Source organism: Gluconobacter cerevisiae (genome assembly GCF_015244675.1).
GTDB lineage: Bacteria > Pseudomonadota > Alphaproteobacteria > Acetobacterales > Acetobacteraceae > Gluconobacter > Gluconobacter cerevisiae.
In genome coordinates this window covers 56,806-114,476 of sequence record NZ_JABCQO010000002.1, presented here as the reverse complement: position 1 = coordinate 114,476, position 57,671 = coordinate 56,806, and the positions used below count along the sequence as shown (strand labels likewise).

Annotated in this window: 51 protein-coding genes (1 of these 51 running past the window's edge); 27 read left to right on the top strand and 24 right to left on the bottom strand. The window is 60.3% G+C overall.

Annotation, left to right across the window (positions count from 1 at the left end; translation table 11 throughout):
* Positions 1-164 precede the first annotated feature (164 nt).
* Together HKD21_RS03360 and HKD21_RS03355 are read left to right on the top strand one after the other, a co-directional pair.
* On the top strand, positions 165-869 hold the full coding sequence (locus tag HKD21_RS03360; RefSeq protein ID WP_194254201.1) for a pirin family protein: 705 nt from the start codon (positions 165-167) through the stop codon (positions 867-869).
* Positions 870-1,033: 164 nt separating this feature from the next.
* Positions 1,034-1,423, top strand: coding sequence for a YidB family protein (locus HKD21_RS03355; RefSeq protein ID WP_194254200.1), 390 nt, complete (start codon positions 1,034-1,036; stop codon positions 1,421-1,423).
* A gap of 56 nt (positions 1,424-1,479) precedes the next feature.
* Here HKD21_RS03355 and HKD21_RS03350 read toward each other — a convergent pair whose 3' ends face one another.
* Positions 1,480-2,451 carry an EAL domain-containing protein gene (locus tag HKD21_RS03350; RefSeq protein WP_322782898.1) on the bottom strand — a complete coding sequence of 324 codons (972 nt, stop codon included), beginning with the start codon at positions 2,449-2,451 and terminating at the stop codon, positions 1,480-1,482.
* A 289-nt stretch (positions 2,452-2,740) separates the two neighbouring features.
* On the opposite strand from HKD21_RS03350, the gene HKD21_RS03345 reads away from it, so the two are divergent.
* The gene (locus HKD21_RS03345) at positions 2,741-4,021 is read left to right on the top strand and encodes an MFS transporter (protein ID WP_194254199.1); all 1,281 of its coding nucleotides are present in this window, start codon (positions 2,741-2,743) and stop codon (positions 4,019-4,021) included.
* On the opposite strand, the gene HKD21_RS03340 is transcribed toward HKD21_RS03345, so the two are convergent.
* The 3 genes from HKD21_RS03340 to HKD21_RS03330 form a co-directional block, all read right to left on the bottom strand.
* Positions 4,018-5,625 (bottom strand): NAD(P)/FAD-dependent oxidoreductase, encoded by a 1,608-nt coding sequence (locus HKD21_RS03340; protein ID WP_194254198.1) that lies wholly within the window; start codon positions 5,623-5,625, stop codon positions 4,018-4,020. The genes HKD21_RS03345 and HKD21_RS03340 overlap by 4 nt on opposite strands.
* Positions 5,625-6,254, bottom strand: a complete 630-nt coding sequence (locus HKD21_RS03335; protein WP_062030151.1) for a TIGR00645 family protein — start codon at positions 6,252-6,254, stop codon at positions 5,625-5,627. The genes HKD21_RS03340 and HKD21_RS03335 overlap by 1 nt, the downstream gene beginning before the upstream one ends.
* Positions 6,255-6,318: 64 nt before the next feature.
* On the bottom strand, positions 6,319-6,900 hold the full coding sequence (locus HKD21_RS03330) for a DJ-1/PfpI family protein (RefSeq protein WP_194254197.1): 582 nt from the start codon (positions 6,898-6,900) through the stop codon (positions 6,319-6,321).
* Between the two features lie 149 nt (positions 6,901-7,049).
* On the opposite strand from HKD21_RS03330, the gene HKD21_RS03325 reads away from it, so the two are divergent.
* The 3 genes from HKD21_RS03325 to HKD21_RS03315 all read left to right on the top strand — a co-directional run bounded on the left by HKD21_RS03325 (position 7,050) and on the right by HKD21_RS03315 (position 10,606).
* Complete coding sequence (locus HKD21_RS03325) at positions 7,050-8,072, top strand: cation diffusion facilitator family transporter (RefSeq protein WP_194254196.1); 1,023 nt, start codon at positions 7,050-7,052, stop codon at positions 8,070-8,072.
* Between the two features lie 9 nt (positions 8,073-8,081).
* Positions 8,082-8,975, top strand: a complete 894-nt coding sequence (locus HKD21_RS03320) for a cation diffusion facilitator family transporter (protein ID WP_194254195.1) — start codon at positions 8,082-8,084, stop codon at positions 8,973-8,975.
* A 188-nt stretch (positions 8,976-9,163) separates the two neighbouring features.
* Entirely contained in the window at positions 9,164-10,606 is a 1,443-nt protein-coding gene (locus tag HKD21_RS03315) for a chloride channel protein (protein ID WP_407646518.1), read from the top strand.
* 27 nt (positions 10,607-10,633) lie between these two features.
* On the opposite strand, the gene HKD21_RS03310 is transcribed toward HKD21_RS03315, so the two are convergent.
* Positions 10,634-11,428, bottom strand: a complete 795-nt coding sequence (locus HKD21_RS03310; RefSeq protein ID WP_194254194.1) for an acid phosphatase — start codon at positions 11,426-11,428, stop codon at positions 10,634-10,636.
* A 138-nt stretch (positions 11,429-11,566) separates the two neighbouring features.
* Here HKD21_RS03310 and HKD21_RS03305 point away from each other — a divergent pair, with 138 nt between their 5' ends.
* Positions 11,567-11,866: a SelT/SelW/SelH family protein gene (locus HKD21_RS03305; RefSeq protein ID WP_194254193.1), complete on the top strand. Its 300-nt coding sequence runs from the start codon at positions 11,567-11,569 to the stop codon at positions 11,864-11,866.
* Here HKD21_RS03305 and HKD21_RS03300 read toward each other — a convergent pair whose 3' ends face one another.
* From HKD21_RS03300 to HKD21_RS03280, 5 genes are all read right to left on the bottom strand, one after another.
* Positions 11,867-12,238, bottom strand: coding sequence for a response regulator (locus HKD21_RS03300; protein WP_194254192.1), 372 nt, complete (start codon positions 12,236-12,238; stop codon positions 11,867-11,869).
* A 25-nt stretch (positions 12,239-12,263) separates the two neighbouring features.
* Positions 12,264-14,315, bottom strand: a complete 2,052-nt coding sequence (locus tag HKD21_RS03295) for a GAF domain-containing protein (RefSeq protein ID WP_194254191.1) — start codon at positions 14,313-14,315, stop codon at positions 12,264-12,266.
* An 86-nt stretch (positions 14,316-14,401) separates the two neighbouring features.
* Positions 14,402-15,442, bottom strand: a complete 1,041-nt coding sequence (locus HKD21_RS03290; RefSeq protein ID WP_194254190.1) for a WD40 repeat domain-containing protein — start codon at positions 15,440-15,442, stop codon at positions 14,402-14,404.
* Positions 15,439-16,434 (bottom strand): CobW family GTP-binding protein, encoded by a 996-nt coding sequence (locus HKD21_RS03285; RefSeq protein WP_194254189.1) that lies wholly within the window; start codon positions 16,432-16,434, stop codon positions 15,439-15,441. Before HKD21_RS03285 ends, HKD21_RS03290 begins: the two co-directional genes overlap by 4 nt.
* Before the next feature lie 19 nt (positions 16,435-16,453).
* Positions 16,454-17,785 carry an O-antigen ligase family protein gene (locus HKD21_RS03280; RefSeq protein WP_322782897.1) on the bottom strand — a complete coding sequence of 444 codons (1,332 nt, stop codon included), beginning with the start codon at positions 17,783-17,785 and terminating at the stop codon, positions 16,454-16,456.
* 51 nt (positions 17,786-17,836) lie between these two features.
* Between HKD21_RS03280 and HKD21_RS03275 the strand changes: the two genes are divergently transcribed.
* A complete protein-coding gene (locus tag HKD21_RS03275) occupies positions 17,837-18,835 on the top strand; it encodes an aldo/keto reductase (RefSeq protein ID WP_194254188.1) in 999 nt (332 codons plus the stop codon).
* A 5-nt stretch (positions 18,836-18,840) separates the two neighbouring features.
* Here HKD21_RS03275 and HKD21_RS03270 read toward each other — a convergent pair whose 3' ends face one another.
* A complete protein-coding gene (locus HKD21_RS03270; RefSeq protein ID WP_194254187.1) occupies positions 18,841-19,986 on the bottom strand; it encodes a glycosyltransferase family 4 protein in 1,146 nt (381 codons plus the stop codon).
* A 54-nt stretch (positions 19,987-20,040) separates the two neighbouring features.
* Here HKD21_RS03270 and HKD21_RS03265 point away from each other — a divergent pair, with 54 nt between their 5' ends.
* Positions 20,041-21,783: a putative bifunctional diguanylate cyclase/phosphodiesterase gene (locus tag HKD21_RS03265; protein ID WP_194254186.1), complete on the top strand. Its 1,743-nt coding sequence runs from the start codon at positions 20,041-20,043 to the stop codon at positions 21,781-21,783.
* A gap of 221 nt (positions 21,784-22,004) precedes the next feature.
* Here the strand turns inward: HKD21_RS03265 and HKD21_RS14355 are convergent, their stop codons facing one another.
* Positions 22,005-23,252, bottom strand: a complete 1,248-nt coding sequence (locus HKD21_RS14355) for an HAD-IIIA family hydrolase (RefSeq protein ID WP_322782896.1) — start codon at positions 23,250-23,252, stop codon at positions 22,005-22,007.
* Positions 23,253-23,411: 159 nt separating this feature from the next.
* Here HKD21_RS14355 and HKD21_RS03255 point away from each other — a divergent pair, with 159 nt between their 5' ends.
* The 5 genes from HKD21_RS03255 to HKD21_RS03235 all read left to right on the top strand — a co-directional run bounded on the left by HKD21_RS03255 (position 23,412) and on the right by HKD21_RS03235 (position 28,883).
* On the top strand, positions 23,412-24,863 hold the full coding sequence (locus tag HKD21_RS03255) for a glycosyltransferase (RefSeq protein ID WP_194254185.1): 1,452 nt from the start codon (positions 23,412-23,414) through the stop codon (positions 24,861-24,863).
* Positions 24,860-26,239 carry a glycosyltransferase family 4 protein gene (locus tag HKD21_RS03250; RefSeq protein ID WP_194254184.1) on the top strand — a complete coding sequence of 460 codons (1,380 nt, stop codon included), beginning with the start codon at positions 24,860-24,862 and terminating at the stop codon, positions 26,237-26,239. The genes HKD21_RS03255 and HKD21_RS03250 overlap by 4 nt, the downstream gene beginning before the upstream one ends.
* 171 nt (positions 26,240-26,410) lie before the next feature.
* Positions 26,411-27,508: an S-methyl-5-thioribose-1-phosphate isomerase gene (gene mtnA / locus HKD21_RS03245; protein ID WP_194254183.1), complete on the top strand. Its 1,098-nt coding sequence runs from the start codon at positions 26,411-26,413 to the stop codon at positions 27,506-27,508.
* A complete protein-coding gene (locus tag HKD21_RS03240) occupies positions 27,505-27,912 on the top strand; it encodes a hypothetical protein (RefSeq protein WP_194254182.1) in 408 nt (135 codons plus the stop codon). Before mtnA ends, HKD21_RS03240 begins: the two co-directional genes overlap by 4 nt.
* Positions 27,913-27,956: 44 nt before the next feature.
* Complete coding sequence (locus HKD21_RS03235; RefSeq protein ID WP_228120888.1) at positions 27,957-28,883, top strand: DUF2272 domain-containing protein; 927 nt, start codon at positions 27,957-27,959, stop codon at positions 28,881-28,883.
* Here the strand turns inward: HKD21_RS03235 and HKD21_RS03230 are convergent.
* On the bottom strand, positions 28,859-29,275 hold the full coding sequence (locus tag HKD21_RS03230) for a rhodanese-like domain-containing protein (protein ID WP_194254181.1): 417 nt from the start codon (positions 29,273-29,275) through the stop codon (positions 28,859-28,861). The two genes, HKD21_RS03235 and HKD21_RS03230, sit on opposite strands and share 25 nt — an antisense overlap.
* Before the next feature lie 131 nt (positions 29,276-29,406).
* Between HKD21_RS03230 and HKD21_RS03225 the strand changes: the two genes are divergently transcribed.
* The 4 genes from HKD21_RS03225 (at position 29,407) to HKD21_RS03210 (ending at position 33,926) form a co-directional block, all read left to right on the top strand.
* Entirely contained in the window at positions 29,407-30,387 is a 981-nt protein-coding gene (locus HKD21_RS03225; RefSeq protein ID WP_228120957.1) for a cysteine synthase A, read from the top strand.
* An 81-nt stretch (positions 30,388-30,468) separates the two neighbouring features.
* The gene (locus HKD21_RS03220) at positions 30,469-31,194 is read left to right on the top strand and encodes a response regulator (RefSeq protein WP_194254179.1); all 726 of its coding nucleotides are present in this window, start codon (positions 30,469-30,471) and stop codon (positions 31,192-31,194) included.
* A 5-nt stretch (positions 31,195-31,199) separates the two neighbouring features.
* Positions 31,200-32,792, top strand: a complete 1,593-nt coding sequence (locus HKD21_RS03215; RefSeq protein WP_194254178.1) for an ATP-binding protein — start codon at positions 31,200-31,202, stop codon at positions 32,790-32,792.
* 87 nt (positions 32,793-32,879) lie between these two features.
* Positions 32,880-33,926, top strand: a complete 1,047-nt coding sequence (locus HKD21_RS03210) for an aldo/keto reductase (protein WP_194254177.1) — start codon at positions 32,880-32,882, stop codon at positions 33,924-33,926.
* A gap of 45 nt (positions 33,927-33,971) precedes the next feature.
* On the opposite strand, the gene HKD21_RS03205 is transcribed toward HKD21_RS03210, so the two are convergent.
* Entirely contained in the window at positions 33,972-35,318 is a 1,347-nt protein-coding gene (locus tag HKD21_RS03205; protein ID WP_194254176.1) for an RsmB/NOP family class I SAM-dependent RNA methyltransferase, read from the bottom strand.
* A 75-nt stretch (positions 35,319-35,393) separates the two neighbouring features.
* Here HKD21_RS03205 and HKD21_RS03200 point away from each other — a divergent pair, with 75 nt between their 5' ends.
* The 7 genes from HKD21_RS03200 to HKD21_RS03170 all read left to right on the top strand — a co-directional run bounded on the left by HKD21_RS03200 (position 35,394) and on the right by HKD21_RS03170 (position 42,567).
* Complete coding sequence (locus tag HKD21_RS03200) at positions 35,394-36,074, top strand: YggS family pyridoxal phosphate-dependent enzyme (protein ID WP_194254175.1); 681 nt, start codon at positions 35,394-35,396, stop codon at positions 36,072-36,074.
* A gap of 114 nt (positions 36,075-36,188) precedes the next feature.
* Positions 36,189-38,216 (top strand): potassium transporter Kup, encoded by a 2,028-nt coding sequence (locus tag HKD21_RS03195; RefSeq protein WP_194254174.1) that lies wholly within the window; start codon positions 36,189-36,191, stop codon positions 38,214-38,216.
* Between the two features lie 11 nt (positions 38,217-38,227).
* Positions 38,228-39,391 (top strand): radical SAM family heme chaperone HemW, encoded by a 1,164-nt coding sequence (gene hemW, locus HKD21_RS03190; RefSeq protein ID WP_194254457.1) that lies wholly within the window; start codon positions 38,228-38,230, stop codon positions 39,389-39,391.
* Positions 39,392-39,427: 36 nt separating this feature from the next.
* Positions 39,428-40,516 carry a nucleoside hydrolase gene (locus HKD21_RS03185; protein ID WP_194254173.1) on the top strand — a complete coding sequence of 363 codons (1,089 nt, stop codon included), beginning with the start codon at positions 39,428-39,430 and terminating at the stop codon, positions 40,514-40,516.
* A 42-nt stretch (positions 40,517-40,558) separates the two neighbouring features.
* Entirely contained in the window at positions 40,559-40,978 is a 420-nt protein-coding gene (locus HKD21_RS03180; protein WP_194254172.1) for a DUF1489 family protein, read from the top strand.
* Between the two features lie 141 nt (positions 40,979-41,119).
* Positions 41,120-42,094, top strand: coding sequence for a VOC family protein (locus HKD21_RS03175; protein ID WP_322782895.1), 975 nt, complete (start codon positions 41,120-41,122; stop codon positions 42,092-42,094).
* The gene (locus tag HKD21_RS03170; protein ID WP_194254170.1) at positions 42,091-42,567 is read left to right on the top strand and encodes a hypothetical protein; all 477 of its coding nucleotides are present in this window, start codon (positions 42,091-42,093) and stop codon (positions 42,565-42,567) included. The genes HKD21_RS03175 and HKD21_RS03170 overlap by 4 nt, the downstream gene beginning before the upstream one ends.
* A gap of 51 nt (positions 42,568-42,618) precedes the next feature.
* Here HKD21_RS03170 and HKD21_RS03165 read toward each other — a convergent pair whose 3' ends face one another.
* From HKD21_RS03165 to rimP, 10 genes are all read right to left on the bottom strand, one after another.
* Positions 42,619-44,607, bottom strand: a complete 1,989-nt coding sequence (locus tag HKD21_RS03165) for an FUSC family protein (protein WP_194254169.1) — start codon at positions 44,605-44,607, stop codon at positions 42,619-42,621.
* Positions 44,607-46,025: an NAD(P)H-dependent flavin oxidoreductase gene (locus HKD21_RS03160; protein WP_194254168.1), complete on the bottom strand. Its 1,419-nt coding sequence runs from the start codon at positions 46,023-46,025 to the stop codon at positions 44,607-44,609. The genes HKD21_RS03165 and HKD21_RS03160 overlap by 1 nt, the downstream gene beginning before the upstream one ends.
* A 65-nt stretch (positions 46,026-46,090) precedes the next feature.
* Positions 46,091-48,241 carry a polyribonucleotide nucleotidyltransferase gene (pnp, locus tag HKD21_RS03155; RefSeq protein WP_194254167.1) on the bottom strand — a complete coding sequence of 717 codons (2,151 nt, stop codon included), beginning with the start codon at positions 48,239-48,241 and terminating at the stop codon, positions 46,091-46,093.
* A gap of 196 nt (positions 48,242-48,437) precedes the next feature.
* Complete coding sequence (gene rpsO / locus HKD21_RS03150) at positions 48,438-48,707, bottom strand: 30S ribosomal protein S15 (RefSeq protein ID WP_011253110.1); 270 nt, start codon at positions 48,705-48,707, stop codon at positions 48,438-48,440.
* Entirely contained in the window at positions 48,667-49,668 is a 1,002-nt protein-coding gene (gene truB, locus HKD21_RS03145; RefSeq protein WP_194254166.1) for a tRNA pseudouridine(55) synthase TruB, read from the bottom strand. Before truB ends, rpsO begins: the two co-directional genes overlap by 41 nt.
* 97 nt (positions 49,669-49,765) lie before the next feature.
* A complete protein-coding gene (rbfA, locus tag HKD21_RS03140; RefSeq protein ID WP_194254165.1) occupies positions 49,766-50,194 on the bottom strand; it encodes a 30S ribosome-binding factor RbfA in 429 nt (142 codons plus the stop codon).
* Positions 50,191-52,950: a translation initiation factor IF-2 gene (gene infB / locus HKD21_RS03135; protein ID WP_194254164.1), complete on the bottom strand. Its 2,760-nt coding sequence runs from the start codon at positions 52,948-52,950 to the stop codon at positions 50,191-50,193. The genes rbfA and infB overlap by 4 nt, the downstream gene beginning before the upstream one ends.
* Positions 52,947-53,624 carry an RNA-binding protein gene (locus HKD21_RS03130; RefSeq protein ID WP_194254163.1) on the bottom strand — a complete coding sequence of 226 codons (678 nt, stop codon included), beginning with the start codon at positions 53,622-53,624 and terminating at the stop codon, positions 52,947-52,949. The genes infB and HKD21_RS03130 overlap by 4 nt, the downstream gene beginning before the upstream one ends.
* A complete protein-coding gene (gene nusA, locus HKD21_RS03125) occupies positions 53,599-55,152 on the bottom strand; it encodes a transcription termination factor NusA (protein ID WP_194254162.1) in 1,554 nt (517 codons plus the stop codon). Before nusA ends, HKD21_RS03130 begins: the two co-directional genes overlap by 26 nt.
* Positions 55,153-55,186: 34 nt before the next feature.
* On the bottom strand, positions 55,187-55,798 hold the full coding sequence (gene rimP, locus HKD21_RS03120) for a ribosome maturation factor RimP (protein WP_194254161.1): 612 nt from the start codon (positions 55,796-55,798) through the stop codon (positions 55,187-55,189).
* Between the two features lie 218 nt (positions 55,799-56,016).
* Between rimP and HKD21_RS03115 the strand changes: the two genes are divergently transcribed.
* Together HKD21_RS03115 and HKD21_RS03110 are read left to right on the top strand one after the other, a co-directional pair.
* Positions 56,017-56,643 (top strand): hypothetical protein, encoded by a 627-nt coding sequence (locus tag HKD21_RS03115; protein ID WP_194254160.1) that lies wholly within the window; start codon positions 56,017-56,019, stop codon positions 56,641-56,643.
* Between the two features lie 32 nt (positions 56,644-56,675).
* A protein-coding gene (locus tag HKD21_RS03110) for an AAA family ATPase (RefSeq protein ID WP_194254456.1) crosses the window boundary here: on the top strand, positions 56,676-57,671 show its 5' portion. The gene runs 258 nt beyond the window's last position; 996 of the gene's 1,254 nt are visible here — the first part of the coding sequence; the start codon lies at positions 56,676-56,678; the stop codon falls past the right edge of the window.

Here is a 57,671-nt window from a genome sequence, read left to right as displayed (position 1 = left end):
ATCCTGCGACACGGTCTCGCCAAGCTCTCTCCAGCCAGGACCGTACATCATCGGAGAAATCTCCATGTCTTTTCTGGAAACTGTGTATTTCCATACTTTCCATTTTCTTCATGGCTGCCTCACCCCATTATCTTTCACAAGACATCACTCAGGAGCATGCAGCCATGCTGGACATCAGACCTTTCGCCACTCTCGGTCACGCCGATCACGGCTGGCTCGACGCCCATTATCATTTTTCTTTTTCGGACTATCAGGACCGCAACCGCATGCACTGGGGGCGGCTGCGTGTGTGGAACGACGACCGCATCGCACCCCATAACGGCTTTGGCGCGCATCCGCATCGCGACATGGAAATCATTACCTATGTGCGGACAGGTGCCATTACGCACGAAGACAGTCTCGGCAATCGCGGACGAACCGAAGCTGGCGATGTGCAGGTCATGTCGGCAGGCAGCGGAATCACACATTCCGAGTTCAACCGCGAAGACGACGCTACGACGCTCTTTCAGATCTGGCTGATCCCGGACGAAACAGGCGGCAAACCATCTTGGGGCACCCGTCCGTTCCCACGCCATGAGCGCAACGGACGCCTCATCCCACTCGCTTCGGGTTTTCCGGAAGACAACGCCCTGCCCATCCGCACCCGCGGGCGGGTCTGTGGCGCTACACTCAAGGCCGGAGAAACCCTGACCTTCCAGACGGACCGCACCATGTTTACCTACCTTGTTCCCGCCACAGGCAGCGTAGAAATAGACGGACAGATCGTTGGACACCGGGACGGTGCGGCGCTTCATGATGTGGAAAGCATCACGATCACCGCGCGGGAGGATGCGGAAATCGTCCTCGTGGAAAGTGCAGCCTTGCGCTGACAGGAGAGACTGTCAGAATTTGTGACAAGAGGAGGAAGCTCTGTGACAAACAACACAGAAAGGTGTTTCCTCCTCCTCGCATCCCGATCAGGAAACAGACGTTATGGAACTGGGGCCACCAGCCCGGAAAAGGCCCGTTTTCTTCTGACAGAAGGAGCCTGACAATGACCGTCCAGAGCACATACACAACGAAGTCCGGCAAGGGGCAGACCGAAGCCCAAGCCGCAACGTCAGTTTTCACCCGCTTTGGTGACTGGTTAAGCGGCGCGAGCACGGATCGCTCGGGCCTGACTCAAGTCACAATCAATATGATGAAAGAAGATTGTGAGTTTGCAACCACCATCAGTGAAATTCGCACTTCCTCTTTAACCCCTCTGTCACCAGAACAGGTCGAGGACCTCATGGGGGCAAAAAGAATAAAGCATATCTGCGATCAAACAGGTCAGTCCCCGGAAGCCGTGGAAACGGCCCTGACTGAAGTGCTCCCCATGCTGGCTTCCATGCTTCGGGAAAACCCCGAACGCCTTTTCAGTTATCAATGCAAGATAAACTGAGCGCTTGATTCGATCGCTGATCGGGAAATCCAGACTTCAGAACGGTGGAGGCCTCGTTAAAGACCTTCCGCCGTTCTTGCCATACGACGCCGCCGTGGCCGTCCTGCACTTTCCTCAAAGCGTTCACTGATCTGGGCTGTCGTCTCGGGACCTGCCAGAATAGTTCCGGAAGCTTCAACACATCCGACCTTTTGTACGAATGCCAGAAGATCCGGAAAATCTACCCCTACACCCCGCACTTTGAGACCGAGCGCCTTCACAGCTTCAAGAGCGGCTCGATAGAAAACCATAGCGCTTTCGTCCAGAAGCGGGGACGCTCCTGACTGCTGCCATGTCATGCCTGAAGGAGTCAGGAGAGAGGCATCAAACTGCACTCCATCCAGCAGTCCCCCAACAGCACGTTCGCGCAGAAGACTCAAACTCGAAGGAGCAGTTCCAAATCCACCAAGAAAAATCTGACACCCCTGATCGCGCAGGGCGGACAGCGTATAGCAGGTCTCTTTGTCATCCTGCGCCAGACCACTTTCCTGAAAGACAAGATCCAGACGGCTAACCGGAAAACCGCTACTCTGAAGAACCGTGTTCAGACGTCCGTTAAAATCTCCATCGGGAGCCTGATCGTCTTCCAGAGAGACCATCAGACGCATCGCATCCGGCCATGTCGCGGCCTGTGAGCACGCATTGCCCAACAGATCCGCGTCAAACTCCCGTTGCTGCTGCCCCAGACTCTTGCGTCGGCTTTTGCGCAGGGTTCGACGTGGCACCGAGAGCCAGAGCTGGCTCATATCCACCTGCGCCCCGATCACCTTGTCTGTTCCGTTACGCCCGAGCACAAAGCGAGGCAGCCATCGCAAAGGAGGTAGTGCGCTTTTTTGCCGCGCCCTGCGACTCCGCAATGTCGTGGCAAACATTCCTGCGCTGGACGCAGCCATAGAGGCCACATAGTCCAGCTTGCCTTCAGGCAGCTCAGACAGTTCATCCACCATGGCTGTCTGGCCGACATGCAGGTCCTGGGGGATTGCCGCCACCGAAGTCGCCCCCCGTCCTAGATCATCCAATGCGGACACCTCCGTTCTTCATGTCAGAACAATGCCGCTCAACACCCTAATTTTTCCTTAATGATGCGGGTTTTTCTGGTGTCGTTTGAACCGTGATTGATGGCCTATACCCGCCCGGTCTATCCGCTCCGGACAGCCTGAAACTCTTCGTTCGATCAATCCGGACAAAGCTGCTACGGTTTCGCGCCCGGACCTTCTTCCGGGCCTGTGACACCCTTGGGCGTGGGGTCTTTTCCCCTCCGAGACAGGACCATTCTGCATGACGGATGCCACAACCCGCTCCGCCGTATCTACATCTTCCCAAGGCTCTCTTGTTGCGCTCCTGCCCTACTGGCAGGTCACTTTTGCCTCCTTTCTGGGCTGGTTTCTGGATGCTTTCGACCAGACGACGCTCATGTTCACGCTCCCCGACATCGCCCATGATTTCGGATGCACGATCGCCGATCTGGGGGCCGTGCTGATGGGGCAGTCCATCGGGCGTGCCGTCGGCAATACCGGCTGGGGATGGCTGGCTGACCGGTATGGTCGCAAGCCCGCTTTCATGCTCGGCGTCGTCTGGTTTGCGGTCTTTTCCGCCATGACCGGACTCTCTCATCACTTTTATGTGCTGATGGCCGTGCAGTTTCTTTTCGGAATCGGCTTTGGCGGCGAATGGACCGCTTCCGCCGCGCTTTTAATGGAAAGCGTACCGGCCTGGACACGCCCCATGGCCTCCGCACTCATGATGTCCGGCTATGAAGTCGGCTATTTCGTCGCGGCTGGGGTGCAAGCCCTGATCCTGCCGCATTATGGATGGCGCGTACTGTTCTTTATCGGTCTCGCCCCCGCCGCACTCGCATTGTTCATCCGCATCGGCGTACCGGAAAGTCCGGTCTGGCTGCGCAATCGTGAAGAACGTCTGGCCGGGAAGCTGCATCACACAGCCCCCCCACCACGGCCCAAATTCCGCCTGACGGGTGCAGCGCTTCAAGCAATCGCTTTCATGAGCTTTCTCGAATTCCAGAAAGCTGCGATCTACACCTATTATCCGACGATCCTGCGTGGCAGCCACCACCTGACGCAACAGGCGGTTTTCTGGCCGGTCACACTGTATTGCATCGGATCATTCGGCGGAAAGGTCTTCTGCGGCTGGCTGGCCGAGCGGTTCGGAGAAGTCCGCGTCATGCTCAGCGCGCTGGTCGTTGTGATGCTGACGATCTGGCCATTCCTGAGTGCGCCAACCTGGACCATGCTGCTGACCGCAGCCTTCGTCATGGGTGCTGCGGCTTCGGGTATTTTCGCTCTTGTCCCGCATTATCTGGCGCAGCGTTTCCCATCAGACACCCGCAGTTTCGGCATGGGGCTTGGCTATGCGCTCGGCTCCATCGGACAGGGCATGGCACAGAAGCTCGTGCCCATGTTCGGCCCGACAATCCTCACCCTGCCCCTCTCAGCCGAAATCTTCGTGCTTGGCACCAGTGTCGTGACGGGAGCCATTGCCCTGATCCGCCCGAAAGAGCTTCCCGGCGAACATATGGAAGGCGATGAAAAGGCCTCTTAAAGAGAAGCCGCCAGCCACTCCGCTGCCCGGATGCCATCAATCCCGGCAGAAAGGATGCCACCAGCGTATCCTGCCCCCTCACCTGCCGGAAACAATCCGCGCAGGGTCGGGCTTTGCCCGTCACGGTCACGACGCAGGCGGATCGGCGAGGACGTGCGCGTTTCCACGCCCGTCATGATGGCATCATCCATGGAAAAGCCACGCAGCTTGCGTTCAAACTGCGGCAGGGCCTCACGGATGGCGTCCGTCACGAAAGCCGGCAGACACAGCGTCAGATCCGTCGGCGTCACGCCCGGCTGATAGGACGGCACGACGTCACCCAGCGACGTGGACGGACGCCCCGCCAGAAAATCCCCGACCCGCTGGGCAGGGGCGTTGTAATTGCTCCCACCCGCGACGAACGCTGCTTTTTCCCACTGTCGCTGAAACGCCATGCCGCCCAGAACATCGTCCGGAAAATCAAGCTCGGGCTTCACTTCAACGACGATGCCGCTATTGGCATTGCGCTCAGCACGGGAATACTGGCTCATCCCGTTGGTGACGACCTGCCCCTCCTCGGACGTTGCCGCCACGACCTGTCCACCGGGGCACATGCAGAACGAATAGACCGCACGGCCATTCGAGGCATGGTGGACGAGTTTATAATCCGCAGCCCCCAGCATTTCATGCCCGGCACTTGCACCAAAGCGGGCTACGTCAATCACGGATTGCGGATGTTCGATCCGTACGCCGATGGAGAACGGCTTGGGGTCCATCTCCACATGGGCTTCACGCAGCATTTCAAACGTATCGCGCGCCGAATGCCCGACCGCCAGAATAACCCGCTCCGCCGGAAGCGTCTCACCGTTCGACAGATGCAGACCGCGGAGACGACGTTCCTCGCCCTCGCCTTCCATCTCAAAGCCCTCAACACGGGTCTCGAACCGGTACTCGCCACCCAGACGCTCGATTTCAGCGCGGATGAACATGACCATCGTGACCAGACGAAACGTCCCGATATGAGGCTTGGAAATCGTCAGGATTTCTTCCGGCGCACCCGCACGGACGAATTCTTCCAGAACATGCCGCCCCAGATGTCGCTGGTCAGACACACCGGAATAGAGCTTGCCGTCCGAGAACGTCCCGGCCCCGCCTTCGCCGAACTGGACGTTGCTCTCCGGCGTCAGAATGGATTTGCGCCACAGGGCGAACGTATCGACCGTCCGCGCCTTCACGTCCTTGCCGCGCTCAATGATGATGGGTTTCAGACCGGCCTGCACCAGCGTCAGCGCCGCCATGATCCCGCACGGTCCAGCGCCAATGACCACAGGACGCGGCATCCCCTCGGGCAGCGTCGCCTCGGGCAGATGATAGGTCGTGTCCGGTTTGGGACGGATATGCTGATCGCTCGCGTGGGCAGCAAGAGTAGCCGCCTCGTCCGCAACGTCGCAGTCCACGTTATAGACCATCATGATATGCCCGCGTTTACGGGCATCATACCCGCGACGCGCCACGGTCAGGCTTTTCAGGTCTTCAGATGCGATGTTCAGACGCGCGAGCACGGCCTCACGCAGGGCCTCCGCCGGGTGATCGAGCGGGAGGCGCAGTTCGGTTATGCGGATCATCAGTGGTGCCCGTTCCCCGAATCATTCCCTGCTTTTCCCGCAACCGGAGGCGCAGGATCAGCATGATGCGTATCGGGGGAGCCTTCCATAATCCGGTCCATAATGGCCATCAACACACCCGAGACCACAAAGGCGAGATGGATGCCCACGCTCCATTCCAGAGCGCGCGTCGAGGTCTCATCCACGCGGATGAAATCCGCTAGCACATGGATCGCGGACATCGCCACGATCGAGGCCATGAGCTTGATCTTGATGTCCCCGAACGTGACATGCCCGATCCAGCTCGGATAATCCTCATGACTGCGGATATCGAGGCGCGAGACGAAGTTCTCGTAGCCCGAGAACATGACGATCAACAACAGATTGGCCAGCAGGACCAGATCGATCAGGTCCAGCACGCCAACGAACACATCGTCGAAATCCAGCCCCGTCGCCTTCAGCACCAGTCCGATCAATTGCTGGAAGAACTTGAACGCAACCAACAGCAGCCCGATTGTCAGGCCAAAATAAAGCGGTGCGGCGATCCAGCGCGTCGCGAAGAAAGCGCGCTCCATCATGCCTTCGGCGCGGCCGAAACTGCCGGTGCGTCGGGTGGACTGTGGATCGGGAGAAGGAGAGGAAGTCGTCATGCTTCCTCTCTACGATTTCAGGGGATTTTTCGCCACAGTGTTGTGAACGCTGGGCGTAAATCCCTTACGGTGTGATCTGCGTGCCCAGAACCTTGAGGAACTGCCCGATCCAGGCCGGATGCGCGGGCCATGCCGGGCCGGTGACGAACTGCCCGTCTGTCACAGCGCCATCCATCGGAAGGGACTGGTACTCGGCCCCGGCGAGCAGCACTTCCGCACGGCAGGCCGGATAAGCCGAAATCTTTTTGCCGCTGATGACGCCCGCAGCAGCCAGAAGCTGCGGACCGTGACACACGGCCGCCACCGGCTTGCCGCTCTCGACGAACGCCCGGACCAGGTCCAGAACGCTTTCGTCGGTGCTGAGCTGTTCTGGCGCGCGTCCACCCGGAATGACCAGCGCGTCGTAAGAATCCGCCGCCACACCCGCATATGTCGCGTTCAGCGTGAAATTATGGCCGCGCTTTTCGGTGTAGGTCTGATGGCCTTCGAAATCGTGAATCGCCGTTGCGATCTGTTCCCCAGCCTTCTTGCCCGGCGACACCACGTCGACCTTATGCCCGACCAGAAGCAGCATCTGGAATGGCACCATGATTTCGTAATCCTCAACGAAATCACCCGCGATGATGAGAATACGTTTTTCAGCCATCGTTTCCTGTCCTTCTTCGTAATCGCAGCGCTACGACGACACCACGCCCCGCGACGTTCGGCAATATCGTCCCGCATGAGGATATAGAGATGGGACGGTCGCGTCACATGCGGTAAGGTCGTGCTTCCATTCTTGCAGCACTGGCCTCCATGACTTCAGATCCCCACCACGCCTGCGATCACCCCCATCATGACACCGCAGCCCTGCATGATCATGCGGACCATGACGATCACGACCACGCGGATGGCGACGGACACAGTCATGGCTTCGGATTCGGCCATCAGCATGTCCATGCCCCGACAAGTTTCGGTGCGGCCTTCGCCATCGGGATCGCCCTGAACACGGCCTATGTCGCCGGGGAAGCGCTGTGGGGTGTCTGGGCGCATTCGATGTCCCTGCTGGCCGATGCAGGGCACAACCTGTCCGATGTATTGGGCCTTGCAGGTGCATGGCTGGCACAGGTGCTCGCGACCCGTCCGTCCAGCGCGCGCTTCACCTACGGCCTGCGCCGCTCCACGATCCTCTCGGCTCTTGCGAACGCCACGATCCTGCTGCTTGTGACCGGCGGCATCGTCTGGGAATCCGTCCTGCGCCTGTTCTCCCACGAGATGGTTCAGGGCGAGATCATCAGTTGGGTCGCGCTGGTCGGGATCGCCGTCAACGCCGTCACGGCCCTGCTGTTCATGAAAGGCGCATCGAGCGACCTCAACATCCGTGGTGCTTTCCTGCACATGGCGGCAGATGCCGTTATGGCGTTTTCAGTCGTCATCGCCGGACTGCTCATTTCGTTTACGGGCTATACGATCATCGACCCCATCATGAGCCTGATCGTCTCGGCCTCCATCGTCATCGGGACATGGTCCCTGCTGCGCCGTTCACTGGATCTGGCGCTGGATGCGGTCCCGGCAGGGATCGATCCAGACGCCGTTCAGACCGCGCTGCTTTCCGTCGAAGGCGTGTCCGGGCTGCATCATCTGCATATCTGGGCCATGAGCACGACCGAGACCGCCCTGACCGTCCATCTCCTCTGCGACCCTACACATCCCGTCAGCCCCGACCGGATCATCGCGCGCGCCGCAGCGCTGCTCCGGACGCAGTTTGACATCGCCCATCCCACTTTCCAGCTTGAAACACAGCCCGCCGTCTGCGACACGCACCAGCCCTGCTGCTGAGGACGCGTCATGACATCAACCCGTATCAAGGTCGCCCGGGCCTCCATCGCGCTGAGCGTGGTGGTGCTCGCCATCAAATACGCGGCCTACGTGGTCTCCGGCTCCAGCGCCCTGCTTTCGGACGCGATCGAGACCATCCTGAACGTCGTGGCGGCTGTCGGAACGCTCTGGGCCATGTCCGTCGCAGCGCTTCCGGCCGACGACAACCATCCCTACGGCCACGGCAAGGCGGAATATCTATCTGCGGTCCTCGAAGGCGTTCTGGTCGTCCTGACGGCCGTCGGTATTCTGGTCATCGCCGTTCATGACTGGCGCCATCCCGAGCCCATCCGCGCGCCCTTCTCCGGTGTGGCGCTCAACGCTCTGGCCGGACTGGTCAATCTCGTCTGGGGCCGTATCCTGGTCGCGGTCGGCCGCAAGCAATCCTCACAGGCGCTTCAGGCCGCAGGCGAACATGTTGTTTCGGATGTCTGGGCGACCGTGGCACTCGTGATCGGCGTGTCCCTTATCCCGCTGCTGAAATGGGATCGCCTCGACGCCATCCTGTCCGGACTGGTCGCGCTGAACGTCATGCGCGCCGGCTTCTCCATGATGAAGCATTCCCTGTCCGGCCTGATGGACGAAGCGCCGTCTCCCGAACAGATGGAGGCAGTCAAGGCTGTGATTTCCGCCAGCGCCACCGGCGCGCTGGAAGCCCATGACCTCCGTATCCGCAAAGTCGGCGCCCTGTCTTTCGTGGAGTTCCATCTCGTGGTTCCGAGCGCCCTGACCGTCCACGACGCCCACGAAATCTGCGACCAGATCGAAGCCGCCATCCGCTCCGAACTGGGCCGCGCCTCTATCCACATCCATGTCGAGCCTGAAGACAAGGCCAAGCATTCCGGCGCCCTTGTCCTGAGCTGAAGATAGGGTAAGCGGCGCTGACTGTGCGGTTTATGACACAATCCGAAACGGATTCGGCCACCTGCGCCTCATCGGCGGAGAACCCTTGACCCTCCTCCCGCGTTGGTGGCAGGTGCTCCTCATCAGCGCACGGGCCTGAACCGGGCGTATCCTCCACAGCCCGACCCTCCTTCCCGGACGTCCGAATATTGGCCGATACACCGCCTCCTTCTCCTGTTGCCGCTGTTCCCGCAGAGCCTCCTGCTTCGGATACGCGCTCTTCACAGCACGCCATGCGCCGCAAAGACCGCATTCTGCATTTGAGGCGTTCAGCAAAAGTTACGACGAACCAGTGGCGCCGCACGGCAGTTTACTGGCTGGGCGCGGTTCTGGTTGGTATCGTGGCGGTATTCTTCGCGAGAATGGGCAATTGGGCAGCGGACGTGCGCCATCAGATCGTCGCCTGGCATCCAGCCGCCATGCTGGTCGTGGCTCCGGCTGGACTGGCACTCATCACATGGGCCACGCGGACCATCTTCAAGGGCGCGCAGGGCTCCGGCATTCCCCAGACAATCGCAACCCTGCATATCGAGAATGTCGCGGTCGTCGACCGGGTCCTGTCTCTCAAGACATCTCTCGGAAAAATTCTGCTGACGTCCTTCGGCCTGATCTGCGGCGCGTCCATCGGGCGTGAAGGCCCGAGCGTTCAGGTTGGCGCGTCCATCATGCATGCCTTCTCACGCCTGCTGGGACAGTCAAACATCGCCGCGCGGCGCAGCATGATCCTTGCAGGCGGCGCTGCAGGCATGGCCGCGGCGTTCAATACGCCTCTGGCCGGAATCATGTTCGCCATTGAGGAACTCTCCCATTCCTTCGAACAGAAGACCTCGGGCCGTACCCTCACGGTTGTCGTCCTGTCTGGCGTCACGGCCATCGCCCTGATCGGCAACTACACCTATTTCGGCCATGCGGACGTGGACGTTCCTGTCGGCACGGCATGGATCGCGGTTCTGACCTGCGGCATTCTCGGCGGCCTTGCGGGAGGCAGTTTCTCGGCCATTCTCATCAAGGCTTCACGCGGCATTCCGGGGCGGGTCGGGCAGTTCGCCGCGACACGCCCGATCGCCTTCGCAGCAATCTGCGGCTTCATACTGGCCCTGATCGGCCTCGTCTCCAAAGGCGCCACCTACGGCACCGGCTATGATCAAGCCAGCGCTATTTTCAACGGCACCGAGCACTATCCCGCCTCGTTCTTCGTCCTCAAATATCTGGCGATGATCGTCTCGTACTGCTCCGGCATCCCCGGCGGCATGTTCGCCCCCTCCCTCGCCATTGGCGCAGGAATTGGCGGCTGGGTAGAGCAGTTCCTGCCGCACACTACGCCGGGCGCGGTGGTGCTACTTGGCACGGTGGCATATTTCTGCGGCATGTCGCAGTCCCCGCTGACCGCTACGATCATCGTCATGGAAATGTGCGATAACCAGCAGGTCACGCTTGCACTGCTGGCCACGTCCTTTCTGGCGTTCGGCGTCTCGAAGATGATCTGCCCGCATTCGCTCTACAGCTGCCTTGCCGACCGCTTCATGGAAGCGAACGATCGCGCCGCCCATCACAACCCGCCCCCGTCGGACAAGAAAAAACCAGCGCCCTGATTCTTCAGAAGCGCCGTCCGTCCCGCCTTACTGTTCGCTCAGCAAAGAGTGCGTCGCGGCATCCTGTTCCACCGCACAACGTGCCGCATCAGGTGCGGCGGGATGCTCCTGCATCGCCAGCAGTTCGTGCCGCGCCGCTGTCAGATCGGCCTGAAGTTCCGGATTGGCCAGAAGCGCATCCATCAGGGATGACGCATTCAGATAGCCAGCCTGAACGTCGGATTTCCAATGCACGCCACAGACGATCCGGCTTTCCCCGAACACGCGGCCGCGCTGGAGCAGCGCCGTGGCATGTTCTGGCATCAGATGCGCCAGAAGGAGCGCCATGCCATATCCCGCCGTCGTATGTCCTGACGGGTAGGACGAATGCAGGCCAAGACCCTCGGGAGACGTACAGATCGGCAAATTTGTGCCGACAAAGGGGCGCGTCCGGTGCCAGTATGTCTTGGCTTCGGATGTCCGGTGTCCGACAGCATGACGGATCCGCTCCAACACCCGCGCCAGATGCGGTGCCTTTGCGAGGTCGATATCAAAGCCTGCCGCACAGGAGAAGTCGCGCACCAAGTCTGCTGGTTCCAGATCCGCGTCGCTCTGCGCCAGTTGCCAGCGTGGCGTATCCTTCAGAGCGCGGGTCGCGCGGAAAACCCGGTCATCGTCAAGCTGCGCCGCGCTGCCTGCCACGGGAGGCGGCGCCAGAACGAGCCGCTCGTCCGGTGCGGCGCTTTCAGGCAATGCCTCGTTGTACCGCGCTGATGGCGCGCAGGCCGAAAGAACAGTCGCACACAGAAGCAACGCTACAGGCAAACGAGTGGCAGAACGCATGGGCCGGAAAATCCCGTCAGAGTAGTGAAACAGAATAACAACCCGTACCCTTAACGTCCGCCGTCTCTGACGCGAAGGCTTTTCCACATGAAGCCCTCATGACAGTCTCCGAATTCCAAAACCCGACAGGATCGCCCCATGACGTCCACTGCTCCCCGTGTCTCCATCCGCTATTGCACACAATGCAACTGGCTGCTCCGTTCTGGCTGGATGGCTCAGGAACTGCTTTCGACATTTGGTCAGGCTCTGGGCGAAGTCGCGCTGATCCCCGATACCGGCGGCCGGTTCGAAATTCATGTCAACGAAATGCTGGTCTGGGAGCGCAAGCGCGACGGAGGGTTCCCCGGCCCCAAGGAACTGAAACAGCGCGTGCGGGACGTTATCGCCCCCGACCGCGACCTCGGACACACCGACCGCCCCTCCGATCAGCAGTCCTGATCAGGTCATCGTCTCAAAAGCTTTTCTGACCTGATCGAGGCTATAAGGTTTGGGGACGAAAAGGTCACGGATCGGAAACCGGACCTGATCTGCGGGTATGTCCGCAGAGGTCAGAATGATTTTGACGGGAGGCCAGCATTTTCGTGCTGTTTCAGCAAGCCTCGGACCATCATCACCGTCCGGCAGGTGGATGTCGGCAAACAGGTAGCGGATTGTCGGATCCGTTTCGAGAAATGCAATCGCCTCCCATGTCGAGCGGGCACTCAGAGTTCTGAAACCGGCATTCTCGAAATAGTCTTCCGTCATCATGCGAATAAACACGATGTCTTCGACAATCAGGATTGTGGGCCGCGTGTCAGGGTCCTCCAACATGAAAGATACGGGTCTCCAGGCAGTCTCAGAGTGTTGCAAGTGACAGGGTCGGGGCAGTCAGGTCTGCACATAAACCCGTTGGAGCGTAATGAAGTTCCGTTTTTCCGTACCGACCCAATCCGGCTTTGAGAAGACGTACACCAAACCCGGTTCGTTCAGGTGGCGTAACTGGCGGGCCGCCAACCTCCCGCCATGTCAGAGACATCACCGCAGCTTCACCTGTTCCTGTAATCGTCCAGCTCAAAAACACCTTCCCGTCCGCAATACTCAGGGCGCCATATTTCATGGCGTTCGTCGCCAGTTCATGCAGCACCATCGAAAAAGATGTCGCCGTATCAGGACCCAATTTGAGAAACGGCCCCGAGACCTCGACCCGGTTTTCGATGCCCAGTGGGGTGAGTACGCCACAGACCAGACTTGCCAGATCCGTGGACTGCCAGTTCCGTCGCATCAGCAGGTCATGCGCGGCGCTAAGTGCAACGAGACGGGATGTGAATGTTGTGAGTGGCCCCTGATCATCCACGTTCCGGAACCCCTGATGTGCGAGGCTTTGGACGATGCTGAGGGTATTTTTCAGACGATGCAGGATTTCATGGTTGACGATGTCCTGCCGCACTTCGGCATCCCATTCATCCAGCGCCGTAAAGATCCGGTCTGCGGCCGTGCGAATGAAGGATGTTTCATCCAGCGTCCAGTCACGTGGTGTGGCGCTGTGAACGAACAGACATCCCGTCAGCTTGTCATGATCCATTTTCGGAACGACAATCTGCGCTTCCATCTGCAATGCCCGACAGGCATTCTGCTCCTCCTGCATCCAGGGCGGGCTGGAAATATCGTCCACAATAAGGACAGCCCCGCTACGCAGGAAATCAGACGTCCTGCGAAAGACCCGAAACTGCAAATTTCCCGAAATCGGTGACACATCTGGGCTGCACCAACCGAGATCAATAGTAAAAACCGCATCACAAACCGCAATAACGGCAAACCCGACACGCTGCACATCAAGGCGTCCACCCAGAAGCTGACATGCTTCTGTAAGAGCCTGCCTGCGCGTCGTCGCCATCCTCAGGGCATCCCCTACCGCCAGAAGTGTCGTCAGGCGGCTGGTGGCGTTTTTTTCGGGCGTGATATCCTGAATTGTTCCGATCAGCCGGATCGGGCGCCCAGCCCAGTCCCTGTCCAGCATCCCCTGTCGCAGTATCCATCGCTCCTTCCGGTCGCCCGCCCGGATGACGCGATATTCAAGTTTCAGAGGTGCCGAGCCGTCCATGAGCTGTGACACAAGGGGAATCCGTTCCCTGTCGTCCTCATGAACCCTCATGGCCCACTGAACGGCCGTCACGACTTCGGTAACAGGAATCCCAATGATACGGCAGACTTCAGGGGAAACCGTAATGTCTCCACTGACCAGATCATATTCATAGATGCCCACACCGCCTGCGGCCCCTGCAGCCTGCTGGAGGGCATATTTTTCCCGTGCCTGTCGGCGCTCCAGATCCACCTGTTGCGCCTGAAGAGCCAGACGTTCCCGGCGCAGTCCCATCAATCGCATGGCCTGTCGCGCCAGAGCTGCCAGACCGTCACTTTCCTGCTGAGACAGCCCCTGCGGTCGCGTTTCCAGGTCCATGACACACAGAGTGCCGAAAATCCTGTTCTCAGCCGTGACCAGCGGATATCCGGCATAGAACCGCAATCCCGGCTCTCCACAGACAAGGCCGTTTTTCTGCGTTTCAGGATCCATCATCAGATCGGGAATCACCACCGAGGTCCCGTGGGCTAAAACTGCCGCACATCCCGAACCGGCCAGCACCCCGTAAACCTGATCCGTTCCGAAACGGGCCGGAAACCAGAGGTGGTCTCCATCCAATATACTGACAAGAGCAATCGGCGCGCGACACAGTGCAGCCGCAGAGACTGCAATATCGCCCAAATCGAGGTCTGAAAAGGCTTCCAGACCTCGATCAATATCCAGACCGGAAGGTCTTCCCCCCAGCGCTGCCAATGGTGATACAGCCTCCAGATACGCCTCCTGAACGAGAGCTCTACTCTGCGTCAGACAGACATAGCGCGTTTCCACACTGCCAACAATTAAATCAGCATTTCAAGCCATACCGCATCCGGAGCCTGGATTACTTCAGGAACCAAATAGATTGATTGTGAAACTTAATCACCTTTGGACAAGTCGATTGCAGCCAGAACGCCGTCTTCGGTCCCAAAGAGCAGCGCCCCACCCTGCGGCGTGAAGCCCAGCGACGTCACCTTACCGCGCTTCGTATCCTGCCCCGAGCATAGCGGCAGGACGCGCTGGTCCCCGCCGCCGATTTCCGCCAGAACGACCGTCCCGTCCTCATAACCCGCAGCAATGATGTCTTCCTTCGGGTTCGGACAGACCGCACTGACGAACAGACCCGGCAGCCGCGCCAGTTCCGCCGGAGCCTTGCCCATCGGGCCACCACCCGTAAACGGCCACAGGACGATCGCATCGGCCCCCGCCGTCGCAAGCCAGCGTCCGTTACGCGTAAAGCCCATGGACTTCACCTGCTTCGGATAGCCGCTCATACGCATGTTGTGCCCGTCAGACAGACGCCAGCCATGCAGATCATTTTCCTGCATGGACGTCACCAGCGCCTCACCGCCCGGATGGATGGCAATTGCGATATGGCTGCCCTTCCATTCGAACGGCCGCACGCTATCAACCTTGGCCTGCACGAACCACATCGACACACCATTATAATGTGACGCCGCAATTCGCTTGCCCTTGGCATCGAACACGATGCCGGTCACGGTCGAAGGATGTTCCAGAACCTTGAGCGTCTGGTGCCCTTCCGCCGCACGGACCTCGATCTGCTTTCCAGACGAAAACGCCAGATGATCCGTCGTGCTGGCCACGCAGTCGATCCAGCGGCGCCCTTCGTGCAGCACATCCGTGCGGCCATCGGCAAAGGTCCGAACGAGCTTTCCGTCCTCGCCACCGGACAAAAACGAATCAGGTTCGCAGCCCTGAGCCAGACACAACCCGCCATCATGCGCGGCCACGACTGTCCAGCTTTCCGCATCCCGCAGACGATCGCGCGGAATGAGAACAAGCTCTCCATCCACTGTCAGCGCCGCAAAGCTACGTCCGTCGCGGGAGGAGACCACATGAACAATCGGGCTCTCGAACCGGCGCTCAGCACCCCGGTCCGCCAGAAGATCCTGTATCATACCGCAATGCAGCTTTCAAAGCCGCGCCGAAGCTGCGGACGGTTCAGATTGCGTCCGATGAACACCAGACGGGAGTCCCGGCTCTCACCCTCACGGAACGGGCCGATAAAGTCTCCGTCCGCCATCATGTGCACGGCCTGAAACGCGAAACGGTTCTGCTCGCCCTTGAAGTGCAGAATGCCCTTGGCCCGCAGAATGTCCGCCCCCTGCTCCTGAAGGATCGCGCCGATCCACGCCTGAAAGCGGGGCTGGTCGATCGGCTCCTTGATGCTCAGGGAAATGCTGGTGATGCCTTCCTCGTGGGAATGATGATCGTTTTCCAGAAAGTCCGGCATCGTCTTGAGGGCGCGTGCCAGATCAAAGCCACCCCGGTCCAGAATGTCCGTCAGCTTCACGCCACCATGCTGCGCCTCATGGATCTGCGCCACGGCGTTGATCTTCCGCAGACGCGCCACGATGTCCTTGCGGCGTTCTTCATCCGCGAGATCAGTCTTGTTCAGCACGATCACATCCGCAAACGCGATCTGGTTGACGGCTTCGGGGCTTTCATCCAGCGTTTCCATGACGTTAAATGCGTCCACAACCGTCACGACCGCGTCCAGACGCGCCTTTTCGCGGAGGTTCTCATCCACGAAGAATGTCTGCGCGACCGGAGCCGGATCGGCCAGTCCGGTCGTTTCGACGATGATGCCGTCAAACCGGTTCCGACGCCGCAGCAGACTACCCAGAATGCGGATCAGATCTCCACGCACCGTGCAGCAGATGCAGCCGTTGTTCATTTCGAACACTTCCTCGTCAGCATCCACCACGAGGTCGTTGTCGATCCCGAGTTCACCGAACTCGTTCACGACAACCGCATATTTACGGCCATGCTCGGCTGTCAGGATATGATTGAGAAGCGTGGTCTTGCCGGCGCCGAGAAAACCGGTCAGGACCGTTACGGGAACGGTGCCGCTTCGTGCGGGCGCAGTGTTGTCAGGGGTGCTGGACATAAGGCCTCCGTAATCTGCCTTACGATATAGGCCGGACCCCGCCCGCTTGAAACCCGTTCCGTATCGGCAAGACCCGATAGGCGAGAGCCAGTCCCAGAAGCAGGAACCCCCAGCCACTCAGCGGCAGGTTCAGGAAATCCGAAGATGATGCGATCGGCCACTCCTGAATCAGCACTGCCGCAAACAGACCGATCGCAATTGCGTGCCCGTTCCGCCCGGGCCAGATCGCCTTCAACCATGTCGCGATCATCAATACGAACAGGATCAGCCCCGGCACTCCGGCATTAACCAGAGCCTGAAGATAATGGTTGTGCGGATGCTGGACACACAGGTCCAGCCACCCCCTCTCGGGCACGGCCTCCGACAGTCCTGCCAGGCCATGAAAGGTGGACGGGTCCGAGCAGAAATGCCGGTAGGCATCATAGCCCTGCCCGATCCAGGGATGCGCCTGCGCCATCACGACCGCGTGGGTATAGATTTCCCCATAAGGCGACTGGCCGAAATGCGTGAGTTGCTGTCGCGCCAGCGTCACGAGATGGAAGAAGCTGCCGGGCGAAAACACCCGCGCCACCAGCACGAGAACCGGCAGCATCGCCGCTGCCGCCAACGCGGCCGGACGCATTGGCCGATACAGCAACGCACATATCCCGATCCCCAGAAGCGAAAGCACAAGCGGCATCCGCTGCCCCGCCAGAACCATGATCCCGACGGCCAGAACCGTAGCCGCACACAGCCCGAATGTCCGCATCAGGCGACTTCGCGCCTTTTCCGCCACCGCACAGCCCACCATCAGTAATGGCAGGATCAGCCGGGATAATGGTGCAGCAGCGCGTGGGTGCTCGTAAGGTCCCGTCAATGTGCCATCATGAAAACGCGGGATTCCGAACAGATTGCGCCCGAACACAGCCTGAATCAGCATTTGAACGGCAATGTAAACTCCGCACGCACAGGTCAGCCACAGCACACGCCTGCGCCAGACCGCATCCCGAAGCAGCCAGCAGCCCAGCGCGGCGGCCGCGAGTGGAAAGCGGATCGCCAGCAGCGCCTGCACCAGCGCGCCATGCCCCGGCGATACCCACAGCGTGCATAGAACCTGCCAGCCCCACCAGCAGAATGTGGCGATGACCCAAGGCTCCCGGAACCAGTCCCATCCGCCCTGCCGTCGTCCGACAAGCAACGAATGGAGCAGCAGCAGAACAGCCAGAAGATCAAGATCGGCCTCACCTGCCACGCGCACATGCGTCAGGGCCAGAGGCAGGACCAGGGCGGCCCATCGGCCGATCCGGGTCACAGTGGAAGGAGAGAAGCGCATGAACGGTGGATGGAAGGTTTCCGCCCGGCATGCAACCACTTACAGTCCGAAGCGCTTTTTCGTTACTGTCTATTTCGAGTGGAGACAATCATGGCATCCGACACCATCCTCATCCCCGGCATCGACACCCCCCTCTCCCGCGTTGCGCTTGGCACATGGGCCATCGGTGGCTGGATGTGGGGCGGGCCCGATGATGACAATGGCGTCCGCACCATTCACGCCGCCCTCGACGAAGGGATCAACTTGATCGACACCGCCCCGGTCTATGGCTTTGGCCATTCCGAAGAAATCGTCGGGCGCGCACTGGCCGAAAAACCGAACAAGGCTCATATCGCTACCAAACTCGGCCTGCACTGGGCCGGCGAAGACGAAAAGAACATGAAGGTCTTCCGGGACTCCCGCCCGGCGCGCATCCGCAAGGAAGTCGAGGACTCGCTGCGCCGTCTGCGTGTGGAAACGATCGACCTCGAACAGATCCACTGGCCTGACGACAAAACCCCGATCGACGAAAGCGCCCGCGAACTCCAGAAACTCCATCAGGAAGGCAAGATCCGCGCCCTCGGCGTCAGCAATTTCTCGCCCGAACAGATGGATATTTTCCGCGAAGTCGCCCCGATCGCCACGATCCAGCCGCCGCTAAACCTTTTCGAACGGACGATCGAAAAGGACATCCTGCCCTACGCCGAAAAGCACAACGCCGTCATTCTGGCTTACGGCGCCCTGTGTCGCGGCCTGCTGACCGGCAAGATGAGCCGAGACACGACTTTCCCCAAGGACGATCTGCGCTCGAACGATCCGAAATTTCAGAAGCCGAACTTCGAGAACTATCTCGCAGCAGTGGAAGAATTCGGAAAGCTTGCCGAAAAACGCGGTAAATCCACCATGGCCTTTGCCGTCCGCTGGGTTCTCGACCAGGGACCGGTCATCGCCCTGTGGGGGGCCCGCAAGCCCGAACAGGTCTCAGGTGTGAAGGACGTGTTCGGCTGGTCGCTGACGGACGAAGAGAAAAAAGCCGTGGACGACATTCTGGCCCGTCACGTGCCGAACGCTATCGACCCAACCTTCATGGCCCCGCCTCAGCGGGACTAAACTTTTCAGGACTGCGGCATATGTTTGACAAACGCAATCGCTGTCTGCCGCAGTTCCTGCACACGGGTGCGGGCTATACCGACATCAAACCGGACAGCCCGTTCACGCCCTTGTGCACCCAGCTTTTCCCTCAGACCGTCATCTTTCATCAAGCGACCCAGAGCCTGTTCCAGCGCTCCGGGCTCATCTGGTGCTGCCAGCAGTGCGGCATCTCCAACCAGATCAGACAACGCCCCCTCCGGGGATGCCACGACCGCCGCACCACATCCCATGGCTTCCAGAGCGGTCATACCAAAAGGCTCCTGCCAGCGGCTCGGCACCACAACGATTGCGGCTTCCGCCATCGCATCCAGAACCGCGTCATGAGGCCGATACCCCGTCATCATGACACCGGCAGCAGCAGCAAGAGGCCGAAGCTGTTTCAGGTAAGGCGTTTCCGGGGAATCCGGTCCAAACCGATCTGCCCCCATGATAACGGCCCTCCACCCCGGATGAGATGCGCGGATGTTGCTCCAGGCCCGCACAAACGCATCCACTCCTTTATCCGCCACAACCCGTCCGGCGAACAGGACAGTCTTCTCCCTTTCGCGCGGAACCGGCAATGCGGACAGATCGAGGCAGTTGGGCTGAATTTCGGTGCGGATCGGGCCGCAGCCTTCCCGGAAACGCTGGATCACCCAATCCGAGACGCCACACACCAGCACATGTCGCGCCAGATCCTCACGCTGCCGAACGGACCGAGCGCCACGCATGGTGCAGGGATCATTATGCAGAACCAGACGGACCGGCCCAAACCGTGCCAGAAAACGCGCCAGATCCGGCCGGTTGTGAACTTCCGTCAAAGCGGGTCGAGACGAACGCATCATTGCCACGCAGGACAGACGAAAACGCCAGCCACACGACAAGGGAATTCGTGGTATGGTTAACGCTCGATACCGTCCACCAGGCAACGCTACACCGACAGCTCCGCTTCCCGCCACAATATCCCCCGCATCGGCGAGCCGGTCTACAAGCAGGGAGATCGCCCCAGCATGACCCGCTTCGTAACGCTCACGCGGCGGAAGAATGGTCAGAATCCGAGCATGAATCGTATCATATTCGTTCTGAGAAACATTTTGTTGCAGTTTGAACGACCCCCGATTGTTCGACATTTCCAGTTTCTTAACAGAAGCCGAGTCATCTTATCTTAAGACAGAGGGACAGAAATGACTGTGCGTATTTCCCAGAGAACCGGCAAGGAAGGAGACCGCTCCTGCGCGGAAACACACCTTCCGAAGACTGCGCCCGGGGAAAACATTACAGCTTTCTTTCCCATTCACCGTCTTGCCGATGCAGCCAGCGAAGGCCTGGCCATTCTGTATCAGGGCCGGATCATTGAAGCCAACAAGTCTCTTCTTTCCTGCATAGGAACCGATCTCCAAAATTTCCCTTCTCTCGAAAAAATCCTTCCCGAAGCCCTGAAAGTCCTGCCGGACAATCAGTACCATTCCGGCATTCTCGTAACACTTGAAGGACGTGCTCTTCCGGTCCAGTTCCGACTGACCCCCCTTCGCCAGAATGATAAAGACTGCATTGCTCTGGCTATCACGTTCTCCACTACAAATTCCGTTACAACCACCCTATCAGGTCGAGATGACGTTACGAATCTATGCAGTAAGGAAGAATTCGAAAAACATCTGAAAGAGTTCTTTGCCAATGATACGGGACAACATTCGGCAGGAATTCTTTTATACGTCAATATCAACCGTTTCCGCACCATCAACGAACGTTATGGCAGCAGGATTGCCAACGGCGTTCTGAATACAATAGGGCAACGAATTCGAACATTCCTGACCGAAGACTGCATTGTCGCACGACTTGGCGGAGACGAATTCGGCATTTTCTGCCCTTTCCCATACGAACATCCCGCACAGGCAACACGCTGGGCACAGATTACGCGGGATATTTTTCACACCTCGCTACCCGTGAACGGACATCGGATACACATAACAGCCAGTATCGGCTGTTGCCTTATTCCATTTGATACCTATCATTTTGAAACTGCATGCCATTACGCTGAACTCGCTCTGAACGAGGCACGGCGCCTTCAGTCTTCGGACTGGATCAGCTTCAACCCTGTCATGCAGGCAAATATCCAGCATCGCTGCGAAATGGAGCATGATCTGCGGCGAGCGCTCGAGACAGATCAGTTCTTTCTCGAATTCCAGCCTTTGATCTGCCTCAAAACAAACCGGGTTGAATGTGTCGAAGCCCTGCTGCGCTGGCAACACCCTGTCAGGGGCGTAATCGCTCCAAATGAATTTATCCCGGTCGCGGAAGACTGCAATCTCATTGTACCGATCGGTCGCTGGGTTCTGCTGGAAGCCTGTACTCAAGCCAGCAGACTGCCGCCTCATATCAGGGTAGCCATTAATATTTCCGCAGTTCAGTTCGCACATGACGACATGTACGCCGCCGTTATCCAGACACTCTTCCAAACAGGATTGGCCGCAGAAAGGCTCGAACTCGAACTGACAGAGAGCATATTTCTGGATGCCGTACAGCGCAATCTGGAGACTATGGGTAAAATCCGCTCTCTGGGCATCAAGATTGTTATGGATGATTTCGGGATTGGGTTTTCAAGTCTTAACTACCTACGCAGTTTTCCTTTTGACCGGATCAAGATCGACCGTTCTTTCATCCGTGACATGTTGAACGATCGACGGGCTCAGAGCATCGTCAGCGCCATCATGACACTGGGACATGCCATGTCGATGGAAGTTATCGCCGAAGGCGTAGAAACAACAGCTCAGCTCGATATGTTACGCCACACATCGTGCACCACTGCGCAGGGTTTTCTGATGGGCCGACCTGCCGCTCTCGCGGATTTGTCAGCCTACCCTGGAATGACTGACACTGCGATTACCGCTTCAAAGAGCGTCAAAATCTCCAGAGATCATCTTTCTTGATGCGCTTCTGATTTCCGCTCATCAGCAAGACGTTCTCGCCTGACGGCGCGGCGTGTTTCACGCAACAGCCGGTATTTCTCAACTGCGCTCAGAGTTGTCTTTTCCGTAAGGTCACAGCAGTCAGACTCCTGCGTCTTCGAAGAAATGTGAAACAGAGGCGTCTCCGTGTCCCTGCAAGATGCCATCATCTTTCCATTCAGACCATTTGATACGAACTGTAACTACCGTCCCATACCATGTCGAGATCTTTCGAAGAGCTCGTTTTCACATAACGAAATGTTCAATTTCGGAACAAACCCAGACAGACTCTCTGGACCAATCATGATTCCTTGTACTCCTGCTGCTCTCGCTGCCTGCATATCTGTAGGCTGATCACCAAATAGGACGCAGCACATGGGATCCAGTTCCCACCGCTGTAACAGATCAAGAATCATTCCTGGTTCCGGTTTGCGGTTCACACTATGCCCACGATATTGCTCGATTGCGGATTCAGGATGCATCGGACAATATCTCCAATCATCTATAGTTCCACCATATTCACGGATACTGTTCACGACCCAATCCATAAGCGTCATGAGATCATTTTCGGAATAAAATCCACGTGCGATCCCTGACTGATTGGTCACGATAAAAACGTGGTGACCGCTATCGCAAAACCGGGCGATGGCCTCACGTGCACCTGGCTCCCACTCAAAGCGCTCCCGCGTTCCAACCCATCCGAGATCCCGGTTAATAACCCCATCCCGATCCAGGAAAACGGCAGGACGACGCAGTCTTACCGACATCTCTCCCAAAATCTTTTCCAATGTGCTGGCATTTTCCGCCGAGTAAAAATCCCCCGTCAGAGAAAACCTCTGGAGATTTTGGTTTTCCACCAGTTTGGGAAGCACATCCGCTTCCAAAGAGCAGATTTCCGTCAGAACTTCGCAGATCTGCGCGTCAAAAAGGTACAATCCGGCATTGATCAGTTGTTGAACAGTCGGCTCAATATCATTGTAAGGTGATACGGAACCCCCGGTGGTACAACGCGTTTTCACCTGCACATCTCTGGGATGAGCATGCGGATCAGCCGGACGCAGCAGCATCCAATGACCCTTCCGGGCAACCGTTAGAAAACGCGCCAGATTACATGAAAACAGCGTGTTTGCAGAACACAGGAAAAACCTCTTTTGCAGATAAGGTTGAGCATGACGAAGGGCTCCTCCGGTCCCCACCTCATATGGTGCAACACTTATGCTAATCTTTGCGGCTCTGGGGAGGAAACCTCCGATATTTTCAATACCAGTCGCAATATCCTGTGAAATCCGGCTGGTCAGGAATACAAACTCCTCGACACCGAAACGCTGCATTTCTCGCATCAGCCACGCAAGAAATGGTTTGTCCCCACGAAGGGTGAGCGAAAGAGGCAAGCCGCGCGTAGCAGTATCTTCAAGTAAAATGACGCACTGACGAACCGTAACGCTGTACACAACACCACTCCCCCCTGACTCATTGTATCATGCGGGGCAAAGACCCAACCTTTTCCCAATGCCCCTTGCCCATCCCTCGGGGCTTACCTAAAACTTTAACATTAATATCGTTTGACAGACCGGCGTCTTTGTCGGCCGCCACAAATCTAGCTCGGACATATGAACACAGATTATACCATCTGGATCGACGTCGAAGACATTTTCCAGTATTTCGAAAACAACTCGCGCCCCAGCGGAATTCAGCGGCTTGTTTACGAAATCCTCCATGTCATCCGCAAACAGGCTGCAACCAAACCGGGTATGGGCAACATTGCCCTGATCCGGCGCGGACAGGACGAAACGCAGCTTTTCTCTACGGTTTCCTTCGACGATCTGGAAAATCTTTTCGCCGTCCGTGCCGATGAAAAAGTCGCACATGACAGCCGTCCGACACCGCAATCGCGCAGAACACCCAGTGCTTTCGTGCGGAATCTGCGCCACACCGTCATCAGACGCATTGAAAACCTGCCGCCAGAACTGGCACGCCCTCTGCTGACAATGGCTGTGAACCAGTTGCGCGCCCTGCGCCTGTTACACCGTTTCGTACAAAAGCAGTTGAAGCGCACTTCAGGAACAGGAGCCGCTCGGACACCGGCTGTAGTGCCGTCTTCGGCATCAGCATCCACGGCCAATCAACCAAAGCCCGGCGATATTTTCCTGATCCTCGGCGCGGCATGGTCGGAGCCCGGCTTCGGCGACCGTCTGGCCCGGATGCGCAAGGCCTACGGCATCCAACCTGTCCTGCTGCTGTCCGATCTCATTCCCGCCATCCGGCCGGAATGGTGTGCCCTGTCCCTGATCCGGGATTTCCGGCACTGGCTGGATACGACCCTCCCGCAGTGCGGGCGCCTGCTGGCCATCAGCCACGCTACGGCGAAAACCATTGATGACTATACCCGCAAGCACCGCCTGAAGCTGCTGGCCCCTGTGCAGACAGTGCCGATCGGTAGCGGCTTCGGACCGCCCCGCAAAGTGACAGGTGAGCGACCGAAAGGACTGCCTGCACCGGAGAGCTACGTTCTGTTCGTCTCCACGATCGAGGCACGCAAGAACCATATTCTGGCGTTCCGCGTCTGGCGTCGTCTGGTCGCTGATCTGCCTCCCGAGCAGGTGCCGACGCTCGTTTTCGCAGGCCGGGTCGGCTGGCTCGTCTCTGATCTCATGCAGCAGCTTGAAAATACCGACTGGCTGCGTGGCAAGATCCGTCTTCTGCGCGACCCGTCAGATGACGAACTGGCGCATCTGTATGACGGCTGCATGTTCACGCTTTTCCCGTCCCTGTTTGAAGGCTGGGGGCTCCCGGTTACGGAAAGCCTGATCAACGGCCGCCCTTGCGTGGCTTCGAACGCCACCTCCATCCCCGAAGCAGGCGGCCCGCTGTCGCGCTATTTCGACCCGGAGAATACCGACGACGCCTACCGCGTCGTCCGCGAGACGATCGAAGACCGCAAGGGCCTGACGAAATGGCAGGAGCAGGTCCGGACGCAGTTCAAACCCACACCTTGGGAGCATACTGCTGATGCCATTCTGGACGCCTGTCACGCAGCGCATGTGGACGGGAGAACGTCATGACCCTTTGGATTGACGTTGACGACCTGCTGTTCCACCTCGTCCATCATGGCCGTCCGAGCGGCATCCAACGTGTGGTGTTCGAGCTCTGCGCGGGCCTGCGGACCCTACACGGCCACAACGTCCAGTTCGTACGCCGCGGGGCGAACAAACACGATCCGCGCGATTTCCGCACCATCGACTGGTCGGTAGTCGACACGCTGCTACGGCAGGTCATGAAAGACAGCGGCGCCAAAGCCGCAAAAGCCTCGGCGCCGCTGTTTTCCGCCATGCAGTTCGCCGAGAACGAAACACACCGTCAGGCATTGACCGGCATCCTGCAAACGGAAGGACAGGTTCTGGGCGGACTGGCGAGCCTGTGGGCCGGGCTGGGACGACTGGTAGTCAACGAAGGCAAGGCGGCTCTGCGCCGCCAACGTCAGCAGTCAAGCACCGACGCCGCGCAGCACGCCGAAGGAACGCCCCTGGCGGAAGCTGTCGAGGCTGGGGACGTCTTCCTGACGCTGGGTTCTCCGTGGCATCACGAGAATTATGTTCAGACGGTCCGGTGGCTGCGTGATGAACTGCGGGTCTCCTTCGGGCTCCTGATGCATGATCTGGCTCCCATCCGCTGCCCGGAATGGTGCCATATCGGCGTGATTACGACGTTCCGGGCATGGCACCATGCCGTGCTGCCTCTGGCGGACGTCATCTTCGCCAACAGCCGCGCCACAGCGCAGGACGTCCAGTCCTATCTCGCGCAAGAGGGTATTGGTACGGACATTACAGTCCGGCACGTTCCCATGGGAACAGAGTTCGGACTAGCGGAAACCACCATGCCGATCGAACGTCTGGTGAGCGAGCCTTATGTGCTGTTCGTCTCCACGATCGAGGCCCGCAAGAACCATATGCTGCTCTTCCGCATCTGGCGGCAGATGCTGGAAGACATGCCCGTCGATCAGGTGCCAACACTGGTGTTCGCCGGGCGTCCGGGCTGGCTCGTTTCCGATCTCATGCAGCAGCTTGAGAATACGAAATGGCTGGATGGCAAAATCCGCTTCATCCAGAACCCGTCCGATGCCGAACTGCGACGCCTCTATTCCGATTGCAGCTTCTCGGTCTTCCCGTCCTTCTTTGAGGGCTGGGGGCTTCCGGTGACGGAAGGTCTGGCCATGGGGCGTCCCTGCATCGCCTCCAATACAACCTCCATTCCCGAGGCAGGCGGATCGCTCGGGCGTTACTTCAACCCCCGTAACCTTAACGAAGCCTATACCCTGATCCGTCAGGTCATCGACGATCCGGAAGATCTGACCACGTGGACCCAGAAGGTACGGAGCGAGTTCAAACCCGTTCCGTGGACCACTGGCGCAAAGGTCATCCTCGACGCCGTCCAGCGTTGAAAATCCTGCGCCTGTAAACGTGTCGGCCCCTGTGCATGAAACTTTCATGTACAGGGGCTTGAGTCAGGCCCGCAGATCACGCACATGCAGAACCCAGCAGTTCAGTCAGCATGGGGTCGTTCGCGCTCCCGTTGCAGCCCCGTCTTTCCGGCATTCCGAGGAGCGTTCCCTTTGAAAATCAACGGCATTTCCTATCGCAGCCTCTGGCGCCCGTCCGACGATGCCAGCAGCATCCGGATTTTTGACCAGACCCGCTTCCCTTGGGCTGTGGAGCTTCTGGAACTCCGGGACGTTGATGGCGTAGCCGAGGCCATTACGTCCATGCAGGTGCGCGGCGCCCCGCTGATCGGGGCCGTCGCAGCTTACGGACTGGTATTCGCCCTTCAGGACGATGCTTCCGACGATGCTCTGGACAAGGCCGCCACCTTCCTCGTCGCCACGCGCCCGACCGCCATCAACCTGCGCTGGGCCATTGAGCGCATGGTCAAACACCTCAAAGCTGTGTCGGAAGCCGGGCGTGTCGCCGCGGGCTATGCCGAAGCTGACGCCATCTGCGATGAGGACGTTCAGGTCAATGAATCCATCGGCCGTCACGGTCTGGAACTGATCCGCGAAATCTGGGAGCGCAAGGGCCGTCAGGGACAGGTGAATCTTCTGACGCACTGCAATGCCGGATGGATTGCCACCGTTGACTGGGGTACGGCACTCGCCCCGATCTACATGGCGCATGACGAAGGCATTCCCGTGCATGTGTGGGTGGATGAGACGCGCCCCCGCAATCAGGGCAGTCTCCTGACAGCGTGGGAACTCGGCAGCCATGGTGTTCCGCACACCGTCATCGCCGATAACGCAGGAGGCCACTACATGCAGGCCGGACATGTGGATATGGTCATCGTCGGCACGGACCGCGTCACGGCACAGGGCGATGTGGCCAACAAGATCGGCACCTATCTCAAGGCCTTGGCCGCACATGACAACAACGTGCCGTTCTGGGTCGCACTACCATCTTCGACGATCGACTGGCGCGTGCGTGACGGTGTGAAGGAAATCCCGATTGAGGAGCGCAGCCCGGATGAGGTGCTTTTCATGACGGGCCTCGACAGCCAGGGCGACGCCAGCCGCGTCCGCATCGCACCCCTTGGCAGCCCGGCCGCCAACCCGGCCTTCGACGTAACGCCAGCCCGCCTTGTGACGGGTCTCATCACGGAGCGCGGCCGCTGCGAGGCCAGCGAAGCCGGGCTGCGATCGCTATTTCCTGACACTCCATGAATTCTGAACAAAACTGCAAGGCATACGTTCCGCCGCTATGGTTTCGGATCATCCGGACGTTCCTTGCAGGAAACGCATTTCTGGGACTGACCGCGAGCGTCTTTATGCCCGCACTCTGCATCGGGTTCGGTATGGCCATAGACAATCCGGAGAGCGAGTCCCTCTACATCAAATGTATGCTGATCTATCTTGGCCTCTTGCCGATTGTCTGTATCGTCACGCTGACGTTTCTGTTCAGAACAAGACAAATGTCACTGATGCAGACACTATTCTGTGCCGGAATATTCACAGCTCTGCTGGGCTTCTGGTTCCCTCCCCTGAGCCTGCCTGTCATTCAGAAAACCTGCACAAAAATCAAGGCATGGCAGGCCGTGAACCTTCCACCAGCCAGCACCCGTCCTTGACGCTCTGTGTCACATGCCGTTCAAGATGAAGTCATGATGGGTACATGAGGATAACAGTGCCAAATTCGCATCTTTTCAGGCGAGCAGCTGCTACGGCCGCCCTGCTCGCACTGGCTGCATGTTCCAGCCAGCAGAGTGTCAGCCCGTATCCGGCCCGTACGCCGAACGCCCAGTATGCGAACGGAACCACTGGCCCGATCGGCTATAATCCCCACGTCCCGGATTTCGCCACCCGCAATTTCGAGCCGTTCAACCGGCAGGACGTCGCGGCCATCGCCTTGCGCGAATGGCGGATGTTCGGCTCCCCTGTCTCGGACGACAACCCAGAAGACCGCCCCGAACCCACGGACGCATCGCTGAAGCCCGAGCGCCTCCCCGGCCTGTGGCAGCGGATCGGCGAGTACTGGTGGATCGGACAGGACCCGTATGAAACGGAAGTCGGCTGGACGGGCAAAACGGATTCTCAGGGCACCCGTTTCGAGATCGAGCATGACGGCCATTATGCCTGGTCTGCCGCATTCATCTCGTATGTGATGCGTATTGCGGGCGCCAATGGACGCTTTCCGTATTCCCCCAATCATTCGACTTACATCAACGCTGCCGCCAGCGGACAGTCCAGCGGCGTAACGGCCCATGATCCCGGAACCTATGCCCCCAAGATCGGCGATCTGATTTGCGTCGGGCGCGGCAAGAGCAAGACCGTGACCTTCTCGATGCTGCCGACCAGCTACGGCTTTCCGGCCCATTGCGGCATTGTCTCCGCCACCAATCAAAATGCCCAGCCTTTCGGGCATGAGCTGAGCATTGTCGGCGGCAACGTGGATGATGCCGTGGCCCTCACTCATGTTCCCACGGACGCCAACGGCATGATCGCCGACAGTTCAGGGCACAGCTACGACAGCCGCTATCCGTGGTGCGCCGTGCTGGAAGTGCATTACGACGCGGATCAGGAACCCGACAGCGGCATGTAAGCCGACGGCAGGCCGCTGGAGCGCCAGCCCTTGCCGGGGCCATGCTGGTCTTCGAATCCGTCCACGATATTGCTGACATCCGCATAACCGGCGTTTTCCGCCAGAAGCGCGGCATGATGTGACCGCACGCCCGATCGGCACAGGAATAGCAGCGGAGTCTGCTGATCGGGAACAGCTTCGAGCAGGGCCTCAAGGAACTCGCGCTGAAGGTCCGGCTGCCAGGTCACGCACAGAAGCGGCGCAGTCATCGCATCCGCGTCGGGTAATCCCACATGCATCCATTCCGGCGGAGTGCGCACGTCCACCAGAACAGGCTGCGCATCGTTTGCAGAGACCGTTTCATGCTTTTTTTCAAGCATGTCCCACGCCTGCCTTGCTGTCAGAACCTTCATGCTCTTTCTCATCCTTTCAAAACGCGTTCTATAATTCACCCAGCACGGGCCAGCACAGGAGTTACCGTATGACCGACCTCTCTCCGAACCGCCAGGATGCCACGATCGGATGGCAGTCCGCCTCTCCGGGTATGACCGCAGCGATCGGGGGCACGCCCCTTATCCGCCTTGAACGCGCGTCCGAGGAAACCGGCTGCAATATCTACGGCAAAGCCGAGTTCATGAACCCCGGAGGCTCCGTAAAGGACCGCGCGGCTCTTGCGATCATCAATGATGCCCTGAAAAGCGGTGCTCTGAAACCCGGCGGCACGGTCGTGGAGGGCACGGCCGGCAATACGGGAATCGGCCTGACGCTGGTCGCCCATGCGGTAGGCTGCAAGGCCGTGATCGTCGTGCCGGAAACACAGAGCCGCGAGAAGCTGGACTTTCTGCGCATGATCGGCGCGGATCTGCGTCTTGTCCCCGCCAAGCCTTATCGTGATCCGGGCAATTACGTCCATGTCTCGCGTCGTCTGGCCGAAGAGATCGGCGGGTTCTGGGCCAACCAGTTCGACAACACCGCCAACCGCGAAGGCCACCGCGCCACTACGGCCCGTGAAATCTGGGAACAGACGGGGGGAAAAATTGACGCCTTCACCTGCGCCTGCGGCACGGGCGGAACACTGGCTGGAATCGCATTGGGCCTGCGCGATCAGGCCGCAGCAGCCGGAAAGACCGCACCGCGCGTCGTTCTCGCCGATCCGGAAGGTTCCGCGCTTTATGGCTGGGTGAAGTCCAACGACCTCACCATCACTGGGGGTTCGATTACCGAAGGAATCGGTCAGGGCCGCGTGACCGCCAATCTGGAAGGCTCGGCACCCGATGACGCCGAACGCATTCCCGATGCCGAGGCGCTGGAGCAGATTTTCTCGCTGACCTCGAACGAAGGTCTCTCGGTCGGTGGCTCGTCCGGCATCAATGTCGCTGCGGCAATCCGCACCGCACGCCGTCTTGGACCCGGACATACGATTGTTACAATTCTGTGCGACGGTGGCGCCCGATATCAGTCCAAGCTGTTCAACCCGGAGTTCCTGCGTGCGAAAAACCTGCCTGTCCCGCCCTGGCTGGCCTGACATCGCCGCAGTGCCGTCCCTTATCAGGGGCGGCACAAGCAGTCCGAACGGGGTCACAGCATTCCTGAAAGGCCTCTGGTCATGAGCACGGAAACACTGCCCCATCTTCTGGTCGTGGACGATGACCGCGAAATCCGCGAACTGCTGAGCCAGTTTCTTGAGCGCAACCATTTCCGCGTCACGGCGGCCCGTGACGCCCGCGAAGCGCGCAAGGCCTGGGCAAACGGACATTATCAGCTCGTGGTGCTGGATCTGATGCTGCCCGGCGAGAGCGGTCTGGAAGTCGCGCGCTGGCTGCGCTCGCAGGACAATGTCCCCATCATCATGCTCACCGCCATGAGCGACGAAACCGACCGGATCATCGGCCTCGAATTCGGCGCGGACGATTACGTCGCCAAGCCCTTCAACCCGCGCGAACTGCTCGCCCGGATCCGCGCGGTGCTGCGCCGGACAATCGACGTTGAAGACAAGCGGCAAGTTGCCGATACCCGCAAAATCCACTTCGCGGGCTGGTGCCTCGATCCCGTCCGCCGTCGCCTGCTGAACCCGGACGGTGCGGAAGTCTCCCTCACGGGCGGCGAGTACGACCTGCTGATGGCGCTGCTGGAACGCGCCAATCGCGTGCTGACGCGCGACATGCTTCTGGAACTGCTACGGGGCCGTCAGGCCGGGCCGTTCGACCGGGCCATTGACGTCGCGGTCAGCCGCCTGCGTCGCAAGCTCGAAGACGACGGCCGCAATGCTCAGGTCATCAAAACGGTGCGTGGCGGGGGCTATGTCCTCGCAGCGGAAGTCGAGCGTCTCTGATCGGAATGCACATCCTTCCACGATCTCTCGTCACGCGCACCAGCCTTCTGCTGATCGTGGGACTTGCCATAGTGGAAGCCGCCGGGCTGGTCATCCACGCGCTGGATCGTTTCGATCTTGCAGAGCGCAGTCAGATCCATGAGGAACAGGTTCAGGTCTTCTCGATCTACCGCACGGTCGCGGAGGCCAGCCCCGCCGACCGTCGCGACGCAATCGAAGACCTGCACATTCCCTCCAACGTCACGGTCCTGCTTCTCAAGCAGCCAGACCCGTTGATCGAGGGGCATGAAATCCCTCTCCCGCCGAAAATGTCCTCTCCTTTCCTGCATCATCCACATGACGGCTTTCCGCCACCGGGCATGATGTACGAGAACGGGGCCCACTCCGGTCCAGACATGCCTCCACGCATGGGACCACCGGGCTTTCCAGAGCCCGGCATGGGCGGGCCAGATTTCCACATGCCTCCCGGCTCTCTCGGTGCGCCTCCCGGTGTACCTTTGGGTGGTGGCTTCATGGGAGGCGGTCCGCGCTTTCCGGAAACCATGCACCGTCACGACATGCCGCCTTTCGTACGATGGGCGCTCCTGCCTTCGTCGCTCTATCCGCGCAAGGTCCTGATCGGCCAGAAGCTGCGCACCCACTCCACCTCGATTCTCCTGCCGGACCGGGATTGCTGGATCGTCGTCCGGTTCGTCACACCACTGCCCAATCCGTTCGGGTCACCAACTTTCCTAATTGCGTTCCTCGTCATGTCCATTGCCGGCAGTGCGATGATCGTCTGGGCCACGCGGCGGCTGATCGCCCCCGTCACGACGCTCGCCAACGCCGCCGAAGCGCTGGGCCGGGACGTCAACACCGCAGCCCTGCCCGAAAACGGTCCCTCCGAAATCCGGCGCGCGGCCATTGCCTTCAATACGATGGCCACGCGCATCCGCCGTTTCGTGACGGACCGCACGCTCATGTTGACCGCCATTGGTCATGATCTGCGCACCCCCATCACGCGCCTGAAGCTGCGGGCCGAATTCATCGACGATGACGCGCTGCGCAACAAGGTACTGGCCGATCTGGACGAGATGGAAGCCATGGTCTCCGCCACGCTGGCTTTCGGACGCGATAGTGCCTCTGCCGAACCCATCGTCACGCTGGATCTGCGCGCCCTGCTCCAGACCATCATGGACGAAGCCGCCGAGAGCCTGCCGGACAAGGCGGAAGACCTGTTTTACGAACCCCCCACCGTCCCCGTCCGCATCAAGGCCCGCTCGGTCGCGCTGAAACGTGCCCTGAACAACCTGATCCTCAATGCCCTGAAATATGGCGGGGACGCCCATGTCACCCTCATTCCGGCCACCCGACCGGGCGAGAAAGGCAATACGGTCCGTATCCTGATCGAGGACAATGGCCCCGGTCTGCCCGAAAACGAGTTGGAGCGTGTGTTCGAACCCTTCGTGCGGATTGAAAGCAGCCGCAACCGCGAAACCGGCGGAACCGGCCTCGGTCTGGCCATCGCCCGCACCATCCTGCACGGTCAGGGCGGGGATGTCCGCCTTGAAAACCGGACCGGCGGGGGCTTACGCGTCATCGTCACGCTGGCCCCGTAAGCAGAACATGGACAGAGCCGCGCCTTGATCAATGGCGCGCTCCTCCCCATGCTAGGGGCTTCTCCCATTTCTGATCAGGTCTTTTCCATGAAACAGCGTGAACTTGGCCGCACCGGCATTGCCGTCAGCGAAATCTGCCTCGGCACCATGACCTTCGGTCAGCAGAATACCGAAACCGAGGGTCACGCCCAGCTCGACATGGCGTTGGACCACGGCATCAATTTCATCGACACCGCCGAACTCTATTCCATCCCGCCCCGTGCCGATACGCAGGGATCAACCGAAACCATTATCGGAAGCTGGCTGAAAGCACGCGGCGGCCGTGATCGTCTCGTCATTGCCAGCAAGGTTGTCGGCCGCACGGCCATGCCGTGGTTCCGCCCTAACGGCGAGGAAGCACGCCTCACCCCGCGCCAGATCCGCTATGCGCTCGAAGGCTCCCTGCATCGCCTCGGCACTGATTACATCGACCTCTACCAGCTCCACTGGCCCGACCGGAAAGTGGGCCTGTTCGGCGAAGGCGGCACGACCTTCCGCGACCTGCCAGAAGACTCCGCCGTTCCTTTCGAGGATACGCTCGGCGTGCTCGGCGATCTCTTGAATGAAGGCAAGATCCGCCATGTCGGCCTCTCCAACGAGACCGCTTGGGGCGTCTCGAAATTTCTGGAAGCCTCCCGCACGGGCCTGCCGCGCGTCGCCTCCATCCAGAACGCCTATAACCTGATCAACCGGACCTTCGAGATCGGCCTTGCCGAGATGGCGCTGCACGAGAAGGTCGGACTGCTGGCGTATTCCCCGCTCGCACAAGGCTATCTGACTGGAAAATATCTGAACGGCGCGCGCCCCGCTGGTGCCCGCACCACACTGTTCGATCGCGGCCAGCGCTACCAGAAGCCCGGCGTTGACGACGCCATCACGGCCTATCACGCCCTCGCCCGCGAGGAAGGGATCGACCCTACCCAACTCGCGATCGCGTTCGTCACCTCACGCCCGTTCGTGACGTCCAACATCATCGGCGCCACCAGCGTCGATCAGCTCCGTACCATTCTCGGTGCAACGGATGTCATCATCACGCCCGAGTTGGAAGAGAAGATCAACGCCATCCATCAGGTGCACTCCAACCCGGCGCCCTGAAGACAGCACATCTGGCATCGGGGGCACTCCCGATGCCGACCGCCCTCAGACCTTGATCAGGCGCGCGGCAAAGAAGCCGTCCATGCCGCCAAGTTCGCTCCACAGGCCCGGATGGGTGCGGAACATCCCGTCCCATGTCCGGGCAACGGCCATATCGGCCAGTTCCGCTTCCGAAAACGGATCGAACTTCCAGCCACCGCGCGCAATCGCTGCCTTGATCCGCTCCGGACCTTCCTCGTCCTGAAGCGAGCAGACAGCATAAAGCAGCACGCCACCCGGCTTGAGCATCTCACGCGCCGCATCGATCAGCACATCCTGACCTTCCGCCAGAGCCGTCACGTCCCGCGGACGCTTGATCCACAACACATCCGGATGACGACGCAGGGTGCCCGTCGCGGAACATGGCGCGTCGAGCAGAACCATGTCCACCGGCGCGTCTGGACGCCATGTTGCGGCATCCGCCACAACCGTCTTCGCCGACAGCTTCAGGCGCGCGATATTGTCTTCAAGCCGTTGCGCGCGCGTTTCCTCACGCTCGACCGCCACGACATGCGCCCCAGCCGTTGCAAGCTGGGCCGTCTTGCCACCCGGCGCCGCACAGAGATCCACGACGCTCTTGCCCGACACATCGCCCATCAACTTCACCGGCATGGTCGCCGCCACGTCCTGCGCCCAGAACGCGCCGTCCTCGAAGCCTTCCAGCGTCGTGATGCGCGTCCCGGCCGGATAACGGACGGACCCTGTCGGCAACAGCTCGCCACCTTCCGGTGCGACGGCTCCCGGACGCAGCGTCAGATCCAGCGGTGCTTCACGATGCAACCCGCGCGAAATCGCCCGTGCCCGCTTGCCCCATGCACTCCACAACCAGGGCGGCACATCCAGCCGGTCCTCATCCAAACCATCCAGAAGCTCTTGCCCTTCCCGCGCCACGCGACGAAGCACGGCATTGGCCAGCCCCGCAAACGGCGCCAGACCGCGACGACGCAGAAGGTCCACGATCGTCCCGACAGCCGCATGAGGCGGCGTTTCAAGATGCAGCAACTGCGCCACGCCCATCAGCAACGCGCAACGCACCGGCTCGGGCGGTTCGCGGCGCAGCAGCGGCTGAAGCAGTTCGGTCATGCTGCCAAGATGACGCAATGTCGTCGCCGCCAGACGATGGGCCGAAGCCCGATCCCGCGGGTCCAGTCCCTGTCCCGCGCGATCCAGCGTCGTCTCCAGCATCCGGCGATGCTCGATCACGCCACAGACAATATCGAACGCAAGATCCCGCGTCGGGTCCGGGGCAGGACGATGCTGCGGCGTACGACCACTTTGGGGACGACGTGGTCCACCATTCCGGGTTCCGGAGGCCGGATTGCGGGGAGGCTTGTTGGATGGGGGCTGGGTCATGACAGGCTATCGATCTCTCGCATCCTGCCGAAATCGCATCTTGCGGCCACGGACGCAATGGCGTCTTCTCCCGACATGTCCGATCTTATTGCCCAAAACCTCGCCGCCATCCGTCATCGTATCGCTCAGGCCTGCGAAAAAGCCGGGCGCGCAGAGGCGGACGTGTCTCTCGTGGCCGTCAGCAAGTTCCACCCGATCGAGAGCGTCGAAGCCGCGCTGAAAGCCGGTCAGCGCCTGTTCGGCGAAAACCGCGTGCAGGAAGCCACCTCCAAATTTCCGCAGCTTCGCGAACACTTCCCGGACCTGCGCCTGCACATCATCGGCGGCCTTCAGACCAACAAAGCCCTAGAAGCCTGTCAGATCGCGGACGTGATCGAGAGTCTTGACCGCCCGTCTTTGTCAGACGCCATCGAGAAAGCCGCACAGAAAACAGGCCGTCTCCCCGAGCTTCTCGTTCAGGTCAATACAGGTGACGAACCGCAAAAATCCGGCATTCCCCGCGAAGAAGCCGATGCGTTCATCGAAACCTCTCTTGAAAAATTTGGCCCGAAAATCCGTGGCCTGATGTGTATCCCCCCTGAGGATGAAGACCCCGCGCCCCATTTCCACTTCCTGCGCAGAGCTGCCGAACGCCACGGACTTCCGGTGCTCTCGATGGGCATGTCCGCGGATTTTGAAACCGCCATTGCCGAAAACGCGACGCTCGTCCGGGTGGGAACCGCCATTTTCGGAAGCCGTCCCGTGCCACAATCCTGACGCATGGCTTGCGTCTGTCGCAGAAATCTTGTCATGAGGGGAAGTTGCCGTGATGTGGAGCGCGCTTGACGAGTGCTGCGACAGGAGATGACGGCACTCTACTGACGCCCGTAAATGGAACCAGCAATGCCTGAACATGACGGTGACCGCGCCTCAAACCCTCCTCATGGCGTAGGGATTCCCAACGACTCCGGCGACATCGTCCAAACGATCGAGCAGGCCCGTTCGGAAGGCCATACCCACGAAATCGGCGGCGAAGACGACGGCTCCAGCCACAAGCGCCCCGCCGGCATGGGTGCGCTGCTTACGGTTCTGGGTGTGGTTTACGGCGACATCGGCACAAGCCCGCTCTATGCGCTGCAATCCTCCGTCAGCATTGTCAGTTCCCCCAAGGCCCCCGCCCAGCCTTGGGAAATCATGGGACTTGCGAGCCTGACGTTCTGGGCGCTGATGCTCATCGTGACGTTCAAATACGTCATTCTCATCATGCGGGCTGATCATGATGGCGAAGGCGGCATCATCGCCCTCATGTCTCTGGCCCAGCGCGTCTGCAAGTCGCAGCATTTTCGATGGCTGTTCGGTCTTGTGGGCATTGCGGGCACCTGCCTGTTCTTTGGTGACAGCATCATCACGCCCGCCATTTCGGTGCTTTCGGCTGTAGAGGGCATCGAAACCTCCGTGCCCTCGGCAAGCCACATCATCATTCCGCTGGCCATCATCGTGCTGATCGGCCTGTTCTCGGTTCAGGTTCTGGGAACCGGCAAGATCGGCAAGGCTTTCGGGCCGATCATGGTCATCTGGTTCGCGGTTCTCGCCATTCTCGGCGTCAAGGGCATCTTCCTCTACCCCCATATTCTGCTTGCCCTGTCCCCGACTTTCGCGCTCGAATTCATCATCATGCACGGCTATCTGTCGTTCATCGCACTTGGTTCGGTCGTCCTGTCCGTCACCGGTGCGGAGGCGCTTTATGCCGATATGGGCCATTTCGGGCGCGCCCCGATCCGCAAGGCCTGGCTGTTCTTCGTCCTGCCGTCCCTGACACTGAACTATTTCGGACAGGCCGCGCTGCTGATCCATAATCCGCATGCCCTGTCCAACCCGTTCTATCTGCTGGTGCCCCATTGGGCACAAATCCCGATGCTGATCCTTGCGACCTTCGCAACCGTGATCGCCTCGCAGGCGGGCATCTCTGGCAGCTTCTCGCTGTGCCGTCAGCTCATCCAGCTCGGCTACCTGCCCCGCACCCGCATCATGCACACCAATGCGTCGGAAGAAGCGCAGATCTATCTGCCGTCGCTGAACTGGATTCTGGCCTTCGGCGCGCTGGTTCTGGTGCTGTCGTTCCGCACGTCCTCGGCCTTGGCCGCAGCCTACGGCATCGCCGTAACGGGAACATTCCTGTGCACCTGCGTCCTGGCCATGGTGGTGTTCCGCCGCGTCTTCAAATGGAAGACCGCTACGGTTGCGATCGTCTTCGGCTTCTTCTTCATCGTAGACAGCATTTTCTTCTCGGCAAACGTGCTCAAGATCCCCGATGGCGGCTGGGTCCCGCTCGCGATCGGCATCATCAGCACCATCATCATGACCACCTGGAAGCGCGGACGCAGCCTCATCGCCGCCCGCCAGCAGGCGGATTCCATGCCGATGGGCTCTTTCCTCGCGCGTCTGCCGCAATCCCGCACGATCCGTGTTCCCGGTCTGGCCGTCTTCCTGACCGCCAACCCCGATATCGTGCCGAACTCGCTGCTGCATAACCTCAAGCACAACAAGGTCCTGCACGATCACATCCTGTTCGTGACGGTCCAGAACCTCGACCAGCCGGAAGCCGAGCGCGGCCACCGCGCCATCGTTCAGGAACTGGCCCCCAACATTCACCGCGTCATCGTCCGCTACGGCTTCATGGAGATGCCCAATCTCCCCCGCGCCCTTCTGGAACTGAACGCGCTCGGCGTGGCGTTCGACGCCATTCAGGCGTCCTACTTCACGTCGCATGAACTCGTCGTACGCTCCCGCGTGCCGAAGATGCAGCTCTGGCGCATGTGGATCTTCCTCCTGCTCCAGCGCAATGCGGCCTCCACGACCGAGTTTCTGCGCATCCCGCCTGACCGCGTGGTGGAATTCGGCGTCCGGATCGCCATTTGACGTCCCGTCCTTTGGCCAAGCCACTTTCCCTCTACATCCACTGGCCGTTCTGTCTGGCGAAGTGCCCCTACTGCGATTTCAACTCCCATGTCCGGGAGGTGATTCCGCAGCAGCGCTTTGCCGCAGCCCTGCGCCGTGAACTGGCCCACGACGCCGCCCGCCTGACCCGCAATCGCGTCAAACGTCCCCTGCGTTCGATCTTTTTCGGTGGGGGCACCCCGTCGCTCATGGCCCCCGAAACCGTCGCAGCCCTGATCGAAGACGCGCATCGCCTGTTCGATGCCGAAAACGATCTGGAAATCACGCTCGAAGCCAACCCGACCAGCGTTGAGGCCGAAAAATTCGCGGCGTTCCGTCAGGCCGGGGTCAACCGCGTCTCGCTCGGCGTGCAGAGCCTGCGGGACGATGCGCTGCACAAGCTTGGCCGCGAACACTCCGCCACGCAGGCCATCCGCGCGCTCGAAACCGCCCGAACCCTGTTCCCGCGCATTTCTTTCGACCTGATCTACGCCCGCCCCGGCCAGAGCGACGCCGACTGGACGGACGAACTGACCACAGCGCTCGACCTCGTGGCCGATCACCTGTCGCTGTACCAGCTCACCATCGAACCCGGCACCAAGTTCGAAGCCATGCACCGGCGTGGCGAACTCACCTTGCCCGACGAAGACACCGCCGCACGCCTCTATGACCTGACCGGCGACATCGCCGCCCGTCACGGCCTCCTGCCCTATGAAGTCTCGAACTACGCCCGTCCAGGCGCCGAGAGCCGCCATAACCTGACCTACTGGCGCTATGCGGATTATATCGGCATCGGCCCCGGCGCTCATGGACGCCTCACGCTGGACGGCGAGCTTTACGCCACCCGCCGTCACCGTGCGCCCGAACCCTGGGCCGAACGGGTTGAAAAAACCGGCTCCGGTAGTACCGAAGAAACCCTTCTCACGCCGGAAGAAAAAGGCCGCGAAGCCCTGTTGATGGGCCTGCGCCTGTCTGAAGGGATCAACGAAGCCCAGTTCGCCGCTCGCACGGGCCGCGCGCTTCTGGACTGTGTGGACCCGGACCTACTCGAAGCCTGCATCGAGGAAAACTACCTTGAACGGGACAGCGGTATCCTGCGCGCGACCGGCGAAGGACGGCTTCGTCTTGAAGCGATACTGGCGCGCCTCGTCACTTGAGGGCATGATCCGGTCTTAATCCATCTGGAAGAGACCATGCGCCGATCCATTCTCTCTGCCCTTCTGGCTGCCTGCACCGTACTCGCCCCGCTTTCCGCTGCGAACGCGGCTCCCGCTCCGAATTACGTCGTGCTCGACAACGACTTCCTCGGTCCGGGCGGTTCCAACATCCAGTCCATCATTCCCCTGCTCAACCGCCCCGGCGTGACGCTGCTCGGCCTGACCTCCGTCGTTGGCGATGACTGGGAGAACGCGGGCACGGCGCATGCCCTGCGCTTTCTGGAAATTGCCCACCAGACCCAGATCCCTGTCGCCGATGGCGCCACCACGCCGCTGGTCAACACGGTCGCGGAGACGAAACTGCGCGAACAGCAGTTCGGCATCATTCCCTGGAAGGGCGCATGGGGTGGCCTCGGCTCCATCGAACACGTCCCGGCCACACAGCCGCCCGTCCGCAAGCTGACTGAAGGCGCGCCTCATATCACCGCCGACGCGCTTCCGGCCGCCATGTTTCTGATCCGTGAGGTCCACGCCCATCCGCATCAGGTCACGATCATCGCCGCAGGTCCGCTGACGAACCTCGCCCTCGCCATCCGGATCGACCCGACTTTCGCCGAAACCGCCAAACAGCTCGTCTTCATGGGCGGCCTACTCGATGCCAGCATGATGTCCGTCACCGGCAATGCCGATTTCGCGTCCGACTTCAACCTGATCATGGACCCCGAAGCCGCCCAGATCGCCCTGACAGCGCCATGGCCCGCCATCACCTGCGTCGGTAATGTCTCGAACGACATCATGATGACGCCCGAACTGGCCAACCGCATCGACGCAAAGCACAACGCTGTCACGGATTATCTGCAAAAGTATCAGGCGCCCCTGCCGCTGTGGGATGAACTGACCTCCGCCATCGCCGTTGATCCGACACTGATCACAAAATCCGTCACGGCCATCATGAACGTCAATATCGACCACGGGATGGATTACGGTCACGCCCATATCTGGCCGGACTCCACAGCGCCGAAGGGTATGGGTCTGCGGAAGGTGAAGATCGTGCAGTCCATCGACAAGACGCGCTTCATCAACGATTTCGTCTCGCAGTCCCAGAACGCCCCCGGTACACACTGACCAAGCACGCACTGAGAGCTTGAAGGAGGGCATCCGACACCTATGCTGAACATCATCAAACTGGCCGTCGGCTGCCCGAGCATCGAAGTCCTGCGCGAACGGCTGAACCATTACCGCATCAACGGCCACGCTACCGTTCAGACCCGCACCATGCCCAAACGGGCCGAGGAGGTTCTGGACGGTGGTTCCCTGTATCGCGTGATGGACGGCATGGTCCTGTGCCGCCAACCCATCATCGGACTGGAAAGCGCCCAGCGCGCGGATGGCAGCACGGGCACGCTGATCGTCGTGTCCGACGAAATCATCCCGGTCCAGCCACGCCCGATGCGCCCGTTTCAGGGCTGGCGCTATCTGGAACCCAAGGACGCACCCCCCGATCTGGGCAGCAGCCTTGGTCATGACGGCATTGCCGATCTCCCGCCACAGCTTCGGAAGGAGTTGGCCGAGCTCGCCCTGATCTGATCCCCCAAGATCTGCCTCCCAGGGCCGCGCCACATTTTTGCTGCATTCCGGGAACGGAATGGGACGTGAAACGTCATGCCTTTATTACGGGGAGCCACAGGATGCTCCCCTACGGCCTGCCGATCGTCTCGAAGGCGCACCGTGCAGATCAGAACAGAAGGAGTGCCGCCTTTGCCGCCCTTTTCCCGCCTCTCCCGAACAGGCACGGTCGCCGTCACGCTGTCAGCAGCCCTCACCCTTGGCTTCGGCCTGACAGCCTTTGCTCCCGATGCCTCTGCGCAGACGACCAACACCGCTGAGACGCCAGTCGCGCTCTCAAAAACCCTCCCCGGCAAGATCGTCTACACACAGCTCACAACGCCCGATCTGGCCAAAGCCAAGGCCTTTTATGGCGCGCTTCTGGGCTGGAATTTTCAGGACCGCCCCGTCTCGCGCGGCCATTATGCCGAGGCGCTGGTCAACGGTCATGTCGTAGCCGGGCTGGTCGAACGTCCTCTGCCCGACACGGATAACCCGCCCCAGCCGCTCTGGCTTCCGTTCATTTCGGCACTCGACGTCCCGACAGCGGCCAGGGAATCGCTCCAGTGGGGCGGCAAAATCCTGTACCGTCCGACCATCGTTCCGGGTCGCGGCGAACAGGCCATTATCGCCGACCCGCAGGGCGGACTTTTTGCTGCTTTGCACGCCCCTCACGGCGACCGTGACGATACGGACGACACGGCTCAGGGCGACTGGATCTGGCATGCGATCCTGACCCCGGCTCCCGCAGCCAGCGCGGGGTTCTATCAGAAACTCTTCGGCTATCAGGTTGAAGACGCCCCCCCTCCCGACACGCACCAGCGCTATATTCTGGATTCACAGTCCATCGCCCGTGCGACCGTCAATCCCCTACCGGCGCGCCTGCCCCCGGATGCGAGCGCGCGCTGGATCGGCTTCGTTCAGGTGGACAGCGTCGGGAGTGCCGCCGAAAAAGCCGTGCAGCTTGGAGGACGTGTTCTCGTGCAGCCCCATCCCGATCATCAGAACAGCATGATCGCCGTCCTCGCCGACCCGAGCGGCGCCGTTTTCGGAGTCATGGAATGGCATGATCCCAGCGCGGCAGGAGATACGAAATGACCCGTTGGACAACAAAAACCTTCCTGCGCCTTGGCGGTACGCTCTGCCTTCTGGGGCTTTTGTCGGGCTGCGGTGACTATGAATATGGCGGTCCCGGCCAATACGGCACCTATTATGGCGGCGGGGGCTATTACAGCAGCACCTATAATCGCGGCTGGGGCAGCACATGGGGCCCAGGCTGGGGCTGGGGACCCGGTTATTACGTCGGCCCTTATCCCGGACGCGGTCCGGGGCGGCCTCCCGGCGTACGTCCCGGCCCCCGCCCTGGAGGACCCGGTCATGGTCCCGGCGGACAGGGTAGACCCAACGGCAGACCCGGAGGTGACCCCGGACAGGGACTTGGTGGCGGAAGACCCGGAGGCGGTCAGGGACCGGGAAGGCCGGGCGGCGGAGGAATGGGCGGTGGCAACCATGGCGGTGGCCAGGGCGGTCGTGGACCCGGTGGCGGTCATGGACCCGGTGGACGCCGCTGAACCCTATCATATCTGCTCATAAAAACCGGAGGCGGTGATCCGCCTCCGGGATCAGACAGTCTTGCGTCCCGCACGCTCCAATGCGGCGATCTCGGCCATGACGTCTCCATTTTCGATCTTCTGGGCAATGTCTGCGAAGGGTGCCCCCGCCTCAAGAGCCGCAGCCGTAGCGCTCCAGCGCTCCCCGGCCTGAGCATCACCTTCACATAACCCAGCCGAAATATCGAACCGCAGCAACGTCGCCTCCCCGCTCAGACGACGCAGCGCCCGCAACAGGGCATGAGCCTGTGTCGCGCGTTCTCCCACTGCCGAGACCCCGCCCAGAACGGGAAGTGAGCCACGAGCAAACTCGGCCCGTGTGGTATCGATCCCGGCCTGACGTTGGACGCGATCTGTCGTCACGGGATCTTCCCGCTTCAACACAGCCGACACATACCGCAGATTGCCGATCACTGCCGCTTGCAAGAGGCCATCCATGTCCTGCCCCCGCCGCTGTGGGCAGACCATGAACGCACACAGCAGTCCGATGACACTGCCGAGCGTATTATCCAGCACCCGCATCCACGCAATGCCTTGCGACGGCATGAGCATTTCTGTCACGACGATAAACTGCGCGCTGATGAACACGACCAGCATGGTATAATTGACCGCGCGCATCGCGATCGCCCCGATCACGAAAGCCGCCACCGCCGCCAGCATCTGCGCAGAACCCGGCAGAAACGGCGTCAGCAACAGTGCGAGCACACCACCACCCAGCGTCCCCAGAACGCGTTCGAGCGCGCGCACCAGCGTTGTCTGACCGGAGGGCTGGATCACCAGAAGCACTGCCACCAGCGCCCAGAAACCATAATCCAGATCCAGCCACCAACTTGTCAGATAGGTCGCCAGAAGACCCACCACGAGACGCAGCGCATGTTGCCAGATCGTCGGCGTCAGACGCGCCGCATGACGTGGCAGTTCAGCATCGAACGGGAGCCGCGACTTTTGCGCCAGTCCCTCGGCCAGTGTTCCCAGCGTCCGCGCACTGGTCGCCACAAGTTCGCCAACCGGCCCCGCCGTGGCAGGAATAACCCCCGCCAACGCCAGCCCTTCAGCGGCCAGATGTTCAAGATCAGGCGCAGGTTCGAGCGCTGCGTCGCTCGCGTGCTGACACAGAGCCGAAAAAGCCGCCAGCGTGCCCCGCGCCTCAAAATCCAGCCCACGGGTTTCGACAAGATGTTCCACGGCCAACATGGCGGTAAACAGACGTTCTGCCCCGGCCAGCGAAGCAATCAGCCGCCCGCGCATACCGTAACTCGCATGTCCGGCATCGATCTGAAGCGCCAGCCCCCGGGCCCGCTCGATGGCCGTACGCACATTCTGCCGGTGTACGGTTTCCTGAAGTCGCCCCGCTGCGATCTCACCCGCCATAACCGACAGCAGCCGGTAACAGGCTCCAACAGCCCGTCGCGCAGGGGCGTAAGGATGCTGCGGCCAAACCACGAGACACAGAAATGCCGCCCAGAGCCCCCCGCCCCCAAACGCAAGAGCAACGACGAGAGCGTCCTGAAATCTATGCGCCGGAAACCCGGTGCCCGCCAGCATGACACAGCCCAGCAGCGCACAAAGCAGCGCGATGGACGGCGACAGCGCCCTGGCCAGACCCGCCATCAGCCCCGTCAGCACAAGCCAGGGCAGCACACCCCAGAGCGGATACACCGCAATCAGCGACGTCACGCCCCCAAGGATCGTGCCGCACGCCGTAAAAAGTCCAAGAATACGAAACTGCTCGCGCGCCGTGCCCCCCGGCTCGATCAGGCAGCTCCAGAAGGCGGCAAAGCCAGCCCAGGCCAGAACGGCCTGATGTTCATAAATCGCGGGAAGCAGCGCCACGACCGTCGCCACCGCCGCCCGGGTTCCTTCTGCCGGAGCAATCTGCTCCGGGCTTACGGGAACCGAATGACGCGCCAGAAACTGCTTCAGAAAATCAAACGGTCTCTCCCGCCCCTGTGAGGCGCGGGAGGAAGGCGTCTGGCGGAGAAGCGGCGGGTCAGAGGCCATCAGCGACCGGTCAGAATACGCTCCACGAGCTGGCTGACCGTCGGGACAAAGCCGTTCGCGTAGAACGGGTCGGTTCCGAAACGCCACGCATTCGTGCCGCCGAACATAAGGTTATGGTCGACCACGTTATCCTCATCCGCACCGGGCGGAATATGGGAAATGGTCTGGAGCGTCTTCTGGATGCAGAAGGAGCGCGGATCTGCCTTCTGACCATTGGTATAAGGCTCCCGCTGCATCCAGTTGGAGAACCGGCACTGCGAGAGGCACCCCATACAGGCCGTCTGGTCCGCAAGGATTTCGCGCGCGCTTTCCGGCGTCACGAAGACCAGCGTATCATCCGGCGTCCGCAGGGCCTCGGTAAAGCCTGCGGCTTCCCACTCCGCAATCCGGGGACGGTCGGCAGCCGGCACGAAGACCTCGCGCTTGCGGGCACCAACGCCATAAGACGCCTCATAGCCGCCACCGGATTCCTGACTGTACGGCACCTGACGCTCAGACCGCCCGCACAGATCCTGCATGAAGCTGTTACGAACTGCCGAAGAATAGAACCCGGTCGGGGAGAAGCGGTTAAGATAAACATCCCCCTCCTTCAACGTCAGCAGACGGCGCTTCCACGCGTCCGGGATCGGGCTTTCCTGAGTCAGCAGCGGGCGGGTTCCGAACTGGAACACAATCGGTCCCAGTTCCGGGTTTCCGATCCAGTCCTGCCAGTCCTCAAGATGCCAGACACCACCGGCCATGATGATCGGCGTCTCGCCCAGACCATAGTTCCGCATAACCCGACGCAGTTCGAGAACGCGCGGATACGGATCTTCAGGCGAAAACGGATTTTCTGTGTTGGACAGACCGTTATGGCCACCCGCACGCCACGGATCTTCATAAACCACGCCGCCCAGCAGTTCCGGCGCCTTGCTGTACGCACGCCGCCACAGGGCGTTGAACGCCCGTCCCGAAGACACGATCGGATAATAGGGAATGCCGAAGCGGACCGCGATTTCGGACAGGCGGTACGGCATCCCCGCACCACAGGTCACGCCATGCACCAGCCCCGGAGCGCCTTCGAGAATCCCGATGATGACCTCTTCGGCCCCACCCATTTCCCAAAGGATATTGACGTTGATCCGGCCTCTGCCGCCCGAAATCTCATGAGCGATCTTCGCCTGCGCGATACCGCCATCAATCGCGTAACGGATCAGTTCCTGCTGGCGCTCACGGCGCGTACGACCATGATAGACCTGCGGAACCGGATGACCGTCCTGATCGTAGCTGTCCGCATTGACAGCCGAAATGGTCCCAATCCCGCCCGCAGCGGCCCAGTGTCCGGCCGAGACGCCCGTAGAGACGGAGACACCTTTGCCCCCTTCGATCAGAGGCAGCACGTCCTGACCACCAAAACGGAGGGTATCAATAGATTTCATGGGGACTGGCTGTCTCCGAAACTCAGAAAAAAAAGGGCGGGGCCTTGTGAGCCCCGCCCCAACACTCACTCGGCGTCGCGACGGGGCGGTCGGGCCGGTCGGGCCCCCACGCTTTCCGTAATATCGGCGCCCGTGGCCTGATCGACAACCCTCATGGAGAGCTTGACCTTGCCGCGATCATCGAACCCGATGACCTTGACCTTAACCTCGTCGCCCTGCTTGACGACGTCGGACGTCTTCGCAACGCGGCCTTCAGCCAGTTCGGAAATGTGAACCAGACCGTCACGCGGGCCAAGGAAGTTCACGAACGCACCGAAATCGGCAGCCTTGACGACCTTGCCGTCATAGATACGGCCGATTTCCGGCTCGGCGACAATGCCTTCGATCCGGGAGATAGCCTTCTGGGCCTGCTCGTCGTTCGCAGCGGCAATCGTCACGGTACCATCTTCGCCGATATCGACCTTCGCACCCGAATACTCAACGATCTCGCGGATTACCTTACCGCCGGAACCGATCACGTCGCGGATCTTTTCCTTCGGCACGGAAATCGTCGTGATCTTCGGAGCATTGCCAGAAACATCCGAACGGCCTTCCGTCAGAGCCTTGGACATTTCGCCAAGGATGTGGATGCGGCCTTCACGGGCCTGTTCCAGCGCGATCTTCATGATTTCCGGCGTGATGGACGTAATCTTGATGTCCATCTGAAGCGCGGTCACGCCGTCAGCTGTACCGGCCACCTTGAAGTCCATGTCACCGAGATGATCTTCATCACCTAGGATGTCGGACAGGACAGCGTAGCCACGGTCTTCCTTGATCAGACCCATGGCAATGCCGGCTACCGGACGCGGCAGCGGAACGCCGGCATCCATCAGTGCGAGCGAAGAACCGCAGACCGTCGCCATGGAAGACGAACCGTTGCTTTCCGTGATCTCGGAAACCACACGCATCGTGTACGGGAAGACTTCCTTGGTCGGCAGCAGCGGACGGATTGCGCGCCATGCCAGCTTGCCATGTCCGATCTCACGACGACCAGGGGAGCCCATGCGACCACACTCGCCGACCGAATACGGAGGGAAGTTGTAGTGCAGCAGGAAGTTGGAACGGTATTCGCCTTCCAGCGCGTCGATGATCTGCTCGTCCTGACCCGTGCCAAGCGTCGCAACCACGAGGGCCTGCGTCTCGCCACGCGTGAACAGGGACGATCCATGAGCGCGCGGCAGGATGCCGACTTCGGCAAGGATCGGACGAACCGTCTTCAGGTCACGACCATCAATGCGGATGCCGGTCTTGAGGATGGACCCACGAACGACCTGCGCCTCAAGCTCCTTGAGCATCGGCTTGGCAAGTTCCAGATCCAGACCTTCCTCGGCCAGAATCTCGTTGATCCGGTCCTTGGCTTCGCCGACCTTCTTGTAACGGGCCTGCTTCTGACGCTCCTTGTAAGCGTCCGCCATCAGCTTGTTGCCAACTTTCTCGACGCGCTTGCGAAGGGCGATTTCTTCCTTCGTCAGCGACGGCAGATCCCACGGTGCCTTCGCAGCGTGCTCGGCCAGCGCGATGATGGCGTCGATAACCGGCTGGAAGGACGTGTGTCCCAGCGTGACGGCTTCAAGCATCGTCTCTTCCGAAAGCTCGCTGGCTTCGGATTCGACCATCAGTACGCCTTCGGCCGTACCGGCGACCATCAGGTCGAGCGTGCTGTCCTTGAGTTCGTCATGAACCGGGTTCACAACCAGCTTGCCATCAATGCGGCCGATACGGGCGCAGGCGACGGGGCCAAAGAACGGAATACCGGAGAGCGTCAGGGCAGCCGAGCAGCCGATCAGCGACACGAGAGCCGGATCGTTTTCGTTGTCGTAGCTCAGAACCGTTGCGGTGATCTGGACTTCGTTGCGGAAGTTTTCCGGGAACAACGGACGGATCGGACGATCGATCAGTCGGGCGTTCAGGACTTCGGCTTCGGACGGACGGCCTTCACGCTTGAAGAATCCACCTGGGATCTTGCCAGCGGCGTAAGCCTTTTCCTGATAGTTGACCGTCAGCGGGAAGAAATCCTGTCCCGGCTTGACGCTCTTGGCACCAACGGCGGTGCAGAGCACAACCGTGTCGCCATAGGTGATCATGACCGCGCCGTCTGCCTGGCGTGCGACCTTGCCGGTCTCCAGGATCAGGGGGCGTCCGGCCCATTCGATTTCCTTGCGGAAATAATCAAACATGCATGTTTTCCCAAATTAAGGGTGAAACCATCTCCGGGTGTCCGGCAGGTGGCGGAGCAGCGTTTCGGACGGCATGGCGGTGATGGCGGGACATCCCCGGCATGACACCATGTGGCCTGAAACGCCGGTCGCGCACCCGCACCGCCGGACAGGCGATGGCGAGGGTGTCCGGGAGCAGGCTCCCGGACAGATCAACTCAGCGACGCAGGCCGAGACGCTCGATCAGGCTCTGGTAACGGGCCTGGTCCTTGCGCTTCAGATAGTCCAGCAGGCTACGACGCTGACCGACCATCATCAGAAGACCACGACGGGAGTGGAAGTCCTTCTTGTGGGTCTTGAGGTGCTCGGTCAGGTTGACGATACGCTCGGACAGGATGGCAACCTGTACTTCCGGCGAACCTGTATCCGTCTCGCTCTGCTTGTACTCAGAAATCAGTGCCGTGCGGCGTTCTGCGGTAATCGACATCGTGTTCTCCAAAAAACTCGTGGTTTTCCAGCATCCGCGCTGCCCTGAGCCGCCCATGACGGACATGACACAGACCCAGCACGTGCTCTCCGATCATCGCGCGCCACAGATGGTCATCCCCCTGTGACGATGCCGGCAGAGGATGCATAAGGTCCGCGGGGTCTATCGACTGCCCCCAGACAAGCATCCTTCCCTCCGCATCGGTGACGGCCAGCGCCGGGATGTCGACCAGCGCGGTCGCCGCATCCAGCAGAGGAGCCGGAAGAGCATCGGCGTTGTCCACAGTTTGAGTCGATTTGTCCAGTGATATCTGATCGATCGTCAGGGCATGGCTCAGATCGAACGGCCCGCACTTCGTCCGCCGCAGCACCGAAATATGTCCAACAGTTCCACAAGCCAACGCGATGTCCCGCGCGAGCGAGCGCATATAAACACCCTTGCCGGATTGCACATCAAAAACAGCCGTATCCGCATCCGGACGATCCACAAGCGTTATCGAATCGATCCGTGCCGGACGTGGCGGAAGCTCGGGCGGACGGCCGGCACGCGCCATGTCATAGGCCCGCTCTCCTCCCACCCGAAGCGCCGAGAAAACAGGCGGGACCTGCATGACATTACCTGTCAGCGCCGGTAGGACAGCCAGAATCTGTTCATCTGTCGGACGGTTCGGCGATGTCGCCAGAACCTCGCCCTCAAGGTCATCTGTCGTCCGGCTTTCACCAAATGTCAGGGTAAAGCGATAACGTTTTGTCGCATCCATGATGTAAGGAATGGTCCGCGTCGCCTTACCGAACGCAATCGGCAGTACACCGGAGGCCAGCGGATCGAGCGTCCCGCCATGCCCGGCTTTTTTCGCATCAAACGCCCAACGGAGCTTGTTGACCATATCCGTGGAGGTCGGACCCAGCGGCTTGTCGAGAATCAGCCACCCGTCGATATCGCGTCCACGTTTCCTGCCCATACATCCTGTCCTTGCTTGTGAAGGCCGCTGATAGACCAGCAAAGGGGCAGAATGCAAAAAATGCTCCCCACCGGAAGTGAGGAGCATTTTTGAAAAATTATTCCGGATCTTTTTCCAGATCCCGCCGGACTTCCGGAGACCGCATGATCTCGTCGAGTTCCATGGCGTTATCCAGCGCCGTATCCGGCTGGAAGTGGATTTCCGGAACCGTCCGGAGATTGAGAGCCTTGGACAGCCCCGTTCTCAGGAAGGGCGCCACCCGCTTCAGGGCGGGCAGCAGAACCTCCACATCGCTCCGTCCCAGACGCGTCACAAAGGCTGTGGCGTGTCTGAAATCCGGAGAGATACGGACTTCCGTTACCGTGATCCGCACATCCAGCAGTTCCGGGTCACGGAACTCTGTCCGGGCGAACAGTTCCGCCAGAACACGGCGGACTTCTTCGGCCACCCGGAGCTGGCGGGTACTAGGGCCCTGAGCAACAACGCCGGCAGGGCCCTTCAGGTCATGTCTCGAACGCGAACTCAAGCCGGGATCACTTCCATTTCGTAGCACTCGACTACGTCGCCTTCACGCAGATCGTTGTAACCCGCGAAGGAGAGACCACATTCGTAACCACGAGCCACTTCCTTGACGTCGTCCTTGAAGCGCTTGAGCTGGCTCAGCTCGCCTTCATGAATGACCACGTTGTCACGCAGCAGACGCACGCCACAGCCACGCTTGACGAGGCCTTCGGTGACGTAGCAACCCGCGACCTTGCCGGTCTTGGTGATGTTGAAGACCTGACGGATCTCGGCGTAGCCCAAGAACTTCTCGCGATGCTTCGGCGCGACCTTGCCCTTGACCAGCTGCTCCACGTCATCTGCCACCTGGTAGATGATCGAGTAGTAACGGATATCCACGCCCTCACGCTGGGCCAGTTCACGGGCCTGCGTGGTGGCACGGACATTGAACGCCACGATAATGGCATTCGAAGCCTTGGCAAGCTGGATATCGCTTTCCGTGATCTGGCCGACACTTGCATTCAGAACGCGAACCGCAACTTCTTCATGAGCCAACTTCTGTACCGTCGTGGAAATTGCTTCCGCAGACCCCTGCACATCAGCCTTGACGAGAAGCGCAACCTCTTTCTGAACACCAGCCTGAATTCGAGCCAGCATCTGATCGAGAGTACCGCGAGCTGCAACCTGCGAAGCGGCTTCCTTGTCCTTGATCTTACGCTGACGGAACTCGCTGATCTCACGGGCCCGGGCGTCGGTTTCAACAACAACGAACGGCTCGCCTGCACCCGGCACACCTGTCAGACCGAGAACCTCGACCGGCATGGACGGACCGGCGTCCTTGAGCTGACGACCACGGTCATCGAGCACTGCGCGGACACGGCCCCATTCGGAACCAGCCACGAGGATGTCACCGCGACGCAGCGTGCCCTTCTGGACAAGAACGGAAGCCACAGGACCACGTCCACGATCAAGACGGCTTTCGATCACCACACCTTCGGCCACGCGATCTGGGTTAGCGCGCAGGTCCAGCATTTCGGACTGAAGCAGGATGCATTCTTCCAGCTTGTCCAGCCCGGTCCGCTTGAGGGCAGAAACCTCGACGTCCTGAGTGTCACCACCCATTTCCTCGACCACGATCTCATGGCTCAGGAGTTCCTGACGAACACGGGCAGGATTGGCGCCCGGCTTGTCGATCTTGTTGATCGCCACGATGATCGGAGCATTGGCCGCCTTGGCGTGCTTGATGGCTTCGATCGTCTGCGGCATCACACCGTCATCGGCTGCAACAACCAGCACCACAATATCGGTAACGGACGCACCACGGGCACGCATTGAGGTGAAGGCCTCATGACCCGGTGTGTCGATGAAGGTGATTTTCTTCCCCGACGGCGCCGTGATCTGATACGCGCCAATGTGCTGCGTGATGCCACCGGCTTCGCTCGCCGCCACGTCAGTGGTGCGCAGCGCGTCGAGCAGAGAGGTCTTGCCGTGATCGACATGTCCCATGACCGTCACGACCGGAGCACGCGGCAGCAACTCGTCGGCGTTGTCTTCCACGCCTTCAATGCCGATCTCAACGTCGCTTTCGGAAACACGTTTGATGCGATGGCCGAATTCCTCGACCACCAGCTCGGCGGTGTCGCCATCAATGCTCTGTGCAGCCGTTGCCATGACACCCATCTTCATGAGGGCCTTGATGACTTCACCCTGACGGGATGCCATACGGTTGGCCAGTTCGGCCACCGTGATGGTTTCCGGCACGATAACGTCACGCACGACGCGAACCTGGTCGGAGCGCAGACGCTCCAGTTCGGCCTGACGGCGCTCGCGGTCACGCTGGCGACGGACAGAAGCCAGCGAACGGGTCTTGTCGTCATCGCCTTCGATCGCAGCGCGAACGTCGATGCGTCCTGAACGGCGGTCGCTACCACCAGCCTTGCGGGATGGTGCAGACGGACGGCGCGGCGGTGCCGGAGGCGCGCCCGGACCCGTACGACGGGGAGCAGGACGACGCTCTTCTTCACCACCAGCGGCGGCTGCGCCGGAACGCAGATGAAGGGTTTCGTTGTTGCGAGCGGGAGCGGCTGTCGCAGCAGGACGCGACGGCTGAACCGGACGCGGCGGCATGATGGCACGCTCGGCCAGCGGACGCAGACGCTGCACCGGAGCGGCAAGCTGAACACCACCGGTCGAATGCGTACGCGGGTCCAGCGGAGCTGAACGTTTGGCTTCCTCAGCTTCGCGGGCCGCGGCTTCAGCCGCAGCGTGCTCTGCAGCGCGTGCGGCAGCTTCGGTAGCAGCCTGCTCCCGTGCGGCCTGCTGTTCACTTTCCTTCAGGGCAGCGATTTCAGCCGCCTTCTGCTCGGCGATCAGACGCTCTTCCTCAGCAGCGCGACGCGCAGCCTCGGCGGCAGACATGATCTGGATCTTCTCTTCTTCACGCCGCGCAGCTTCATCGGCCGCAGCCTGACGCTGTCCTTCAAGCGCACGCTGGCGTGTTGCCAACTCAGCTGCCGTCAGTGCACGGCCACCTGCGCGGCCACCACGGGCTGCCGCACCGGCACCCGGACCGGTCGCATTGCGCTTGGGTTTGCGTACTTCAACCTGCACGACCTTGGAGCGGCCATGACTGAAGCTTTGACGCACGGAGCCAGCGTCCACCGTACGCCCGACCTCCGGCCGTCCAGCGGGGCGAAGCGACAGACGGCTGCTTCTGGTCTGTTCGCCGCCCTGCGATGGGGTGTTGTTTCCGTCCTGGTTGCGCTCGTTGCCGTCGCTCATAGTTCCGCCTGTTCCTTACTGACCCCTTCGGGGTCTGGGAGCGGACGTCCTGCCACTCCCGAAAATCTCTCATGTTCGGCGATCAGGCGCTGTGCCAGCGCACCAGGCGCCATCACCGCATAGACCGCCCGGTCCCGGCTGAACGCCGATTCCAGGACCCGATCGGGAACTGTCACCACCGGCAGAGAACGCCGGCCCGACACCAGTCTGGAAAATTCGTCCGGACTTGCACTTTCCGAACGGATCACCACCCCTACCCTGCCGGAAGTAAGCCACTCCCGGCACTTCTGAAAACCGCAGACCGTCTGACCGGCTCTCCGGGCCAGACTGACTGCATCCAGCATCCGCTGTACCAGAGCACCACCAACGAGGTCGGCAAGGTTTTCCGGTACGCTCACCTGGGCCTTTGCCGCTCTGGCGAAAGCCTGTCGTGTTCGGGCGCTATCTAACACATCCCGGCTGGCACTCAACCACATTCCCCGCCCCGGAAGTTTTCCGGCAAGGTCAGGGACAACCCGGTTATCCGGACTGACGACGAAGCGGATCATGCCTTCGGGCGGCTTCTGCTCTCGCGTTACGAGACATCGCCGCTCCGAGCCGCGACGCCCTAAAGCGCCACGAACAGGACCATTATCAGTATCAGAAAGATCAGACGTCGGTCGACTCCTCGTCACCGTTCTCGGGTTTTACCGAGTCGGCATCTTCACCTTCGAACCAGTGCGCACGGGCACCCATGATGATCTCGTTGGCGGCATCTTCGTCGATAGCCTCCTCACCGAGAATCTCCACAAGCTCATCTCCCGCGAGATCTGCCAGATCGTCGAGCGTCTTCACGCCCTTCTCGCCCAGCGTCACCAGCATCTGGTTCGTAAAGGCACCCAGTTCGGCCACGTCGTCCGTAACGCCCAGCGCCTTGCGCTGGTCATCCAGAGCCTGTTCCTTGCTGGCCAGATAATCATTGGCGCGATGCATAAGCTCTTCAGCCACGCTTTCGTCAAAGCCGTCGATATCGTTCAGCTCACCCGGATCCGTGTAGGCCAGTTCCTCAATGGAGTGGAAGCCTTCCGTCACCAGCAGACCGGCGATCACGTCATCAACGTCCAGCGCGTCCACGAACTGCGAGGAGCGCTTGCGGAACTCTTCCTGACGACGTTCCGATTCCTCGGCCTCCGTCAGAATGTCGATGTCCCAGCGGGTCAGCTGGCTGGCAAGACGCACGTTCTGTCCACGGCGACCAATGGCAAGCGAAAGCTGCTCATCCGGCACCACAACTTCAACGCGGCCTGCTTCCTCATCCATCACCACCTTGCTGACTTCAGCAGGAGCCAGTGCATTGACGACGAATGTTGCAGCCTGCGGGCTCCAGGGAATGATGTCGATCTTTTCGCCCTGCAGTTCGGCCACAACAGCCTGAACGCGGGAGCCACGCATACCAACGCAGGCACCGACCGGATCAATCGCAGCATCGCGCGAAATCACGGCCATCTTGGCGCGCGATCCCGGATCACGGGACACGGCCTTGATTTCGATGATCCCGTCATAGATTTCCGGAACTTCCTGCGCAAACAGCTTGGCGAGGAAGGCGGGATGCGTCCGGGACAGGAAAATCTGCGGGCCACGCGGTTCGTCACGCACGTCATAGATATAGGCGCGGATGCGATCGGAATTACGGAATGATTCGCGTGGGATCAGTTCGTCACGACGCAGCAGGGCCTCGGTATGACCGATCTCGACCATGAGATTGCCATACTCGGTCCGCTTGACAGTCCCGTTGACGATCTCGCCCACACGGTCCTTGAACTCGTTATACTGGCGCTTACGCTCATACTCGCGCACCCGCTGCACGATGACCTGCTTGGCAGTCTGCGCGGCGATACGTCCGAAATCGATCGGCGGCAGCGGATCAACCAGATGCTCACCGGCCTGAATTTCCGGCTGGAACTTCCGGGCGATATGCAGCGGGATCTGAGTATCCTCGTTTTCGACCTGATCGACCACTTCGGTCCATCGGCTCAGACGAACTTCGCCGCTCCTGCGATCAATCGTCGCACGGATGTCCTTTTCATGCCCGTACTTTGCGCGGCCAGCCTTCTGGATGGCCTGCTCCATTGCTTCAAGCACTTCCTCACGGTCGATATTCTTCTCGCGGGAGACTGCATCGGCAACCAGCAGCAGTTCGGGACGTGTAACAGACGTGTCCATCAGATCGGACCTCCAGCCAGCATGAGACGGGTCATCACTTCTTTCCCGGCTTCTTCGGATTCAGTTTGGGCGCTTGGCGCACTTCGCCGCCATCTTCCCCTTCAGGATCAAGCCCTGCCAAAGCAGCGCTCGCCTCAATCAGCGCATCAGTCAGGACCAGACGGGCCTTGCGGATGTCCACCAGCGGCAGAACGGCTTCGGTTCCGTCATCCAGGCGGATAAGGGCATTGCCGTCCCGCGCACCCATGACAGTTCCCGAAAAACGACGGCGGCCATTGAGCGGAACATCCAGCTCGGCCTTCGCCAGATGTCCTGCGAATCGTTCCCAGTCTTTGGCACGCGTCAGCGGACGATCAATTCCGGAAGACGACACCTCCAGCATCCATGCACCGGGGATGGGATCATCAACATCCAGAATGGCTCCGGCAGCATGACTGATCTGTTCACAGTCTTCCACCGAAATCAGAGAGCCGTTCGCACGGTCTGCCATGATCTGGATTGTCGGCGTATCGCGCCCCAGAACCGAAAGACGCACAAGCTCGTAGCCCAGATCGGCCAAGGTCGGCGCGATCCGTTCCGCGATGCGGGCTTCCAGCCCCGTGAGGTGGGGCAGTTCGATATCGGAAGAGGCGTTCTGCTGAGACAAGACAAAAAAGGCGGCCCGTCAGGGCCACCCCCCAAATGAGCGGAAGATGAATGGAATATGCCTTATGTAAGTCACCTCCCTTCAAGACGCAAGAGGAACGCAAATCCCTTTCATTCCCGAACATCCCGTTACCCAAAGCGAGTCGAAAGATTTGTTTACATTTCGATGCCTGGAAAACCCTTGTCTTCAGGCCCGGTCGGGAGTCAGATGGTTCCGAAATGACTTTCCCATCCGAGCCCCGTCCGGAACTGCGCCCGGAACCGCGTCTACAGCCCCTGCCTGCCGATCCTGCTTCCCGGAACCGGGTTCTGTGGGGTGGCGGCGGCCTGATTGCGGCCCTGACGGTCGGGGCAGGCGCTTTTTTCTACACGCACAACACGACGACACTACCAACACCTCCAATGGCGCCACTTTCCCAGAATAGCCCGGCTGTGCCCGTCGCCCAGACCGCGGCTGTCCAGCTCTCGATGCTTCCCACTGTCAAAGCGCCGGCCGCACTTGCCAAGAGCGGTTTCAGTCCGGACGATCAGGCCCGCATTCTCGCGGCCGTAAAAGATGGCAAGATGCGCCTCGTGGAAATGCCGGTGTTGGATGCTTCGGGCGCAGTCGGCCAGACTATCGATCTCACAGTCTCTTCTGGACTGACACAGCGCGTTGTCCTTAACGGCAGATTCCAGCATCTTGTTATTCCAATCGCTGAAGCCGGACAGATCCTTATTGCCCCGGTGAGCATGCCACATGCACCCGCTCTGATCGTTGGTGCCCTCACAGCTTTCGGTCCAGAAGCCCTGCCTGCCCTGACGACGCTGGACCAGCGCGTCCTGCTCAACGTGATCGTCCAGTAAGGAACCGCCCGGTGTTCAAGTCTCTCGTGCCCATGCTCAACCGGGCCATGCCGCTGATGATGGCTGCCTTCCTTATTCTGGCAGTAGTTCAGGTTTCGATCATGCTACACCTGTCGCTGAACGGGCTATGGGCCGCCATCGAATGGGGACGGCGTTTCTATCTTCCGCTGGCAGGGATCAGTGCCCTTCTGGCAGTCACTGGGCTGGCATATGAAACATCAGCCGAAAAACTGGCGCGGCGTGGACTGCGCCGCAGGAAAGGTCTCATCATGGATGTTCTCAGCCGTCTGACGAACCGCGGAGCCCTTGAAGAGCTCATGGCCCGCGAACACCGCGAAACCGTCCTCGACGCCGATGAACTGGCCGCTTCGCTGCGCGCGCGCGTGATCGGACAGGATCAGGTCTGCGAGGATATTGCCCAGCAGATGCGCCGTCGTCTGGCGCTTCAGGTTCGCGGCAAGCCCGTGGGTATTTTCCTGCTGGCAGGCCCCCCAGGGACGGGCAAGACCTATCTCGCCAAACAGATGGCGAAACAGATGGAACGTCCCCTGCTGCATTTCGACATGACGCAGATGTCCAGTCCGCATGCGGAATCTCTCCTTTTTGGCTCGCCCAAGGGCTATATGGGTTCCGATACGTTCGGGACTCTGACTGGCGGCCTAAAAGAACATCCAGATGCCGTGGTCCTGCTCGACGAGATCGAGAAGGCCCATCCGGATGTCTTCAAAAAATTCCTTACTGCCTGGAATGACGGTCATGTCACGGAAGCGTCCGTCGGCGAGCAGGTCTCGACCACGCGGGCAATCTTCATGCTCACTTCCAACGTCGCCACTGAAGCATTGACCGAAATTGCCGATCGTCTTGCAAACGAGCCGGAGAAAATGCGCGGCGAGTCGGTCGAGGCCCTGCGCAAATCCGGATTCGCTCCTGAAGTTCTCAACCGGCTGGATCGGATTTTCGTTTTCCGCTCCCTGCGCGGACTGGATCTCGCCCGTGTCGCTGCGCTGGAAATCGAAGCCATGATTGAA

What these genes read in the sequence shown, in the direction of transcription:
- HKD21_RS03265 (WP_194254186.1), top strand. Translation starts at nt 20,041, where the DNA reads ATGACTGTGCGTATTTCCCAGAGAACCGGCAAGGAAGGAGACCGCTCC.
- HKD21_RS03300 (WP_194254192.1), bottom strand. Translation starts at nt 12,238, where the DNA reads ATGTTGGAGGACCCTGACACGCGGCCCACAATCCTGATTGTCGAAGAC.
- HKD21_RS03355 (WP_194254200.1), top strand. Translation starts at nt 1,034, where the DNA reads ATGACCGTCCAGAGCACATACACAACGAAGTCCGGCAAGGGGCAGACC.
- HKD21_RS03305 (WP_194254193.1), top strand. Translation starts at nt 11,567, where the DNA reads ATGACGTCCACTGCTCCCCGTGTCTCCATCCGCTATTGCACACAATGC.
- pnp (WP_194254167.1), bottom strand. Translation starts at nt 48,241, where the DNA reads ATGTTTGATTATTTCCGCAAGGAAATCGAATGGGCCGGACGCCCCCTG.
- HKD21_RS03285 (WP_194254189.1), bottom strand. Translation starts at nt 16,434, where the DNA reads ATGTCCAGCACCCCTGACAACACTGCGCCCGCACGAAGCGGCACCGTT.
- HKD21_RS03180 (WP_194254172.1), top strand. Translation starts at nt 40,559, where the DNA reads ATGCTGAACATCATCAAACTGGCCGTCGGCTGCCCGAGCATCGAAGTC.
- HKD21_RS03360 (WP_194254201.1), top strand. Translation starts at nt 165, where the DNA reads ATGCTGGACATCAGACCTTTCGCCACTCTCGGTCACGCCGATCACGGC.
- HKD21_RS03185 (WP_194254173.1), top strand. Translation starts at nt 39,428, where the DNA reads ATGCGCCGATCCATTCTCTCTGCCCTTCTGGCTGCCTGCACCGTACTC.
- HKD21_RS03210 (WP_194254177.1), top strand. Translation starts at nt 32,880, where the DNA reads ATGAAACAGCGTGAACTTGGCCGCACCGGCATTGCCGTCAGCGAAATC.
- HKD21_RS03255 (WP_194254185.1), top strand. Translation starts at nt 23,412, where the DNA reads ATGAACACAGATTATACCATCTGGATCGACGTCGAAGACATTTTCCAG.
- HKD21_RS03205 (WP_194254176.1), bottom strand. Translation starts at nt 35,318, where the DNA reads ATGACCCAGCCCCCATCCAACAAGCCTCCCCGCAATCCGGCCTCCGGA.
- truB (WP_194254166.1), bottom strand. Translation starts at nt 49,668, where the DNA reads ATGGGCAGGAAACGTGGACGCGATATCGACGGGTGGCTGATTCTCGAC.
- infB (WP_194254164.1), bottom strand. Translation starts at nt 52,950, where the DNA reads ATGAGCGACGGCAACGAGCGCAACCAGGACGGAAACAACACCCCATCG.
- rpsO (WP_011253110.1), bottom strand. Translation starts at nt 48,707, where the DNA reads ATGTCGATTACCGCAGAACGCCGCACGGCACTGATTTCTGAGTACAAG.
- HKD21_RS03325 (WP_194254196.1), top strand. Translation starts at nt 7,050, where the DNA reads ATGACTTCAGATCCCCACCACGCCTGCGATCACCCCCATCATGACACC.
- HKD21_RS03165 (WP_194254169.1), bottom strand. Translation starts at nt 44,607, where the DNA reads ATGGCCTCTGACCCGCCGCTTCTCCGCCAGACGCCTTCCTCCCGCGCC.
- HKD21_RS03170 (WP_194254170.1), top strand. Translation starts at nt 42,091, where the DNA reads ATGACCCGTTGGACAACAAAAACCTTCCTGCGCCTTGGCGGTACGCTC.
- HKD21_RS03330 (WP_194254197.1), bottom strand. Translation starts at nt 6,900, where the DNA reads ATGGCTGAAAAACGTATTCTCATCATCGCGGGTGATTTCGTTGAGGAT.
- HKD21_RS03215 (WP_194254178.1), top strand. Translation starts at nt 31,200, where the DNA reads ATGCACATCCTTCCACGATCTCTCGTCACGCGCACCAGCCTTCTGCTG.
- HKD21_RS03345 (WP_194254199.1), top strand. Translation starts at nt 2,741, where the DNA reads ATGACGGATGCCACAACCCGCTCCGCCGTATCTACATCTTCCCAAGGC.
- HKD21_RS03320 (WP_194254195.1), top strand. Translation starts at nt 8,082, where the DNA reads ATGACATCAACCCGTATCAAGGTCGCCCGGGCCTCCATCGCGCTGAGC.
- HKD21_RS03160 (WP_194254168.1), bottom strand. Translation starts at nt 46,025, where the DNA reads ATGAAATCTATTGATACCCTCCGTTTTGGTGGTCAGGACGTGCTGCCT.
- HKD21_RS03115 (WP_194254160.1), top strand. Translation starts at nt 56,017, where the DNA reads ATGACTTTCCCATCCGAGCCCCGTCCGGAACTGCGCCCGGAACCGCGT.
- HKD21_RS03240 (WP_194254182.1), top strand. Translation starts at nt 27,505, where the DNA reads ATGAATTCTGAACAAAACTGCAAGGCATACGTTCCGCCGCTATGGTTT.
- HKD21_RS03220 (WP_194254179.1), top strand. Translation starts at nt 30,469, where the DNA reads ATGAGCACGGAAACACTGCCCCATCTTCTGGTCGTGGACGATGACCGC.
- HKD21_RS03250 (WP_194254184.1), top strand. Translation starts at nt 24,860, where the DNA reads ATGACCCTTTGGATTGACGTTGACGACCTGCTGTTCCACCTCGTCCAT.
- HKD21_RS03270 (WP_194254187.1), bottom strand. Translation starts at nt 19,986, where the DNA reads ATGTCGAACAATCGGGGGTCGTTCAAACTGCAACAAAATGTTTCTCAG.
- HKD21_RS03195 (WP_194254174.1), top strand. Translation starts at nt 36,189, where the DNA reads ATGGAACCAGCAATGCCTGAACATGACGGTGACCGCGCCTCAAACCCT.
- HKD21_RS03230 (WP_194254181.1), bottom strand. Translation starts at nt 29,275, where the DNA reads ATGAAGGTTCTGACAGCAAGGCAGGCGTGGGACATGCTTGAAAAAAAG.
- HKD21_RS03225 (WP_228120957.1), top strand. Translation starts at nt 29,407, where the DNA reads ATGACCGCAGCGATCGGGGGCACGCCCCTTATCCGCCTTGAACGCGCG.
- HKD21_RS03200 (WP_194254175.1), top strand. Translation starts at nt 35,394, where the DNA reads ATGTCCGATCTTATTGCCCAAAACCTCGCCGCCATCCGTCATCGTATC.
- HKD21_RS03275 (WP_194254188.1), top strand. Translation starts at nt 17,837, where the DNA reads ATGGCATCCGACACCATCCTCATCCCCGGCATCGACACCCCCCTCTCC.
- HKD21_RS03290 (WP_194254190.1), bottom strand. Translation starts at nt 15,442, where the DNA reads ATGATACAGGATCTTCTGGCGGACCGGGGTGCTGAGCGCCGGTTCGAG.
- HKD21_RS03310 (WP_194254194.1), bottom strand. Translation starts at nt 11,428, where the DNA reads ATGCGTTCTGCCACTCGTTTGCCTGTAGCGTTGCTTCTGTGTGCGACT.
- nusA (WP_194254162.1), bottom strand. Translation starts at nt 55,152, where the DNA reads ATGGACACGTCTGTTACACGTCCCGAACTGCTGCTGGTTGCCGATGCA.
- HKD21_RS03235 (WP_228120888.1), top strand. Translation starts at nt 27,957, where the DNA reads ATGAGGATAACAGTGCCAAATTCGCATCTTTTCAGGCGAGCAGCTGCT.
- HKD21_RS03340 (WP_194254198.1), bottom strand. Translation starts at nt 5,625, where the DNA reads ATGATCCGCATAACCGAACTGCGCCTCCCGCTCGATCACCCGGCGGAG.
- HKD21_RS03335 (WP_062030151.1), bottom strand. Translation starts at nt 6,254, where the DNA reads ATGACGACTTCCTCTCCTTCTCCCGATCCACAGTCCACCCGACGCACC.